The following is a 57,671-nucleotide window of genomic DNA, read 5'->3' on the forward strand; positions in this document are numbered from 1 at the left end:
TGCCGCTCCTACGGATTCCACACACCAGAAGCCGCCCTCGCCCTGATCATGCTCGCCTGCGGCCCAGTGGACATCAAACTCCCATACCAGAAATAACAGCACCCACACTTACGTCAGGAGAGCCCATTTTTGTGCCAGGGACAGGCGGGTACGCAAAGGGGCCCCGAAACTTCGGGGCCCCGCAATGCTGCACCGGCAGGAGCCGGTATGGATGCTAGTCGACGGGGACTGGCGCCTTTTCGCTGAGGCGGGCCGTCTCATCGTGCCACTTTGACGACAGCGGCTTCAAGGTGGCTTCGACCGAACGGGCATGGTGGCCGCAGAAGAGCAGCTCGCCGCCGGAGGACTCCAGAACTACCCGCACATACGCTTGGGCGCCGCAGCGGTCGCAGCGGTCAAGGGTTGTCAGCTCCGGGCTGGTGATCGTCGTGGTGGTCATGATGGCCTCCTTCATAAGTTCCTGTACTTTATACAACCATCCTTTGATGCCTTTCCATCCATCCTAAGGGTGTGCTTTCGCTAACCGCGTAGTGCCGGCGGTGAGCCGGGCGGCACTCCTGGCGGTTCAGTGTCGGCGAACGCGTTAACCTTGAGTAGGTGCATTTGTGCGCCCAGTTCAAAGTTTTCCCGCAGTCCTTGAAGGAGCATGCCAACCGTGGCACGACAGAATTCCGATTACAGCGCCCGTCACCTGTCAGTGCTGGAGGGGCTGGAGGCTGTTCGGAAACGGCCCGGCATGTACATCGGCTCCACGGACTCCCGCGGGCTCATGCACTGTTTGTGGGAAATCATCGACAACTCAGTTGACGAGGCCCTGGCCGGGTATGGGCAAAACATCTCCGTGATCTTGCACAAGGACAACTCCGTCGAGGTGCACGATGACGGCCGTGGCATCCCCGTGGACGTGGAACCCAAGACCGGGCTCACAGGTGTGGAAGTGGTCCTGACCAAGCTCCATGCCGGCGGCAAGTTCGGCGGCGGCTCCTACGCCGCCTCCGGTGGCCTGCACGGCGTGGGCGCCAGCGTTGTCAACGCCCTGTCGGCCCGCATGGACGCCCAGGTTGACCGCGGCGGCAAGACCTACCAGATGAGCTTTCGCCGCGGCGAGCCGGGTCACTTCAAGGATGTGGGCAGGACCCTCAGCCCCGACGTTCACTTCGAGCCGTTCACCGAGAAGTCAACCCTCGACGTCGTCGGCACCACCAAGCGCGGCGTCACGGGAACGCGCATAAGGTACTGGGCCGACCGCCAGATCTTCACGCCCGACGCCAAATTCTCCTACGACGAACTCGTGGGCCGCGCCCGCCAGACGTCCTTCCTGGTGCCCGGACTGAAAATCAGGGTCGTCGACGAGCGGCGCCTGGCCGGCACGCCAGGGGAGTTCGCCACCCATGAGGAGATCTTCCACCACGACGGCGGCCTGTCCGAATTTGTCGACTTCCTCTCGGTCGGTGGACCCGTGACTGACATCTGGCGCCTCCAGGGGCATGGCACCTTCACCGAAACTGTGCCCGTCCTTAACAGCGAGGGTCATCTGGAGAGCACGGCCGTCGCGCGCGACTGCGAGGTCGACATCGCCCTGCGCTGGGGGATCGGCTACGACACCACCATGCGAAGCTTCGTGAACATCATCGCCACACCCAAGGGCGGACGTCACCAGGAGGGCTTCGAACAGGCCCTGCTCAAGACGTTCCGCAAGGTCATCGAGACCAATGCCCGCAAGCTCAAGGCCGGCAATGACAAGATTGAAAAGGATGACGTCATGGCCGGCCTGACGGCCGTCCTGACCGTGCGCCTGGCCGAGCCGCAGTTTGAGGGCCAGACAAAGGAAATCCTGGGCACGCCTGCCGTGAAGAACATCGTGGCCAGGGTCGTGGAGAAGGAACTCAAGGCCAAGCTTGAATCCTCGGCCCGCGGGGACAAGATCCAGGCGGCCACGCTGCTTGAAAAAGTTGTTTCTGAGATGAAGTCACGCATCTCCGCCCGTGTGCACAAGGAAACCCAGCGCCGCAAGAACGCCCTGGAAACCTCCTCACTGCCCACCAAGCTTGCCGACTGCCGCAGCACCGACCTGGCGAAGTCCGAGCTGTTCATCGTCGAGGGCGACAGTGCACTTGGCACGGCAAAACTGGCCCGCTCCTCGGACTTCCAGGCGTTGTTGCCCATCCGCGGCAAGATCCTGAACGTCCAAAAGGCCTCGGTCGGGGACATGCTGGCCAACGCCGAATGTGCCGCACTGATCCAGGTGGTTGGCGCCGGTTCGGGGCGCAGCTTTGACATTGAATCCGCCCGCTACGGCAAGGTCATCCTGATGACGGACGCCGACGTTGACGGCGCCCACATCCGCACCCTGCTGCTCACGCTGTTCTTCCGCTACATGCGCCCCATGATCGACGCCGGGCGCGTCTACGCCGCCGTTCCGCCCCTGCACCGCGTGGAGGTCATCAACGCCGGTGTGAAGGCCAACGAGATGCACTACACGTATTCCGAGAAGGAACTTCACACGCTGCAGGCGAAGCTGGACAAGGCCGGGCGCAAGTACAAGGTCCCGATCCAGCGCTACAAGGGCCTCGGTGAGATGGACGCTGACCAGCTGGCCGAGACCACCATGGACCCGCGCCACAGGATGCTGCGCCGCGTGACCAGTGAGGACGCCGACCGTGCCGAGCACACCTTCGAGCTGCTCATGGGCTCGGATGTGGCCCCGCGCAAGGAATTCATCGTCGCCGGCAGCGAGTACCTGGACCAGGGCCGCATCGACGCCTAAAAGGCTGTAGCAAATAACAGCGGGAGGCCACCTTTTCAGCAAAGGTGGCCTCCCGCCGTCGTACTTTTGGGGCGGCTAAGCCAGGATGCCTGGAACCAGCAGAAGTGCCGTGGGAATGGCCAGGAGCAGCAGCGCCCCCATGATGACAAGGGCCTGCAGCCGGGCCGGCAACGGGGGAGCGGGAGTCAGCAGCCTGCCCAGGCGGGCCGACGTCGTCCCCGGGGTGTCGATCTTCTGGGCATTGCCGGCCACGAGGGAATCGGCAGGCAGCTGGTCCGAACCGCTGGCCACCAGCGCGATCGCCGTAATCAGGGTTGGCTTGTCAACGGAGCGGAGGGCGACGTCGTCGGCCAATATTTCAATCAGGGATGAGACGGCCTGCTGGGCCAGCTTCGAGGTGGGCAGCCAGGGCAGGGCCGAGCGCCAGGCGGCAAAGGCCCACAGCAGCAGGTCGTGGCGCTGGGTCAGGTGTGTTTGTTCATGCAGCAACACTGCGCGGAGTTCCTCGGGGGAGAGGAGCTCAAGCAGGCCGTCCGACAGCACTGTGACCGAGCGTGCGCCGCCGGGCAGGCAGTACGCCACCGGGGCCGGGTGGTTCAGGACCAGGGTGTCCGGGCGGTCGTCCGAGGGGGAGCTGAGCAGGTTCAGCAGGTCCCTGTGGCGGCGGCGCTGGCGCGCAATCCTGTAGTACGTGAGCCATAGCGTGAAGACCAAATGCGCGGACAACAGTGCCGCCGCGCTCAGGGCGAAGGCGTGGATCAAACCGAGGGTGTCCAGGGAATCCCCGCCGAAGACGATGCCGGCCAGGCCGTGCAGGCCCTGGACGAGGTTGTCGCCCAGGGGCACCAGGCCGTAACAGAGCATTGCCCCGATCATGGACAGCCCACCGGCAAGTGCTATCGACTGCCACAGCACCATGGCAGCAAAAGGTGCCCGGGCAGGCCATGCTGCACGGGCCAGAACGACGGGGACCGGCCAAGCCAGCACAACGGCCAGGGCAGCTAGGAGCCAGGAAGTCCAAAACATGTACTACAACTTACCGTGCCGGGGCGTCTGCACGTGCAGCGGTGGATGCCGCTGCACGTGCTACTAACGGCCCAGCAGCTTGCGGAGGGTTTCCGCTTCGCCGGCGCTGACGGTTCCAATGAACCTTGCCAAAACCGCCTCGCGGTCGGGAGCCGAGCCAAGCACTTCAAGCATGAGTTCGGCAGTGTGGTCTTCCCTGCTTGTCACTGCACGGTAGCGGTGGGGCCGTGAAGCGCGTTCGCGCTCGACAAGCCCCTTCTTTTCCAGGCGTGAGAGCACGGTAAGAACCGTTGTGACGGCCAGCGGACGTGATTCTTCCGCGCCGTCCCCACTTGAGGGGCGCTGTGAGAGCAGGTCGCGCAGGATATTTGCCGTAATGGCTTCCTGATGTTCCCACAGCAGGTCCATGACCGCTCTCTCGAGTTCTCCAAGCGTTGCCATTTACATCCTTAATTTCACTGCCGAGCATGTGCACGTGTGGTCCATGGAACAACTCCACACTTCAAATGTACAGGTTTTGACAGCAATGTTCTACACAGGGTAGAACTTAGATTTCTACGTAAAGTAGAAAAGTGTGGATCACGTGCATTTTTCGACAATGAGGGGAATTTTGTGGACGCTCTGGAGATTGCCAGGTGGCAGTTCGGAATAGTGACGGTGTACCACTTCCTGATGGTTCCCTTGACTATTGGCCTTGGCACGCTGGTGGCGATTTTGCAGACCTGTTGGCTGCGCACGGGCAAAGAAGAATACCTGCGGATGACGAAGTTCTGGGGCAAGTTGTTCCTGATCAACTTCATCATGGGCGTGGCGACAGGGATCGTGCAGGAGTTCCAGTTCGGCATGGCCTGGAGCGAATACAGCCGCTTCGTGGGCGACGTCTTTGGTGCCCCGCTGGCCATGGAAGCGCTCCTTGCGTTTTTCGTTGAGTCGACGTTCCTTGGCCTGTGGATCTTCGGCTGGAAGAAGCTGCCCGCCAAGGTCCACCTGGCCTGCCTGTGGATCGCCGTGTGCGGTTCCATTGTCTCCGCCTACTTCATCCTCGTCGCCAACTCCTGGATGCAGCACCCCGTTGGCGTTCAGATGATCAACGGACGCCCCCAGATGGTGGACGCGTGGGCCGTCTTTACGAACAACACTGCACTTGTTGCCTTCTTCCACACCATCACCGGCGCCCTGGCCGTGGCCGGCGGATTCCTGCTCGGCATCTCCTGGTACCACCTGTGGCGCCGCCGCAAGGATGGCATCGACACCGTGGATGCCAACGGTCGTGTGATCGTGGGCGAATCCGCCACCATCCCGGGCCGGGACAAGAAGGACCACGCCGTCTGGATCAAGTCGCTGCGCATCGGGGCAGTGGTTGCCATGATCGCCTTTGCCGGCTCCGCCGTGTCGGGTGACTTGTCGGGCAAGCTGATGTTCGAACAGCAGCCCATGAAGATGGCGGCCGCCGAGGCCGCCTGCCACGACGGCACCGGCTTTTCGGTGCTTTCCCTGGGCGACGTTGGCAGCCGGGACTGCTCCGAGGTCGTCGCTGTCATGGAAATTCCCGGACTGCTCTCCTTCCTGGCCCACAACGACTTCACCACAGAGATCAAGGGCGTGAACACCCTGGTGCCTGAATATCAGGCCAAGTATGGCACCCGCCTGCCAGATGACCCCATGTACGGTTCCCGGGCGGGCCAGGAAATCAACTACGTGCCCATCATGGCCGTCACCTACTGGGGCTTTCGCATGATGATCGGTTTCGGCGGGCTCGCCGCCATGGCGGCCGGTGTGGCACTGTTCCTGACGCGCAAGGGCACCGTACCGCGGTCCAAGGGCATGATGCGCCTGGCGCTGATCGGCATCCTCGCACCGTTTGGTGCCAACGCTGCCGGCTGGATTTTCACCGAAATGGGCCGCCAGCCGTTCGTCGTGGCGCCCAACCCGTCCATGAGCGGGATCGACCAGGTCTTCATGTTCACGGCGGCGGCCGTCTCCCCGGGTGTGTCCGCCGGCGAGGTGATCTTCTCCCTCGTGGCACTGACCACCGTCTACGCCGTCCTGCTGGTGGTCGAGGTGGTGCTGCTGACCAAGTACATCCGCGGTGGCGTGGTCTCGGCCATGCCCGAGCTGGACCAGAGCAAGCACACAGGTCCCGACGGGAAGAACGACGGCGGCACCGGCCCGGGCGGGGACGATGTCCTTGCGTTTGCCTATTGACGCCCTCCGCACGACCGCCCCTGACGAGCTGCTGGAACTGAAGGACTGACGATGGATTTTCTGCCTACTTTATGGTTCATACTGATTGCCGTGCTGTGGATCGGCTACCTCTTCCTCGAGGGATTCGACCTGGGCGTCGGCATGCTCATGAAGACCTTCGCCCGCGACGAGAAGGAACGCCGTCTGCTGCTGAACACCGTGGGACCTGTGTGGGACGGCAACGAGGTCTGGCTGCTCACGGCCGGCGGTGCCACCTTCGCGGCCTTCCCGTTCTGGTACGCGTCGCTGTTTTCGGCCCTGTACATCCCGCTCGTGTTTGTGCTGCTGGCGCTGATCTTCCGTGCCGTTGCCTTTGAATACAGGGGCAAGGTCCATTCCGACACCTGGCGCAAGGTCTGGGACTGGGCCATCGCGCTTGGCTCCTTCGTTGCTGCCTTCGGCATCGGCGCCCTGCTTGCGCTGACCACCACCGGCCTGCCACTGAACGCCAACGGGGACCGCGTGGGCGGACCCTTCGCCTGGTTCACCTGGTACGCCGTCCTCGGCGGACTTGCCGTGGTGGGCTTTGCCCTCATCCATGCAGCTGCCTTCCTTGCCCTGAAGACCGACGGCGACGTCCGCCACCGCGCGCGCCGCCTGGTGGGCCGCTGGATGCCCCTGGGGCTTGCCCCGTTGGCCATCTGGGTCATCGTGGTGGCACTGCAGAACGGCAAGTGGTTCAGCTGGCTGCTCATTGCCGTTGCCGTGGCCGCCGCCGTGGCTGCCTGGATTGCCAACAGGGCGGACCGCGAAGGCCAAAGCTTTATTGCCATGGGCGTGTTCCTGCTGGTCGGCAGTGCCGCGATCTTCAGCGCCGTCTACCCGGTGGTACTGCCCTCAACGCTGGAGCCCCTGTGGAACCTGACGGTGGAGAACGCCTCCTCCTCCAGCTACACGCTGCGCCTGATGTCGGTCGTTGCAGCCGTGGGCGTTCCACTGGTCCTTGCCTACCAGGGATGGACGTACTGGATCTTCCGCAAGCGCATCTCCGTTGCCAACCTGCCCGAACCGCACGTCTTTGAACCCGCAGTCGGAGACGAATCAACCGCCGCGACGACGGTCGGGCGCGCCTGAGATGAGCAGCCGCCCCACCATCCCCGAAGGCAAATCGACCCGGACTGCCCTGGCGGGCCTTGCCGGACTTGCCGCAGTCAAGGCCGTCGCATTGGTCCTGCTCTTGGGTGCATTGGCGCACGCCCTGAGCCAATGGGCCGCCGGTGCTGCGCCCGACCCCGTGAAATTGCTTGTCCAGGGAACGGTCGGGGCGGCGCTCCTCGGCGCCGCGGTGTGGGGCCAGTCGATCCTGGCCCGACGTGCGGCACTGGGAACCAAGGAGGAGCTGAGGGCCAAGCTCGTAGCCCACAGGCTCAACCGCCGTGCCGGCAGTGTTTCGGGCCGTTCCGGCGGGGTGGGGGCCGAATCGATGCTTGCCAGCCGCGGCCTCGACGGGCTCGATAACTACTTCACCGCTTACCTTCCGGCCCTGGTGAGCTGCGCGGTGACACCGCTCATGGTCGGCGTGCAGATCCTCATCTCCGACTGGGTCAGCGCCTTGATCGTTGTCCTGACGGTGCCACTGGTTCCCGTCTTCATGATTTTGATCGGCTTGCACACGCAGGAACGCGTCGAACTTGCGGCACGCGGGTTGGACAGGCTCTCAAATCACCTGCTTGAACTCGCCCGAGGACTTCCGGTCCTGGTGGGCCTGCGCCGGGCCGCAGCCCAGCGCAAGGCCCTGGCCGATGTGTGCGAGGCCTACCGCAGGTCCACCATGGCCACGCTGCGCACGGCCTTCCTGTCCTCCATGGCACTTGAACTCATCAGCACCATCTCCGTGGCCGTGGTGGCCGTGTTCATCGGCGTCCGCCTGGTCTACGGCGGCATGCCCCTGGAGGCAGGCCTGCTGGCACTGATGCTCGCCCCCGAATGCTTCCGCCCCCTGCGCGAGGTCGGTGCCGCCCACCACGGCAGCGAGGACGGTGTGGAGGCACTGCGCCGCGTCAAGCAAATTCTTCACGCACAAGCTCCGGATGCCCCAGACACTGCCACGGCCGATGCCGCATTGGGCAACGCCGTGCTCATCGCCCACGGGCTGGGCGTTTCCTACCAGGGCCGCGGCGAAGCAGCCGTTGACGGTTTCAACGCCACCCTCGCCCCTGGCGGGGCCCTCGTGCTCTCAACGCCCAGCGGCACGGGAAAGTCCACCATCCTCGCCGCCATTGCAGGGACCCTGCCCACGGGCGGCGACGGCGCCGCAACAGTGGAGGGGACCTTGCGCCTGCGCGCCCCCGAAGCACTCGTCTTCGTCTCCCAGCACCCGGCGTTCACCGAGGACACCGTGCTTGATGAGCTCGCGTTGTACGCTGGCGGCCCCGAGGGCCTGGAGGTTGACGCTGATTCGCTGCGGTCCGCCCTGGGCAGGGTCAACGCGCCGCACCTGGCCAACCGCACCGTGGTCGACTGCAGCCCCGGCGAACTGCGCCGCGTTGCCGTCGCCCGCGCCTTGGCCCGCATCGCCGTTGATCCGTCGGTTGAGCTGGCGCTCTTCGATGAACCAACGGCCCACCTTGATCCCGTTTCCGCCCAGGCCGTGCGCCTGGAACTGGCCAGGCTGCGGGGGAGCGTGGCAGTGATCGTCGCAACCCACGACCCCCTCCTCGCCAACATGCTGGGATCAGCAACGGCAGCCCCGACTGCAGTGCTGCCGGCAGCCGTTAAAGTTCCTGAGCAGGCCAGCCAGAAACGCGGCGAGTCGGCGCCACAAGACACGCCCGCACCCACATTCTCCTGGCGCCACCTTCGCCAGCTGCCACTGCGGTCCCCCCGCTTTGCCGCGGGCGTCCTTGTCTCAGCACTGGCGACGCTCAGCGCGGCTGCACTGAGCGGCATCTCAGGATGGCTCATCGTCTGGGCCGCCGACCAGCCGCCCATGCTCTACCTGATGACCCTGATCGTGGGTGTGCGCACCTTCGGCATCGCCCGCTCGGTGCTGCGCTATTGTGAGCGGCTCCTCACCCACGACGCCGTCTTCCGCTGGGCTGCCCAGCTGCGCCTGAAACTGTGGGACTCGCTGGGCTCCTCGGTCCTGCACTGGGGCAAGCTGACCCGCTCGGGCGGTGCGCTGGGCACACTCGTTGCAGATGTTGACGAGCTGCGCGACGCAGTCCCCCGCGCCGTCGTTCCCATCCCCGCAGCCCTGCTGTCCTTTGGTGCCGTCCTGGTGACAATGTTCATGCTTGTTCCCGAGGTGGCAGGCATCGTCATCGTCCTGGGTGTGCTTGGCTTCCTAGTGCTGCCCGTCATCGTGCTTGCCGCGCAGCGCCGCGCATCCGCTGCGGCCGTCGTGCACCGCGCCTGGCTTGCCGGCAGGGTGACAACGCTGTTCGCCGCAGCCGACCAGCTCGGCGCCAATGGCGTAGGGTCCGCCCAGGCTGCACGCTTTAGCGCCGAGGACGCGGCCGTGGCCAAACCGCTGCGCCGCCTCGCCTGGGCCGACGGTTTGGGCCAGGGTGCCGTCACGGTGCTGACAGCACTCGCTGCCATTGCCGTCACCGTCACGGCCATCGGTGCCGGGGTCGACCCGCGGGCTGCAGCTGTTGCTGCGCTGCTCATGCTTGCCCTGTCGGAACCGCTGGGACAGTACATCGAGGCAGTCTCGGCACTGCCGGCGCTGACGGCCATGATGAACAGGACGCTTCCGCTGCTTGACGCCCCTGCCACCGTGCTGGCTGCCAAGGACATGGACAACGGGGCAGAAGCCGGCACCATGCCCGTCTCGGAGATCGACGTCGAGGCCATCACCGTCAGGTACCCTACAGTCGAGAAGCCCGTTTTCGAGGATGTCAGCGGCGGCACGAAACGCGGGCGCTGGTGGATCGTCAGCGGGCCTTCGGGCACCGGAAAGTCAACGCTGCTGGCCGTCCTGCTCGGCTTCCTTGCCCCGGAGCGTGGCCGCTACCTTGTCAACGGCAAGCCCGCAACGCCCGCCTCGCTTAAGAGCATCGCCTGGTGCCCGCAAGATGCGCACTTGTTCAATTCAACGCTGCGGGCCAACCTTTCCATCGCCAGGCCTGCCGACCAGGCGCCCTCGGAAGCCGAACTGGACCACGCGCTGGCAACCGTGGGCCTGGGCCCGTGGCTTGAGGGGCTGCCGCTGGGCCTTGAGACCCGCGTGGGACCCGGCGGGCATCATCTCTCCGGCGGGCAGCGGACCCGCGTGTCGGTGGCGCGGACGCTCGTTGCAGGGGCCGACGTCGTACTTCTTGACGAGCCAACCGCGCACCTTGGCGGGGATGAGGCAGCCCACATGGTCAAGGATCTGCGCGTGGCCCTGGCGGATGCCGCGGTGGTCCTTGTGACGCACGACGGCGAACTTGCCAGGGCGGGCGACACCCGCCTTGAGTTGGGGGAGGCCGAGCCGCAAAAGGCAGGGCTGGAAGCTGCCGGTGCCGGCGCGGGCTGAGCCGTGACGGGGGCCTACATCCGAAGGAGTCATAGGACCTGGGGGTCCTCGGGCCTGGCACCGGAGGGCAGGCGGTTGGTCGGCCGTTTGGGCCGCATGGGCGGGGTGGCCAGCCTGCGCGGGCCGCTCCACAGCGCGGGCGGCGCATCGATGACATACGCCAGCCTGTAGGCCACGTCCTCATAGTTCAGCCGCCAGCCCCGGAAGTGTGGCCAGGCCTGTTCGGCCGTTTGCTCAACGGGGTAGCCAACCGCACGGAGCATGTCCACCGCTTCCTCGAATTCGGCAAACGTCAGGACAGTTTGCCCGTCGGGATCGACGTCATCCTCGACGGGGAGGGAAATGGCCCGGGCAATCTGCCTCAGGCAGGAGAACCCCATCCGCAGCATCAGGCGGGCCCGCAGGGTTGGTGCGGTTCTTGGGTTGAGTGAGAGCTGCAGGGCTGCACTGTCCATGACGCTCAGTAAGGCGATCAGCCAGCTGGATTCCGGCAGCGGGGACCGAAACCAGCACAGTGTCAGGTAGGTGCTGTGGGATTCGGCGACGTCGGCCGCCCACCGTTCCCACGAGCGATACAGGGTTTCCAATTCCGCGCGGCTATCCTTTCCCGACATCCCGAAACGGGTGCGGACAAGAAGCTCCGGACCCCATGCAGGTGAACCCGCCCGGGACAGGAGCAGGGTGACCTCGGATTCCCTGCGATTGACGGCCGCATACAAGATGGGCAGGTAGCCGATCTGCAGGGCGATCACCGCAAGGCCCGTAAAAGCGGACAGATAGACAAGGATCGTGCTGCCAACCCCGACAGGAGGGGCGTAGCCCAGGGTAAACAGTGACGAGCCCCCTACGCTCAGGGCCCGGCCAACGTCCCCGTGGACAAAGGGGAAAAGCATGAAGGAAAAGGCGAAGTAGAACAACAGCATCCACAGGCCGAGGCGGACGAACAGTGTCATGGGTGCCTGCCAGGCCAGCAGCCTGTCAAGGGACCGGTACGTCTTGACCGGCCGCCGGGCCAGCGCGAACAGGCCAGCTGCGAGATTGGTCGCCGCATCGGAAATGCGGTCATTGTGCTGGCGGGGAACAATCAGGGTGCCGATCAGGCTCTTCCACGTGAACACCACGGTGAGCATTCCAGCAAGGAAGCACAGCCACCAAAGAACCTCGATCACTGGATCCCTCACCGGCCTTCCACCTGGTTCGCCCCACCGCGTCATACCAAGGCGGTCATACCAAGACTAGGGGCGTGGGCCGGGCCGCACACCCCCTTGCAGTGAAACAGCAGTGATTTCGTTGCCGCGCAACAGGGGGGCCGCCGGAATTCCGGGCCCTGACGGGAGTCTCCGTGACGGTGGCACCAATCCGCTCGGACATGAACCCGTCGCCGGCAGCGGGCACTTTCCCGGCGACTGCATCGTGGAACTTGTCCCTGTCCATCAAGAGGTATCCAGGGACAGGGGGAGGCCTAGGCGTCCACGTCGTGGAGGTGGTGGACGAGGTCGTGCAGGAAGTAACCCGTCAGCGTCACCACTGTGAACTCCGAACCGTTGCTGCGCAGGCCGCGGCGCTGCCACTGGTTCTCGGGGACGGCGCCAAAAGCGTCGGCGGCGTCGAGCCCGTTATGCACCAGTTCCTTGGACACGTCCTCGGGATCCAAGGCGGAGTAGTCCCCGTCAAGGGCTGCCTGGTCCTGGTCCCAGTTGGCGAAGGTGGGGTTGTCCTCGTTGAGCATGAGGTCCAGGCGCGCGGCAAACACATCAAAGACGTCCCTGACGTGGGCGCCGTATTCCAACACCGACCATGTGCCGGGGTCCGGGCGCTCCTCCGCATTGGCCCGCCGCAGGGCCATCTGCCAGCGCGGCAGCAGAGCCGGAATCGTCGTTGCGGCTGTGGCCGGCGTTGCGGTTGCGGCACTGAAACCGCACTCGGGGCAGCTTCGCTCCAGCACCCATGTCCAGTCTTTGTCCTCGGGAATGATCGCCATGGGGCCAGTCTAAGCCGTGGGATGGGCACCCGCCCCTGGGCCCACAACCCTCGGGGAGGACGTGCGGATCATTCGAGGGGGAGTTCGAACGCTTCCTGGGTGGTGTCAGGGATCGGCGCCGGGGCGGCCGGTGCGCGCACCGGCTTCTCGGGAGCGCCGGCAGGGGCACCCGCCGGAGCGTCCGCGGAATCGTGGCCGCCCAGGCTTGGGCCCAGCAGGTCAATGCCTGCGCTGAGCGCCACGCCCGAGCCGTCGCGGTGCCCGTGCTCTAGGGGCAGTGCCCGTGCCACACCTGAGCTGGAGGATGCCTTGGCCGGGCCGTGGCCTGCCCACGCAACCATGAGCTTATCCTCCCCCTTGAGGAAGCGGTGTGCCCGCACCCCTCCTGTGGCACGGCCCTTGGCGGGGTACTCGGAGAATGCCGTGACCTTTGCCGAGCCCGACGGCGTCCCTGGCAGTGCGTCCTGCCCGCCGGCCACAGTCACCACGACGGCGTCGGCATCGGCGGGGGAGAGCACCCCAAAGGACAGCACCACGTCCCCTGCGCCGAGCTTAATGCCAGCCATGCCGCCCGCGGTGCGTCCCTGCGGACGGACCATGGCGGCACTGTACCGAAGCAATTGGGCGCCCTGCGTGATGAACACGAGGTCGTCGTCGTCCGTGGCAACGCCGGCACCCACCACATAATCCTTGGGCTTGAGCGCGATGTACTCCCAATCGTCCCGGTTCAATGGGTAGTCGGGGGTGACGCGCTTGACCACACCGGTGGCCGTGCCCACGGCGAAGACGCTGCCCAGCGGCACGAAGCCGACAAGGGATTCACCCTTCGTCAGCGTGATGAAGTCCTTGGCAGCCACTCCGCCGGCAAGGTTGGGCAGCGCCGCCGTCGGCGGCAGCACCGGCATGTCCACGACCTGCAGGCGCAGCATGCGGCCCAGCGAGGTCAGGGCGCCAATTTCAGCGCGAGCCGTTGTTTTAAGCACCGATGAGAAGACGTCGTGCTTGCTCCGCCCGCCGGATTCGACCAGCGGATCGGCCGTGCTGGTGCGCGCGATCTGCCCCGTGGCGCTGAGCAGCACCCAGCAGGGGTCATCGGCGATCTCAAGCGCCAGAGGGGCCCCCTTGCCGCCCGGACCTGCTGCAAGCGCCTTGGCCACCGACGGCGACATCGCCTCGGACTCAAGCAGCACCGTGCGGCGCGCGGTGGCATACTTCTCGGCCACAGCCCCGAGCTCATCGGAAACCAGCTGGTGGAGCAGTTCCCTGGAGGCGAGGATTGCCTCGAGCTCGGCAATGGCACGGCGCAGCTCGTCGCGTTCGGCCTCGAGCTTGACCATGGAGAAGCGGGTCAGCTGGCGCAGCTGCAGGTCAAGGATGTAGTTGGCCTGGATCTCGGAGAGGTCGTAGATGGCCATGAGCCGCTCGCGCGCCGCGGCTACCTCATCGGATGTCCTGATGATCTGGATGACCTCGTCGATGTCGACAATCGCAATCAGCAGGCCCTCCACCAGGTGCAGGCGGTCCTGCTTCTTGCCAAGCCTGAAGGCTGTGCGGCGGCGCACCACGTCGATCCTGTGGGTGACGAACACCTGCAGCAGGGGCAGAAGGCCAAGCGTTTGCGGCTGGCCCTCAACCAGGCAGACGTTGTTGATGCCGAACGACTCTTCCAGGGGCGTGTGCCTGTAGAGCTGTTCCATCACGGCGGCGGGGTTGAAGCCGTTCTTGATCTCGATGACAAGGCGCATGCCGTTCTTGCGGTCCGAGAGGTCAATGAAGTCGGCGATGCCCACAAGCTTTTTGTTGTTGACCGCGTCCTTGACCTTCTCCCTGACCTTTTCCGGGCCCACAAGGTACGGCAATTCGGTCACGACAAGGCCGACACGGCGCGGGGAAAGCTGTTCGACGGAGATCTTGGCCCGGGTCTTGAAGGAACCCCTGCCGTGGGCGTAGGCGTCGCGGATGCCCTGCAGGCCCACAATGCGCCCGCCCGAGGGAAGGTCGGGGCCGGGGACGTACGCCATGAGGTCCTCAAGCGTTGCCTCAGGGTTCTCGATCAGGTGCCTGGCCGCGGCGACAACCTCCCCCAGGTTGTGCGGGGCCATGTTGGTCGCCATGCCCACGGCAATGCCGCTTGCGCCGTTGACCAGAAGGTTCGGGTAGGCGGCGGGCAGCACCGAGGGCTGCATCATCTGGCCGTCGTAGTTCGGGATGAAGTCCACAACGTCTTCATCCAGGTTTCCCGTCAGCTCCAGCGAGGCGGCCGCCAGCCTGGCCTCCGTGTAACGCGGGGCGGCCGGGCCGTCGTCGAGCGAGCCGAAGTTGCCGTGGCCGTCAATGAGCGGCAGGCGCAGGGAGAAGTCCTGGGCCATGCGCACCATGGTGTCGTAAATGGCCGAGTCGCCGTGCGGGTGCAGTTTGCCCATCACCTCGCCCACAACACGGGCGCTCTTGACGTGGCTCTTTTCCGGGCGCAGGCCCATCTCGGTCATCATGTACAAAATGCGCCGCTGCACGGGCTTGAGCCCGTCGCGCGCGTCGGGCAGCGCGCGGGAGTAAATCACCGAGTAGGCGTACTCCAGGAAGGAGCCTTCCATCTCACTTGAAACATCAATGTCAACGATGTTCTCAACGAAGTCGTCGGCTGCGGGGGGTTGGCGCTTGGCCATGGTGGCGGTGGTTCCTTTTCTGCATGGGGGTGTTGCGGACTGACATGAACGCCAAAAAACGCATCGTGTCGGTACAGTGATTCTATGGCGAAGCCAGAGCCCGCGCCCGACTATCCGGCCCATTGGGAAGCCGATGTTGTCCTGCGCGACGGCGGGACGGGCCATTTGCGGCCCATGACCGCCGCGGATGCGGACGCCGTGCAGGCATTTCACATGGCACAATCGCAAAATTCCATCTATCTGCGTTTCTTTACGTACAAATCGAAGCTCACGGCGAAGGAATTGCGCCGCTTCACCGAACTCGACTACCGCGACCGTGTGGCGTTTGTCATAACGCGCGGCGGGGAGATCATCGGGATCGGCCGCTACGACAGGCTCGAGAACCCCGCCGAGGCCGAGGTTGCCTTCAACGTTTCGGACGCCCACCAGGGCCGAGGTCTCGGATCGATCCTCCTTGAGCACCTGGCCGCGGCCGCACGGGAAAACGGGATCGACAAGTTCTCGGCCGAGGTCCTGCCTGAAAACCGGAAGATGATCCAGGTCTTCTCGGAGGCGGGCTACGAGGTTCACAGGCACTTCGACGACGGCGTCATCTCCTTGTACTTTGATATTGACCCGACCGAAAAGTCCCGGGCCGTCATGGAATCGCGCGAACACCGCGCCGAGGCACGCAGCGTTGCGGGCCTTCTGGCCCCGTCATCGGTTGCTGTCATCGGTGCCAGCCGGGCCTGGGGGAGCATCGGCCAGCAGCTCCTTGAACACGTGGTGGAGGGCAAGTTCGCCGGCGCCATCCATGCCGTGAACCAGGAGGCCCTTGAGGTCTCGGGCATGATGCCGTACGCCAGCATTGCCCAGGTGCCGGGCCCTGTGGATTTGGCCGTCATTGCCGTGCCCTACGACCAGGTTCCCGGGGTGGTGGAGCAGTGCGGCAAGGCGGGGGTGAAGGGGGTTGTCATTGCCACGGCGGGCTTCGCGGACGACGGCGAACGCGGCCTGAGGCGCCAGCGCGCCCTGGTGCGCCAGGCCCGGGCCAACGGCATGCGGCTGGTCGGCCCGGCGTCGCTCGGGCTGGCCAACACAGATCCGGCCGTGTCGCTGAACGCCTCCATGGCGCCCGAACTCCCGCGCCGGGGCGGCCTGGGCATTTTCAGCCAGTCGGCAGCCCTCGGTGTTTCCCTGTTCGCCTCCATGTCCAGGCGTGAAGTGGGCATGTCAACGGTGCTCTCGGCAGGGAACCGAGCCGACGTGTCCGGCAACGACATGATGCAGTTTTGGGAGGATGACGCCAATACTCAAGCCTGTGGCCTCTATCTGGAGTCAATCGGCAACCCGCGCAAGTTTTCAAGGATTTCCCGGAGGCTCTCGCGCAGCAAGCCAGTCATCGTGGCGAAGTCCGACTCCATGGGTCTGCGCCTGCCGCCAGGCCACGCGGTGCGCACCACCCAGGCGCCCGCCGGTGCCCTTGACGCCATGCTGCGCCAGTCCGGCGTGGTGCGGGTCAAGACCATTGAAGAGCTCGCCGATGTTGCCCAAATCATGGTGGGCCAGCCGCTGCCCAAGGGGCCGGGACTGGCCATCATCGGCAATTCAGGGGCCATGGGCACCGTGGTGGCCGACGTGGCCGAACAACTCGGCCTGCGCGTGGTTGCGGTCACGTCCGGACTCGTCCTTGACACCGGGCAGTCCAGGGCGCTGCCGCTGCTCAAGCGCACGGTGCTTGCCGCCCTGGCGCAGGACGGCGTGGACTCGGCCATCGTGACCTTGATGCCCGTGGTGGGGCTGACGGTGGAAAAAATCGCATCCACACTGCAGGAATGTTCGGCAGAAACCGGCAAGCCGGTCATCGCCTCGTTTACCGGGATTGTGGATCCGCGCATCCACGTCAACCGGCAGATGGCCGACAGCCTGCCGGCTTTTTCAAGTCCGGGGTCGGCCATTGCGGCGTTGGCCGCGGTTGTCCGCTACGCCCAATGGCTGACACTTGATGCGCCCGTCTTCGACCCGCCTGAAGGCGTGAACCCGCAGGCGGCACAACTGCTGCTGGATGCGTGGCTGGAGGGTGTTTCGGGGGACGGGCTGGTGAACCTCAGCCCCGCGCAGTCCCGGGAGCTGCTGGGGCACTACGGCATTGAGGTGCTCGAATCCGAGCCCTTTGGCAGCGAGGACCAAGCCGTGGCCGCCGCCGAACGGCTGGGCTGGCCCGTGGCCATCAAGACGATCGACCCGAGCCTGCGGCACCGCCTTGACCTCGGCGGGGTGCGCATCAACATTGAAAATGCCGACTCGCTGCGGCGCAACGTCGTCCAGATGCGAAAATTCCTTCAACCCTACGGGGCCAAGGAACTGGAGGTGCAATCCATGGCCGAGGTGGGCCAGTCCTGCACACTGCGCGCCATTGAGGACCCGCTGCTGGGTCCTGTGGTGTCCTTCGGGCTCTCGGGCGACGCCGTGAACCTGCTTGACGACTGGGCGCACAGGGTCCCGCCGCTGTCAGTGGCCGACACCGCCGAGCTTGTCCGCTCGCCGCGGGCCGCCGTGAAACTTTTTGGCTACGAGGGCCTGCCGGCCGGAAATGTGAAGGCCCTTGAAGACCTGGTGGCCCGTATTGCCATGCTCAAGGACGAGCATCCCGAGGTGGCACTTGTTGAGTTCAAGCCGATCCTCGTCGGACCGAACACCGTGACGGTGCTGGCGGCGGAGGTGCACATTGGCAATGCTGCCCAGCGCACGGACAGTGCGCGGCGGGCCATGATGTCCTAAAAGTTGCCGCGTGCCGGCGGCTGGTTCGCAACGCCGCCGGCAAAATGCGAAAATGGGGGACATGAACAGCTTTGGAGCCGGTGCCCCGGCCAGTACCAAGGGCAGGGATTTGGACGCAGCCCTCCAGCGCTCGGGATTTTATCCCCGGCTCGTTGCGGACGTTGTCAATGACGCCCTCGACGGCCAAGAGAGCCTGTCCCACCTGGTCCACCTGGAAACCCACTTTGACCGCGCCGAGGTCCACCGCCACATCACAGTGCTCGTGCTGACAGCGCAACTGCTTGTCATCACGCACGTCGATGACCACCAGTTGGACGAATCGGGCCAGCAGATGGTGGCCCAGGTGTCCACCGAATCCGTTCCCGTGAGCCAGATCAAGTCAGTGGTGCTCAGCTACATTTACGCGCAGCCCCAGGACTACAAGCCGTCGGACCCCGCCCGTGAACTGACGCTGTCCATTGCCTGGTCCGGTGGACAGCGGGTGGAGATGGGTCCGGCGTCGTGCGGGGATCCCGAGTGCGACGCCGACCACGGCTATAGCGGCACGATCGCCCAGGAGGACATCGCCCTGCGCATCAGCGCCGAGGCCGAGGGCCTGCAGGCCGTGGCCGACGCCAAGGCCTTCGCCCGGGCCCTGCGAGCCATCAACACCGGGGCGCTCAATGCCGGGCACCCCGACGCATCGGGCCACAGCAGGACGGGCAGCAGCAAGTTACCGGTCTTTGGTGGACGATTGGGCCGTTCCCATCACCGCCGATAACGCCGTGGACAGCCCGGCCACGACCCCGTCAGGCCCCGAGGCGTTTCTGGCTTTGCAGCCCGCCCTGCCGGCAGCCCCCGCCTATGGCAGGGCCAGCATCGGCGACGTCCTTGGCAGCGCGGCAGCGGCCCTTGGCGTGGCTGGCTTCGCGAATGCCCTGAGGCTGCCCGCAGCCCCGCGGATCTGTGTGGTGCTAGTTGACGGGCTGGGCAAGGCGCTGCTCAAGCAGCGCGCCTCCCACGCACCTTTCCTGCGCGGCGTCATGGCCGATGACTGCGCCGGCGAGCACCCGCGCACGCTCCAGGCGGCATTCCCCAGCACCACGGCGACGTCCCTGACGGCGCTGGGCACCGGCGTCGTGCCAGGACAGCACGGCATGGTCGGCTACGACGTCCTTGACCCGCGCCAGGACAAGGTGGTGAACCTGCTGGGCAATTGGGACGGCGGCGTCGACCCCCTCGTATGGCAGCCGTTCCCCACTATTTTTGAACAACTGGCCCAGGTCGTGGCGTCAACAACTGTGAGCCTGCCGCGGTTCGCTGACTCTGCCATGACCCGTGCGGCCCTGCGTGGCAGCACGTTCCGCGGGGCGACATCGATGCATGCCCGTGTGGAGGAGGCCGCCGCGGCCCTGGCTGGAACGCCCAAGGCGCTCGTGTACCTGTACTGGAGCGAACTGGACAAGGCAGGCCACGCCCATGGTGCGGATTCCCCCGAGTGGGAGCGCCAGCTGGAGGAGCTCGACGCCGGCATGAAGCGTCTTGCCGCCACGGCACCTGCCAACACGCTAATCCTGCTCACCGCCGACCACGGCATGGTGGATGTGCCGCGCGCGGCCCGCATCGACTACTCGGTGTTCCCCGAGCTGGTTGCCGGCGTCAGGCACACCGCAGGTGAGCCGCGCATGGTCCACCTGTACCTGGAACCCGAGGCCATGGAGGAAGGCCGCAACCACCTCATGGCTGCCTGGCTTGAACGCTTCGGCAAGCAGGCCTGGGTCATTACCCGCGACCAGGCCATCGATGCCGGATACTTCGGCGAGGTCAGCGACACCGTCAGGGCGCGGATCGGTGACGTCCTGGTCCTTGCCCGCGAGACCATCGCCTTCTATGACCTGCGCCGTGTGCGCCCACAGGCCATGGACGTGGTGGGCCAGCACGGATCCATCACCAAGGCAGAGCGTGAGGTTCCGCTGCTGCGGATCCCCGTCACCGCGAAGAAAGCCAAAGGCAAGCGGCGGTAATCCCCACGCCCTCCCACTGCTCGCAGGCTCACAGCGGGGCCCTCGGGCGCGTGGGCCCAACGCACTCCCACTGCTCGCAGGCTCACAGCGGGGCCCTCGGGCGCGTGGGCCCAACGCACTCCCACTGCTCGCAGGCTCACAGCGGGGCCCTCGGGCGCGTGGGCCCAACGACGGAGCGGGCGTTGGCCCGCTCCGTGTTAGTCGCCCTTGGTGCCGAAGACTATTTCATCCCAGCTGGGAACGCTTGAACGCTTGGGCTTTCCGGCAGCCTTGCGTTCCAGGCGTGCGGCCACTTCGCTGTCGCTGGGGCCATCGCCGGCAGCACCGTGATCCTCTGCCGTGAGGTCCGAGAGGTGGCTGGAAGCCACCTCAATGACAGGCTCCGCAAACGTGTGTGTGGGGCGCAGCGGCGAGCCGGGCTCGCCTGAAAGCACGATTTCCCGCGTTTCGGTGCTGACCTCGGCAACGCTGTCGAGACTGCCAAGGTGGTTTTTGTCGTCGGCAAGGCCAGGGGCAAGCTGCAGGAACGGGATGGCACGGACAGTGTCCCTTGCCGCCGTTTGCTCGTCCACTGCCGGCTCAGGGGTGCCGTACAGCGCCTCGTCTCGGGGGTGGGCGCCCGGAACGTGGGTGCCGAGCATGGCGGCAAGTTCGTCGTCGCCGTCTTCGTCCAGGCCAAGGCGCATGCCGCGCCTGGAGCGCAGCATGTCAAGGAGCCCGCCCTGGCCCGCAGGTTCCTCCTCGGGAGCCACATCGGCCTCAACAGCCCCGTCGAGGCCTGCCTCGGGTGAGTCGGCATCAACATCAAAGGGCTTGTCAATGACGGCGCTGAGATGGCGCTCGGCCAGAGGGCTGTCCAACGGATCAAGTTCGCTAAGCTGTTGTGCCCAACGGTTTGCGTTGTGCAGGGCCTTGCGGCCCGAATGGAAGCGCCACAGGGCCGGGGCCGGTTCGCCGATGCTGCTGGCGGCCCATTCGGTCCCGGGGTCAAAGTCTGCGCTGACGGTCCATGCGCCGGCGTGGTCGCGCCAGGCGTCCCATCGAAGTGTCTTGGCGTTGATACCAAAGGCGCCCAGCCTGTGCCTGACCATGTCCTCGAGCGTCGCCGGGCTTTCCCCGAAGGCTGACTTGTAACCGTCGTTGTGCGCCGAGGGGGCGGCCACCTCAACCTTGCGGGCCTGCGAGGCGATGTAGTCGCGCTCGGCCAGCACGGGGCCTTCGTAACGGCGGACCTGGTCCAGGGAAAGCCCCGACTGCTCGGAGACGTCGGCGGCACTTGCACCGGCACGGATCAGTGCCTGAATTTCCCGGGGGCTCATCCGGGTTCCCGGTGCCTGGGGCACGCGGGAGCTGCGGTGGGTGGATTTGCCCACGGCTGTGCGCAACGCTTCATCCAAGGGGAGAAGGTAGATATCCCCATCGGGGCCACTCAAAAGCAGGTGCCTGCCATCATCGTGGACACCCACCAGGCGCAGATCAGCCATGCCGTCCTCCCAAAAGTCTATTGATTACTTCGAAACTGTGCCACCGATATGGTGGATTTCCTACTACCCGCCCAGGCGTGGCGCGAGATGGCATGCAAAATGCGGCGTTCGCCACACATCGCACCCCCTGCGGGCCGCAGTCTTAAGCCTGCTGCGAACTACGGCATCGGTTGCCGCCGGCAGCATGTTTTCCATTTTAGGGTGTTGGCAGTGTTTACTGTCTGGCACACGGCAGCAATTTTAAGGAACTTAAGAATGACAACCAGCTACCACCGGCCGCGCACGGCCCAACAACAGGCTGGCGCCGCCCCTGCAACAAACCCGCACGCGGCACGGTCCAACGCCCTGATCGACCTTGGCGAGTCGGAGCTGGCGGACGAGTACGAGCTTCCCGGGGCGGAACTGCCGCCGGATGAACTGGCCATGGAGATCCTGGCCGAGCAGGCCGATGAATTTACCTGCAGTTCCTGCTTCCTGGTCCGCCACCGTTCGCAGCTGGCCCGCGAATCAAACGGCCACAAGTACTGCAGGGACTGCGAGGGCTAGTTGGCCGGGTCCGTCCCGGGCCGCGTTGCCCCGCCGAGAGCGGCGGCCAGATGCTCGGGGTGGCGTGAGGACGTGAGCCAGTAGGGGGTGCGGTCATCCGGGTCCGTGATTTCGATCCTGACCACGGGCTTCACCCAGCCGCGGATGCACAGGTAGGCCAGGCCGTTGAGCTTGATGCCGCGCTGCTCGGTTGCCTCTTCGCCGTAGTAGATGCTGACGTCGCCAACGTACTGGCGTTCAATCTGGGCCCGGCCAACCCGCAGCGTGTCGGCCGTCACCGCAATGGTGGGCGTCGAGGCAATCAGCAGGGCGGCCTGGATCAGCAGCATCACGAAGAACGCCACATAGCCCGCCGTGGGGCTGATGGGAATGAAGATCAGGATTGCTGCGGCCGACAGGCCAACCACAATCACCCAGCCCCAGAAATTGGGCCACAGTTTCTCGGTGTAGCTGGCCGTTGACGGGGACGTGGCGCTTTGGGGTGTTTGTGAGGACATGGGACAAGCTTTTCATCTTTCCGCCGGTAATACACCTTGGGCCGGGATCAGCCCGCGCAGACAGGGCCCAGCCGTTCGCGATAGAGTGTTCTGTTGTGACCCAACAGACTTTTGACGAAACCCCCGGTTCCGACGGATTGCGCCCCACGCTGCGCGTGCAGCTGCGCATGCTCGACGACGGAATCGAACCCCCCAGCTACGCGCACCCCGGCGACGCCGGCGCCGACCTGCGCACCCGCATTGACGTTGTCCTGGCCCCCGGGGAGCGTGCGCTCGTGCCGACGGGCGTCAGCATCGCCCTGCCCTTTGGTTTTGCGGCCCTGATCCATCCGCGTTCGGGCCTGGCCACCAAGGCCGGCCTGACCATCGTGAACAGCCCCGGCACCGTTGATGCGGGCTACCGCGGGGAAATTTCCGTCACACTGCTGAACACCGATTCACGGCATACCATCTCCTTGTCACGGGGCGATAGAATTGCCCAAATGGTGATCCAGCGCGTGGAAACGGCTGCGTTCATCGCGGTGGAGGAACTGCCGGACTCGGTGCGGGGCACCGGCGGCTTTGGATCCACCGGCGGATTTACCCCTTCGGCCAACGGCAACGCCGCCCCGGGGTCCAACAACGGCTGAGCGGCGCCCGCCAACAACCGTTTCATCATCTACAAGGAGTCTTAAATCCCATGGCTTTTGGGTTCGGTAGGAAAAACAAAAACAGCGTGGACGAGCCCGAGGGTCTCGAGCCTGCAGCAGTAGACGTTGACGAGGACGGCAAGGTGATCGCGGGCCCGGACATGCTGGACCTGCCGCCCAACCCGGCCGACACCGTCTACGAGCGCGAACTCCATGGTCCCTTGGACTCATCCGAGGTGGAAGGCACCGACGGCTACGTCGACCTTGGCGCGCTGCTGATCACCCCGCGCGAAGGCCTCTCGCTGCGCCTTGAAGTTGAGGAAAGCACCGCACGGGTCATTGCTGTGACACTTGACCTGAACGGCTCAAGCCTGCAGTTGCAGGCCTTTGCCGCATCGCGCTCCGAAAAGCTGTGGCGGGACATCCGCGAACAGATCGGCCTGTCTGTCGGCTCGCAGGGCGGGGAAATTGAAATCCTCGACGGCACCTTCGGCAAGGAAGTCCTCGCCAAGGTTCCCGCGCTGAGCTCCGACGGCAGCAAGGGCTTCCGCGTTGCCCGCTTCATCGGCATTGACGGCCCCCGCTGGTTCCTGCGGGGCGTGCTGGGCGGCAATGCAGCTGTGGACAGCGAAGCGGCCCAGGAGCTTGAGGACCTGTTCCGCGGCGTCGTCGTGGTGCGCGGCGAGACACCCCTGCCCCCGCGCGACCTGCTGCTGCTGCGCCTGCCCAAGGACGCCGTCGCCGGCCCCCAGGGGGACCTGGCAGCCGACCACGCAAGCCCGGCCCAAGGTGGCGAGCCCTTCCGCCGTGGACCCGAAATCACGGCGATCGGCTGACCTTGTTCCCCATGCAACAAGGCGACTGGCCTGAGGCAGTCGCCGTTAGCGAGTTGCCCGTGCGCGGCCGGGCCGTGTGCGCGGGTGTCATCGATGCCGTCACGATCCGGCCGGAGTCGGTGGCACCTGCCTACACGGCGATTCTCACCGACAGGGAAACCAGCCGTGCCGCCGGCGGCGGCGGAAACGACCGCCTTCGGCTCGTCTGGATCGGTCGACGGCGGGTCCCCGGCATCGTGGCCGGCACGCGTTTGCGTGTCGAAGGGATGGTATCCCTCCGCGACGGCCTGCCCACCATGTTCAACCCCCGATACGAGATCATTGGAACACAGGAGAGCTAGTTGAGCCAGCAGGGTCCCGAAGAGAACATCCCGGCGGAAAAGCCTGCCGGCAGCCTGGCGGAAATCGCCCAGGAGATGGCCGCCAGGAACCCGCTGGTCCGCAAGGAAAACGGCCACATTGACCTGCTGGCTGCCGCCGGGGGAGTCAGGGGCATCGCCGAAAGCGTCCTGCCCGGCCTGGTGTTCCTCGTCGCCTTCACCATCACCCGGGACCTCACAACGGCACTTGTCGGCTCGGTCGCGATGGCGGCCGTGTTCCTCGTCGCCCGCCTTGTCCAGCGCACACCCCTGACGCAGGCGCTGGCCGGGATTGCCGGCGTCGCACTTTCGGCGTTTTTGGCCATGAAAACGGGCAGGGCCGAGGATTACTACACCGTGGGTTTCTACACCAACGCCGCCTACATTGTGGCGATGGTGGTTTCCATTGCCGTGCGCTGGCCCATTTTGGGACTGCTGTTCGGCTATGCCCGCAATGAAGGCGTGCGCTGGCGCGGACAGCCCGAACGGCTCCGCGCATACCGTGTCGCGACCTGGATCCTTGTCGGCGTCATGGCTGCCAGGCTTGCCGTCCAGCTGCCGCTGTACTTTGCGGGGCAGGTTGACGCGCTCGGTGCCATGCGCCTGATCATGGGCGTGCCCCTGTATGCCTGTGGCCTGTGGATCGCCTGGCTCGTCAGCCGCCCGGTCAAGGACGTGGCAGCCGACGAGGGCTGACCCTGTGCGGGCCAGCTCTTTAAGGCTGGGATCCTGAGAGAAGCGTCCGGAGGTCGTTTTCCGCGGCGATCGTGGTGATAAAGAACAGTTCGTCGCCTGCCTCGATGACGTCGTCCCCGCTGGGGGTGATGGGTGCTTCGTCGCGCAGGATGGCAACGAGCGTCGAATCGTGCGGCCAGTCGATGACGCCAACTGTCAGTCCAATGACGTGCGACTCAGGGGGCACCGTGAACTCGACGAGCGAGGCAACCCCGGTTTGCAGTGTCAGCAGGCGCACGAGGTCGCCAATTTCCACTGCCTCCTCCACCAGGGCCGTCATGAGCCGCGGGGTGTTGACGGCAACGTCCACACCCCAGGAGTCGTCAAACATCCAGTCGTTCTTCGGGTTGTTGACGCGGCCAACGGTGCGGCCAACACCAAACTCCGACTTGGCGAGCAGCGAAACGACAAGGTTGACCTTGTCGTCGCCTGTGGCCGAAACCACCACGTCCGCCTCGTGCAGCTTTGCCTCGCGAAGGGTGCTGATTTCGCAGGCGTCGCCCACCAGCCAGCGGGCCCCGCGCAACCCGCTTTTGCCGATCACCTCGGGTTTGGGGTCGATCAGGAGCACTTCATGGCCATTGGACAACAGTTCCTTGGCAATGGAACAGCCGACGCTTCCCGCACCGACAATGACAACGAGCATGTTAGAACTCCTTCACGGGGGGCGCGGAAAGTATGTGTGCGACGTCGGCCGACTGTGCGCCGAGGATCATGGCGTGCACAGTGTCGCCCTGCTGGTAGCTGGTGTCGGACCCGGGCAGCATGCCCTCGCCAAACCGTGTCAGATAGGCCACCCGGACCCGGGCGGCAGCCTCGATGTCAAGGATGTGGTGGCCGATCCAGTCCGGATGCAGCGAGAGTTCAGTCAGGATCAGCCGCCCCGACGGCTCGCGAAAATCACCCTTGATGGCTGTTTCCGGCAGGATCCGGCGCAGCACCTGGTCGGCGCTCCACCGAACGGCGGCCACCGTGGGGATGCCCAGGCGCTGGTAGATTTCGGCCCTGCCGGGATCATAGATCCGGGCGACAACGTGCTCCACGTGGAACGTCTCGCGGGCGACGCGGGTGGCCAGGATGTTTGAGTTGTCACCGCTTGAGACGGCGGCAAAGGCATAGGCGTGCTCAATGTCTGCCTGCTTCAGCGTGTCCTGGTCAAAGCCGACCCCCGTGATCTTGCGCCCGCCGAATCCTGTGCGCAGGCGTCTGAACGAGCGTTCGTCCTGGTCGATGATGGCCACGCTGTGGCCGGAGTCCTCCAGTGTGTGGGCCAGGGTCGCGCCAACGCGCCCGCAACCCATGATCACAAAATGTGCCACCGATGATGCTCCTTGTCCTGGTCAGCCCAGGGTAGTTCCGGCAGTACGACGGCGTCTGCCGGACTGCTGCTGTTGCCGCATGCCGGGCATGCTGTGCGGATCCAATTTCACGTTGCCGCTGCCCCTGCGGTCAAGTTGCGGCAGTTTCCAGTGTGACATGTGGGCACGGTGCGCGGACATTACGGCCCTCCGACGGAGCCGTGGCGCCCTTCTGGTGCTAGCGTTACCCGCGTGCTGAATTTTTTCAACGCGTTTAAGCGCGTTCTTGTGGGGCGTCCGTTCCGCAGCGACACACTGTCGCACACGCTGCTGCCCAAACGCATCGCCCTGCCGGTTTTCGCCTCCGATGCGCTGTCCTCGGTGGCTTACGCCCCCGACGAAATCCTGCTCACGCTGGCCCTGGCCGGTGTTGCGGCGGTGTCCCTTTCGCCCTGGGTCGGCCTTGCCGTCATGGTGGTGCTGTTGACGGTTGTTGCCTCCTACCGCCAGAACGTTCACGCCTACCCCTCAGGCGGCGGCGACTATGAGATCGCCACCGTCAACCTCGGCAAGGGCACCGGGCTCACCGTTGCCTCGGCCCTCATGGTCGACTACGTCCTGACAGTTGCCGTGTCCATGTCATCGGCGGCGAACTACCTTGCCACGGCGATCCCCGGCTGGCACGGCACCCAGGCGGCGGTCGCCGTCGTCGGTGTCATCCTTCTTGCCCTGGTGAACCTGCGCGGCATCAGGGAGGCCGGGTCGGTATTTGCCGTCCCCACCTACATCTTCATGTTCTGCATCTTCGCCATGACGGGCGCCGGGCTGTTCCAGGCCGCCACGGGCAGCCTGGGCCGTGCGCCGTCGGCCGACTTCGTCATTGTTCCGCAGGCAGCCTTCAACCAGGGCCTTGTGGGCCTCGCCGGCGCTTTCCTGCTCCTGCGGGCGTTCTCATCCGGTGCCGCGGCCCTGACCGGTGTTGAGGCCATCAGCAACGGCGTGCCGAACTTCCGCAAGCCAAAGAGCAAGAACGCCGCGACAACGCTGCTTTTACTTGGCGCCATCGCGGCGGCCATGATGGCGAGCATCCTGTTCCTCGCCAACGCCACGGGCGTGCACATAGTTGCCGATCCGCACACCGAATTCCTCGTCGACGGTGTGGCCCCGCCCGTCGATTACGTGCAGAACCCCTCCATCAGCCAGATTGCGGCCACGATCTTCGGCGCAGGGTCCATCCCGTTCTTCATCATCGTGGCAGCCACCGGCACCATTCTTGTCTTCGCCTCCAACACCGCCTTCAACGGCTTCCCGGTGCTGGCCTCGATCCTCGCCAAGGACGGCTACCTGCCCCGCCAGCTGCGCACCCGCGGCGACAGGCTTGCCTTCAGCAACGGGGTGATCCTGCTGGCGGTCGGTGCCCTTGTGCTCATCGTCGCGTTCAACGCCGACGTCACCCGGCTCATCCAGCTTTACATCGTTGGCGTCTTCATATCCTTCACTGCAAGCCAGCTGGGCATGGTGCGGCACTGGACCCGCGAGCTGCTCACCGTCAAGGACAGGGCCGTGCGGTTCAGGATGAAGCGCTCACGGGTCATCAACACCATCGGCTTCTGCATGACCCTCACCGTGCTGTTGATCGTCCTCGTCACCAAGTTTGAGCAGGGCGCCTGGATTGCGCTGCTCGCCATGGCCGTCCTCTTTGTCATCATGTGGAGCATCCGTGCGCACTACGACAACGTGGCCAAGGAGCTTGAGGTTGACTCGGACTTCGCCATCCGGGCCCTGCCTGCCCGCATCCACGCGGTGATCTTGGTCTCCCACGTGCGCAAGCCCGTCCTGCGCGCCGTCGCCTTCGCCCGTGCATCGAGGCCCTCAACACTGGAGGCAATCACCGTTGACCTGGACCCGGCTGAGACCGAACAAACCATTGCGGATTGGGACAGGCTGGGCATCCCGGTACCGTTGACAGTGTTGGCGAGTCCCTATCGGGAAACGCTGACGCCGCTGATCAGCCACATCAAGGACATGCGCAAGGACACCCCTCGCGACTTGATCGTGGTGTACATCCCGGAATACGTGGTGGGCAAATGGTGGGAGCAGCTGGTGCACAACCAGACGGCCCTGCGCATTAAGACGCGGTTGCACTTTGAACCCGGAGTTGTGGTTGCCAGCGTGCCCTGGCAGCTGAAATCATCCACCGACGCCAAGAAATATCAGGAATAGAGCCACATGAGCGAGTCAACCACCCTACCCCGCCTCACCGTTACCGTTGGACCGGTGGCCCACGGCGGCCATTGCGTTGCCCGCCACGAGGGCCGGGTCATCTTTGTCCGCCATGCTATTCCCGGTGAAACCGTGGAGATTGCCCTGACCGAGCACGAGGACGACGCCAAGTTCTGGCGCGCCGACGTCACCCGCGTCGTGGAAGCGTCCGCCGAACGCGTGGCACACTTCTGGCCAGAGGCCGACGCGCTGCGGGCAGCCTCCCGCAACGGAGTTCCTGTGGGCGGGGCCGAATTCGGCCACGTATCCCGCAAGGGCCAGCTCGAGCTGAAGACCGCCGTCGTGCGTGAACAGCTCGAACGCCTCGGCGGTCTCTCATCCGAGGCAGTCGAGGCGCTGTTCGGCGCCGGCGTCGAGGACGTTGACACCAAGGGCACCGCCGAGCAGCAGGGCGGACTTGGCTGGCGCACCCGCGTCGGCTTCGCCGTCACGCCGTCGGGGAAGTTGGGCATGCACCCCCACCGCTCACACGCCATCGTTCCCATCCAGGACATGCCCCTGGCCATGCCCGCTGTGAACGAGCTGCGCCTCTGGGAGGTCGACTTCACGGGCATCGAGCGCATTGAAGTTGCCGCCCCCGCCAACGGCTCGGGCGTGCTGGTGCTGCTTGCACCCGATGCAACCCAGAGCGAAAAGGCCGCCGGTGCCGCCGTCAAGCGTGTTGCCCGGTCCCTGGCAGCCCTTGAAACCCCGCCGTCGGTGGCCCGCTGGAACCCCGAAAACAGTGCCATTGAAGTTCTCAACGGCCGCGGCTGGGTCAAGGAAACCACAGACGACCACGAATTCAGGGTCACGGGCGACGGCTTCTGGCAGATCCACCGCAATGCCCCCAAGGTCCTCACGGATGCGGCCCTGGGCCTGTTGCTGCAGGGCGGCTACCTGAACGACGGCGCCGACGTCGCCGACCTCTACGCCGGTGCGGGCCTGTTCACCGCACCCCTTGCCGACGCCGTTGGACCCGACGGCAGCGTCCTGTCCGTTGAGGGTTCGGCCGGAACCAGCCGTGATGCGCGCAAGAACCTGCACGCAAGCGCGCAGGTTGAAATTGCCCAGGGCCGCGTGGAGAAAATCCTTGGCACGGCATCCCGCGCATCACAAACCGCAGCCGGACAGCGCCGTCGCTTCGACGCCGTCGTGCTTGACCCGCCGCGTGCAGGTGCCGGCAAGGCCGTTGTGCGTGCGCTGGTGGCAACATCACCGTCGGCCATTGCCTACGTATCCTGCGATCCTGCGGCGTTTGCGCGGGACGTGAAGTACTTTGCCAACGCCGGCTGGACGGTTCAAACGCTGCGCGCCTTCGACCTGTACCCGCACACGCACCACGTTGAAACCGTGGCGCTGCTCGTGCCGGCCGCGAAGGCATCCGCCACGGACTAGGAACACAGTTTCGGACGAGGAACGCACGTGAAGCAGACGGCACCACAGGCGCGGCCGCCCCGGCGCGATATGACGCACAGCAAGCCCAAGGGCACGATCCTGGCCGAGCGGCGCGATGAACACCGCCGCGCAGCCATGGAGCATGCCCGGGGCACGCTTGCGCCCGTGGATGTCGTCGCGCTTTCACGTGTGGGATTGACCGCCGCGCAGGTCCACGAGCGCAGGGTGGCCGAGCTGACTAATGCCGTTGCCCACGAAAGCAGCCGCAGCATCTGGGCCATTGTGCGGGCCAACGTCTTCACATTGTTTAACACTGTGCTTGGCAGCTGCCTGGTGCTGGTGCTCCTCGTGGGGGATCCGCGCGACGCCTTGTTCGGCTTTATCGTGGTGGTGAACGCTGCCATCGGGGTGGTTCAGGAATACCGGGCCAAACGTACCCTTGACAAACTCGCGGTGCTGCATGCACCGCGAGCCAGGGTGCTCCGGGACGGGGCCGAACACGAGCTTGCGGTGGCCGACGTGGTCCAGGACGATGTGCTGCTGCTGCGCACGGGGGACCAGGTCCCGGCAGACGCGCTTGTTTTGGTGGGAGAGTCACTGGCGATTGACGAGTCGCTTCTGACGGGGGAGTCGGACCCTGTCGAGAAGGCGCCGGGGGACCTTGCCCTGTCAGGGTCAGCCGTCGTCGCCGGTTACGGCACCGCGCGCGTGCACAGGGTGGGTGCCGAATCGTACGCCTCGGCACTGACGGCCGAGGCCAGGCGGTTCTCGCTCGTGAACTCCGAGATCCGTAACTCGATCAACCGGATCATCCTGTACATCGCCTGGGCCCTGATCCCCATCATCGTCCTTGTCATCAACGGCCAGATGAGCGCCAACGGCGGATGGTCTGCCGCGCTGGCCTCGGGGCAGTGGCGGGTGGCCGTTGTCAGTGCCGTGGCCAGCATCGTCGCCATGATCCCCGAAGGCCTAGTGCTGCTGACAAGCATTTCCTTTGGCATGGCCGCCGTGACCCTGGCCAGGCGCCAGGTCCTTGTGCAGGAACTGCCCGCCGTTGAGGGCCTGGCCCGCGTCGACATGGTGTGCCTTGACAAGACCGGAACGCTCACAGAGGGCCGGATGGAACTCGCAGGCACCACCGTGTTCGCGGCGGTGCCCGGCTGGGAGGCGGTGCTGGCCTGGCAGGGTGCCCACCCCAACGCCAACCCGACGGCTGCCGCACTTGCCGCCGGCTACGGCGAAGCCCCGCAGGAGCAGCCCGTTGCCGAGGTCAACTTCAGTAGCGCGAACAAATTCAGCGCCGTCACCTTCGGTCCGGGCCCCATGGCCGGTGACTGGGTGCTGGGTGCCCCTGAGGTGCTCCTGCAGGGTGAAAGCCACCCCGAGCCGCTCACGGCGTCCTTTGACGCCGCAGGGCGCGGACTGCGGGCCGTGCTCCTCGCCCACCGGCCCGTGCCCGCCCCGGCCGACGCCGCCGATGATTTTTCGTTGACGGGCCTGTCCCCGGTTGCCCTGCTGGTGTTCCGGGAGAAGGTCAGATCCGACGCCGCCCAGACTCTGCAGTACTTCAGGGATCAGGGCGTGGCGCTGAAAATCATCTCCGGGGACAACCCCCGCACGGTTGCCGCCGTCGCCCGTGACGTTGGTTTTAACTTCTCCGGCGACGGATATGACGCCCGCGGGCTGCCTGAGGACGTCGGGTCGATGGCCGATGTGCTTGCGCGTGAAAGTGTCCTGGGGCGTGTGACGCCGGAGCAAAAGAAGGCAATTGTCCTGGCCCTGCAGAGCCGCGGCCACGTGGTGGCCATGACGGGCGACGGCGTCAACGACGCCCTTGCCCTCAAGCACGCAGACATCGGCATCGCCATGGGCAGCGGCGCGGCCGCCACGAAGGCAGTCTCACGGCTGGTGCTGCTCGACGGCCAGTTTTCCCACCTGCCCTCGGTCGTCGCAGAGGGGCGGCGGGTCATTGCCAACGTCGAACGCGTCGCGAACCTGTTCCTGACGAAAACGACGTACGCCATTATCATTTCCATCGCCATCGGCATCCTCATGTGGCGCTACCCGTTCCTGCCACGCCAGCTGTCAGTTGTGAGTTCCATGACAATCGGGATTCCGGCTTTCTTCCTTGCCCTGCTGCCCAATGCCAGGCGCTACCAGCCAGGATTCCTGCGGCGGACACTGATGTTCGCCATCCCCGCGGGGGCGATTGTGGCTGCCTGCGTCATGGCTGTGTACTCCCTGGCGAGGGCCTTCCCCGTCCCATCGATGGGGGAGGAGCACATGGTCCGCCAGGCGCAAACGGCTGTGACAGTGACGGTGCTTTTGGTGGGCTTGTGGGTGCTCGGCGCGCTGGCGCGGCCCTTCGACAAATGGCGCGCCCTGCTCGTTGCCGCCATGGTTGCGGGGCTTGCGCTCATCATGGCCGTGCCCTTCGCTCGAAATTTCTTTGCCCTCGACATCCCGGGCGGGCCGCTGTTAGCGGTTACGATGGCGGTAACTGCAGCAGGATGTTTAGCGATCGAGCTGCTCTACCGCTTCCTCAAGAGGCGCGGAGCGGTCTCCGAGCGCGAGTAAGGTGTGCCTAACTGGCACCCGGTCCATTGCGTGACAAAGATAAAAGTAGTGGCGAGAGGAGTCCATCGATGACTAATGTGGACAGTTTTGGTTCCAAAGGCGTACTTAATGTTGCCGGGACCGAATACGAGATTTTCCGACTGAACTCGGTTGAAGGCGCAAAGAGCCTTCCGTTCAGCCTCAAGGTATTGCTTGAGAACCTCCTGCGCACCGAGGATGGTGCGAATATTACTGCCGACCACGTGCGTGCGTTGGCGGGTTGGGATCCCAACGCGGAGCCCGACACCGAAATTCAGTTCACCCCGGCCCGCGTCATCATGCAGGACTTCACTGGAGTTCCCTGCATCGTCGACCTGGCCACCATGCGTGAAGCCGTCAAGGAACTCGGCGGGGATCCCAGCCGCGTCAACCCCTTGGCACCTGCCGAAATGGTCATTGACCACTCGGTCCAGATCGACGTCTTCGGCAACTCAGGCGCCGTCGAGCGCAACATGGATATTGAATATCAGCGCAACGGTGAGCGTTACCAGTTCCTGCGCTGGGGACAGACTGCCTTCGAAGACTTCAAGGTTGTCCCCCCGGGCATGGGCATCGTGCACCAGGTCAACATTGAGTACCTGGCCCGCACCGTCATGACCCGGGAGGTCGACGGCGTACTGCGCGCCTACCCTGACACCCTGGTTGGCACCGACTCACACACCACCATGGTCAACGGCCTGGGTGTCCTGGGTTGGGGCGTTGGCGGCATCGAAGCCGAGGCGGCCATGCTTGGCCAGCCCGTTTCCATGCTCATCCCGCGCGTCGTCGGCTTCAAGCTGACGGGTTCCATCCCGGCCGGCGCAACGGCAACCGACGTCGTCCTGACCATCACCGAGCAGCTTCGCAAGCACGGTGTTGTCGGCAAGTTCGTGGAATTCTACGGCGAAGGCGTTTCCGCCGTGCCGTTGGCCAACCGTGCAACCATCGGCAACATGAGCCCGGAATTCGGTTCCACGGCTGCCATGTTCCCGATCGACTCCGTCACCATCGACTACCTGCGCCTGACGGGCCGCAGCGAAGAGCAGCTTGCTCTCGTTGAGGCCTACGCCAAGGAGCAGGGCCTGTGGCACGACCCCTCGGTTGAAATCCAGTTCTCCGAGTACCTGGAACTGGACCTCTCAACCGTGGTTCCCTCCATCTCGGGCCCCAAGCGTCCCCAGGACCGCATCGAGCTGACCAACTCCAAGGCCCAGTTCCGTTCGGACCTGAACAACTATGTTGCCTCCGATGCCAACGCTGACGGCAACACGGTTGACGAGTCGCTGGAAGAGTCCTTCCCGGCTTCCGACGCACCGTCCTTCACGCATGCCGACAACCACACCCACGACACCGATCGCACAGTGGTTTCCGCTGCCGAGGGTGCCGACGGCCGCCAGTCAGCACCGATCCACGTGAAGAACGAGTCCGGCGTCGAGTTTGAACTCGATCACGGTGCCGTCACCATCGCATCGATCACCTCATGCACCAACACGTCAAACCCCTCGGTCATGCTTGCCGCAGCAGTTCTGGCACGCAACGCCGTCAATAAGGGCCTGCTGTCCAAGCCCTGGGTCAAGACCTCCGTTGCACCGGGCTCGAAGGTAGTCACCGACTACTACGAAAAGTCAGGCCTTGTTCCCTTCCTTGAGAAGCTCGGCTTCTACACGGTTGGTTACGGCTGCGCCACCTGCATCGGCAACTCCGGTCCCCTGGACACCGAAGTTTCATCGGCCATCGCCGAGAATGACCTGTCAGTGGCAGCCGTTCTCTCCGGTAACCGCAACTTCGAAGGCCGCATCAACCCGGACGTGAAGATGAACTACCTGGCCTCACCGCCGCTGGTCATCGCGTACGCCCTGGCCGGTTCCATGGACTTCGACTTCGAAAACGATGCCCTCGGCCAGGACGCCGACGGCAACGACGTCTTCCTCGCCGACATCTGGCCGAACCCTGTCGAGGTCCAGGAAGTCATGGACGCATCGATCGACCGCGAGATGTTCACGAACTCCTACGCCACCATTTTCGACGGCGATGACCGCTGGAAGTCCTTGGAAACCCCCGAAGGCAACGTCTTCGAATGGGATCCCAAGTCCACGTACGTTCGCAAGCCCCCGTACTTCGAAGGCATGAAGGCCGAAGCTGATCCGGTTGAGGATATTGCCGGTGCCCGTGTTCTGTTGAAGCTGGGCGATTCGGTCACCACCGACCACATCAGCCCGGCAGGTTCCTTCAAGTCCGAGACCCCGGCCGGCCAGTACCTGCTGGCCAACGGTGTTGAGCGCAAGGACTTCAACTCCTACGGTTCACGCCGTGGAAACCACGAGGTCATGATTCGTGGAACCTTCGCGAACATCCGCATCCGCAACCAGATCCTGGACAACGTCGAGGGTGGCTTCACCCGCGACTTCACCCAGGCCGGCGGCCCGCAGGCTTACGTCTACGATGCTTCCGTGAACTACCAGAGCGCCGGCATCCCGCTGGTCGTTTTGGCTGGCAAGGAATACGGCTCCGGCTCATCCCGTGACTGGGCTGCCAAGGGCACCGCGTTGTTGGGTGTCAAGGCAGTTGTCGCCGAGAGCTACGAGCGCATCCACCGCTCCAACCTGATCGGCATGGGCGTTTTGCCCCTGCAGTACCCGGCCGGTCAGAACGCTGCTTCGCTGGGCCTGAACGGCACGGAGACCTTCTCAGTTGAGGGCGTCACCGAGCTGAACAACGGCACCACGCCCAAAATCCTGAAGGTCACGGCAGTTGCAGAAGATGGCACCACCGTAAGCTTCGATGCCGTTCTGCGCATCGACACCCCCGGTGAAGCCGACTACTACCGCAACGGCGGCATCCTGCAGTACGTGCTGCGCCAGATCACGGCGTCGGCATAATCCGCACACCCTCCCGACGTCAAGGCGCTGGCGCGGTTTGACGTCGGGGCCCTCGAGCGTGTGGGCCCACCGGTTCCTGTAACCGCGGGCCAGCGGGATTGACCTGACGGGGCGGGCATCCGGGAAACCGGGTGCCCGCCCCGTCACTTTTAAAGTCAGTGAACCGCCTCACCTCCTTCACGACGTCGAAACGGTCATCCGCGCCTGATATATCGGGCGCGGATGACCGTTTCGACGTCGCTAGGCCCTTGAATCCACGGGGTCCGGCACACATTCATGCCGGGGACGCGATATTGTTAGACGTTGACCGTGCACCCAGGGAGGTACCAATGGGACTTTTAGAAACGATCAGGCATCCGCGTGACCTGAGCAAACTCAGCGACGGCCAAATGGAGACCCTGGCCCAAGAGATCCGCGACTTCCTGATTGCCAACGTTTCCCAGACAGGGGGCCATTTGGGCCCCAACCTTGGCGTTGTTGAACTGACACTGGCCATCCACCGGGTATTCGACTCGCCCAGGGACAGCATTGTCTTTGATACGGGGCACCAGTCCTATGTCCACAAACTCGTGACCGGGCGCCAGGACTTTTCCACGCTGCGCCAGCTGGGCGGCCTCTCCGGCTACCCAGACCGCGGCGAATCGGAGCACGACATTGTCGAAAGCTCCCACGCCTCCTCGTCGCTTTCCTGGGCTGACGGCATTGCCCGCGCCCACCAGCTCAAGGGCGAGGACGACCGCTACGTGGTGGCCGTCATTGGCGACGGTGCCCTGACGGGCGGCATGACCTGGGAAGCCATCAACAACATCGCGGCCGACAAGCACCGCAAGCTCGTGATCGTCGTCAACGACAACGGCCGCTCCTATGCCCCCACAGTCGGCGGCGTCGCCGACTACCTCGCCTCCCTGCGCCCGGCCCTGGACCAGGTGCGCACGCACAAACGCTATGAAGCATCCATGTCATGGGGCAAGAAGCGCCTTCAGGACGGCAATGTTGCCGGCCGGTTCGTCTACAAGAGCCTGCACGCGGCCAAAAAGGGCGTCAAGGACTGGTGGGCCCCCCAGGGATTGTTCGACGACCTGGGCATGAAGTACGTCGGGCCCATCGACGGGCACGACGAAAAAGCCATGGAAGCGGCCCTGACCGCGGCCAGGAACTTTGGCGGCCCCGTCATCGTCCACGCCTTCACCGAAAAGGGCCGCGGCTATGCGCCGGCCCGCGCCGACGTCGACGACCAATTCCATGCCGTCGGCGTCATCGACCCCGAAACCGGTGCCTCGGTGGGGGGGCCCGGCGGCAAGTCATGGACGGGGGTCTTCGGCGATGAAATTGCCAAGATCGCCGTGGAGCGCCCCGACATTGTTGGCATCACGGGGGCCATGCTGCTTCCTGTCGGCCTGGCAAAGTTCGCCGAAAAGTTCCCAGAACGCGTCATCGACGTCGGCATTGCCGAACAGCATGCCATGACCATGGCGGCCGGGATGGCCTTCGGCGGCATGCACCCCGTGGTGGCCATGTATGCAACCTTTCTCAACCGCGCGTTCGACCAGCTGCTCATGGACGTTGCCCTGCACAAGGCCGGCGTCACGATCGTCCTTGACCGCGCAGGCGTCACGGGCCCTGATGGCGCAAGCCACCACGGCATGTGGGATTTGTCGATGCTCCAAATTGTCCCCGGCATCCACCTGGCCGCCCCGCGCGACGCAGTGCGCCTGCGCGAGGAACTCCGCGAGGCCGTTGCCGTCTCCGACGCGCCAACCGTCGTGCGGTATTCCAAGGGAAACGTCGGTCCCGAGGTCGTGGCCCTTGAACGGCTGTACGACGGCGTGGACGTGTTGGCCCGCACGCACCACGACATGCCCGACACCCCCAAGGATCCGCAAACCGATGTGCTGATCGTCAGTGTGGGTGCCATGAGCGAGCTGTGCCTTGACGTCGCCGCGCGCATCAGCGACCAGGGCATCACCTCCACGGTGGTGGACCCCCGCTGGGTTTTGCCCGTGCCGCGCTCGATCGTGCAACTGGCGTCGGCGCACCGCATCGTCATCGTCGTCGAGGACGGCGTCCGTGCCGGAGGTGTTGGTTCGCGCATCCGCCAGGAGCTCCGTGCCGCGGGCATCGATACGGCCCTGAACGAGGTCGGGCTACCGGTTGAATTCCTTGACCACGGATCCCGTGCCCAGGTCCTCGAGCGCGTCGGCCTGACGGCCCAGCGCGTGGCGCAGGACGTCGTCGAACAGGTCCTGGGGACGAAGGTTCCCTTTGCCCGCCCGCTGCCTGGACACGCGGCTCCTCGCACGGGACAGCTGCCGATCCTGTGACGGTGGCCGAAGACGCCCCCGCCACGGACCGGCAGGAAGGTCCCGTTCCGGGGGACCTTGTCGTTGCCCGCAACCGGAAGTTCAACGGCTTGGCGCATTGGGTTGTGCCGGGCCGCCACCTTGGTTCGGACGAGCACGGGCACTGGGTTTTCCAAGGCTTGAACGAATTCATCTCCCGCCCGGGTGCCGCCCTGTACACAGCGTCCGACGCCGTCATGCTCATCCCGCACACTGGCGACTGGGTTGCCACCTTCTTCGACGACGCGCACCCGCACGGCGTCGAGTTGTACATCGACCTGGCCATCGACCTGCAGTGGCGCCGCATTGGCCACGGTCTCATCGAGTTCCATCTGATTGACATGGACCTTGATGTCGTCCGCACCGTTTCCCGCGGCCTGTTCGTTGACGATGAAGACGAATTCGCCCAGCACAGCATTGAGATGGCCTACCCGGAGGCGTTGCGCGAACGCATCCAGGCCGCCTGCACAGCGCTTTACGCGGCCGTTGCCGCCGCAAGCGCCCCATTCGACGGCCGCGATGCGGCCTGGTTCACCCTAGGAAGGACAGTGCGATGAGCGCAACTGAACAGAGCAACATCGAAGACGTCAGCACGGAGCCGATCAACCAGACAATCCTGGCCGGGCTCGACCCGAACATTGTGCGCCTGTACAAGAAGAACGACGACGGCACCATGGTTTTCCGTGAAGCGTGGGTTGACGCCGGGGGAGCTGGGGAGACGGAGCAATCCGAAACTCCCGAGATCTTCTTCGTTATCAACCACGGCACCGTGGGGCACATCAGCACGTCCAAGGATGCCCAGGTGGAAACCCTTGAGGAGGCCGAAGGCATGCTGGCGGCCTTCGCCGAGCAGGGCCTCGCCGACGGCTTTGCCGAGCTGGCACGGGAGGAGCAGACCCTTGTTGTCGCCCAGTTCGCGTTGAAGAGCGACCGCGTCAGCGACAGGGACAAGCACCTCGCGCAGCGGGCGAAGGACGCCCTGACCCCGCACCTGGCATGGCGTGGCAGCGGTGTGTTGGAGAAGCTGGAATTCACTTCCGCGGGCCATGGCCTGGGCAAGTTGAATGTTTACATCGTGGCACCCGACGCCGCCCGCGCAGTGGCGAACATCAAGGTCTGCATCCGCGAGGAGAAGCTTGACTTCACGAAGCTGACTGTCGCGGTCGGACCCATCGGGGACCCCAGCGCACTGCGTGCCAAGCACAGCCCCACAGGGAGCACAGCCTTCACCCTATAGCCACTTCCCCCGGGGTATTTTGCTCAGCTGCCTGGCGTGGGCCGCCAGCCTCTGTCCCAGATCGCGTTGCGGATCTTCCCGACGGCTTCCCTGGCATCATCAGCCATGTGCCGTTTCATGATGCGCACCTCGGTCCACCCGGCCCCGGTGTAGTCCTCGTTCCTGCGCACATCGCGTTCCACCTGGTCGGGGTCATTGTGTGTGCCGCCATCATATTCGGATGCGACCTTGTAGTCCGGATACGACTGGTCAGGTGAGCGCACGACGCCATCGGACAGCAAAGTTGGATGGTTGAGCAGCGGTTCCGGCAGGCCTGCACGGGCCTTGACGATTCCCGGCGTCCCACTGTGCCGGAACAGCACTGCATGAAGTTCTTCCAGGCTCGCATACGGTTCGGTGCGGCCTTCAAATGCTTCCCGGGGCATGCGGATCAGGTGGTCGGCAACCACCACCAGCTCCTCGTCCCGGAGCATTGTCCGGTGGCCTTGCACACCGCTCCTGCGGGGCGAGGCATGCGGATATTGCCGTGCAATGTGAATGGTGTCGGTATCGGCACCGGGAAGGTGGCCGGGCAGCTCCCAGATGGCAAAGGCCGTTGCGTGTGATGCCGCCGAGTAACCGGTGACCACGGTGAAAGGGCGGGTCAGCAGCGCAACGGGGATGTCGTCGTCGTGCGCCAACGTCCTGATACCCCTGCTGATCCGCAAAACCTCGCGATGGCGCAGCCTGCCGTAGCTGATCCCCTCGGCTTGCGCCTGCTTGACGGTGAAGGGGGAATCGAGAAATTCCGGATGCATTTCTTCAAAAGGTGGCTTGTTTCAATGGTGGCAACTTTTGGGAATTCCCGCAGAAGTTATCCACAGCCCCGCCCCTTCCCGTCTATGACGCAGTAAGTGCAGTGGAAAGCGCTTCCTTTTCCCAACTCCATGCACTAACTGCGGCATAGATGAGGGGGCGGGTTCGATAGGGTGGAAGCATGACGCAGAACCACATTGAATACCGCCAAGTAGGACGCTCCGGACTGACGGTTTCCACCGTTGGACTGGGGTGCAACAACCTGGGCCGCGAAGGCACGGTGACCCAGACGCAGGAGGGCAGTGACGCCGTGGTGCATGCTGCCCTGGATGCGGGCATCACCCACTTCGACGTGGCCGATGTCTACGGCATGACCGGCGGGCTCAGCGAAACCATGCTGGGCAAGGCTCTCGGGACGCACAGGGACGAGGTGGTCGTGGCCACGAAGTTCGGCATGGACACCCAGGGCGCCAACGGTGCGGACAGGGGAGCGCGCGGCTCACGGAGATACATCATGCAGGCCGTGGAGGCGTCGCTGCGGCGCCTGGGCACCGACTACATCGACTTGTTTTATTACCACACCCCCGACGGGCGCACCCCGATGTCCGAAACCCTTTCCGCGCTGGATGACCTCATCCACGCCGGCAAGGTCCGCTACATCGGCCACTCAAACTTGGCAGGGTGGCAGATCGCCGACGCCGAATTCACCGCACGCGCCACCGGCACCGAACGCTTCGTGGCCAGCCAAAACCACTACAACCTGCTCGACCGGCGAGCAGAGCTCGAGGTGACCCCGGCCGCCGAGGCCTACGGGCTGGGTGTCATGCCGTACTTCCCGCTCGCGAACGGGTTGCTGACGGGCAAGTACAAGGGCGGCACGGTGCCCGAGGGCAGCAGGCTTTCGCACACGCGCCAGCACATGGTGGGCGACGCCGACCACAACCAGTTCCAGGCCTTCAGTAACTTTGCGGCCGCCCGGGACCTGACGGAAGTGCAGGTCGCCTTCTCCTGGCTGGCGGCCCAGCCGTCGGTTGCCAGCGTGATTGCCGGCGCCACGAAGCCGGAGCAGGTGCGCCAAAATGCGCAGGCCGCTTCATGGAAGCCGACGGCGGAAGACCTCGCCGAGCTTGATGTGATCTTCCCCGGGACGCCGAAGGTCGCACTCTTCTAAGCTGGTTGTTCCCTCGCGACGCCGTTGGGAGACCACAGAACGCCACCCAACCTTCACCGTCACAGCACTAGATCGAGACGGTGATCCATTCGCCGTCGATGGCTGCGGCAAAACGGGGCAGTGCGGCCTTGGCCGGGCCCGCCACCACAGTCCCGTCGCTGCCCTTGAACACGCTACCGTGGCAGGGGCACTTGAAGTCGGTACCGTCGGGTGCCACCTTGCAGCCTGCGTGCGTGCAGATGTCGCTGTAGGCCAGGACGGTGGTTTCATTGGGGCGGAAGAGCAAGACGTCGGTGCCGTCGGCCGTGGCCCCTGCCGAACCGCCCACGGGAATCTCGGACAGCTTGCCCACCTGGTGCGGTGTGCCGCCGGTAGGTATGGCGTCGGGGGTCTTGCCCTTGCTGGGGACTGCGGCCCCTGCCGCGGCGCACCCCGCAAGCGCCAGTGCGCAGGCAGCGCCGGTGGCTGCCGTGGTGGCTCGGAGGGCGGTGCGGCGGGTTAATTTTGGCTCAACGGTCATGGCCCCATTCTTTCAGTAGCGGCCGGTGGAAAGCGAAACGGGTCATCCGGCCCGGCGTCGTCCTGGTCGGTGAAGGGCTAGGCGGCCGGGTGGAAAAGCCTGCCGTTGACTCGCACGGACGCCCCCACGCGGTCAAGGTACGGCGTGATGCCACCCAGATGCATGGGCCAGCCCGCGCCGAGGATCATGCACAAATCGATGTCCTGGGCTCCGGCAACGACACCCTCATCGAGCATCAGGGCGATCTCCTGGGCCAGTGCGTCCTGCACCGTGAGCAACAGTTCTTCGCCGGTGACTGGCGTATCCCCAAACGAAAGCAGCGCCAGGGTGTCGGCGGGGATGGCGCGGGAACCATCGGGTGCACTCTCCCACAGGGCCTTCACTCCGGCGTCGATCAGCGCCTGCTGGTTGGCCGAGACGTGGAAGCGGTCGCCAAACGCCGCATGCAGAGACTCGGTGACATGCTGGGCCACGGGAATGCCGACCATGGCCAGCAGCGTGAACGGGGTCATGGGCAGGCCCATGGGGCGCAGCGCGGTATCGGCGGTGTGCGCGTCGGTGCCCTCGTCGAAGGCCTTGGAGACCTCGGCCATGAGCCGCAGCAGCACCCGGTTCACCACGAATGCGGCGGCATCCTTGACGAGCACCGCGGTCTTGCGCAGCTCTTTGGCGGTAGCAAAGGCCGTGGCGAGCACGACGTCGTCGGTCTTGGGCGCGCGCACAATCTCAAGCAGCGGCATGAGCGCCACGGGGTTGAAGAAGTGGAAGCCCACCAGACGCTCGGGGTGCTTCAAGTCCGCAGCCATCGCCGTCACGGAAAGCGAGGACGTGTTGGTGGCCAGGATGCACTCGGGCGAGACGATTGCCTCCACCTCGGCGAACACCTGCTTCTTCACGTTCAGCTCTTCGAACACGGCCTCGATCACGAAGTCGGCGTCGGCAAAGACCTCCTTGGACACCGATCCCGTCACGAGTGCCTTGGTGCGGTTCGCGGCATCCTGACTGATCCGGCCCTTGGCGAGGAGCTTGTCCACCTCGCTGTGCACGTAGGCAACGCCCTTGTCCACGCGGGCCCCATCAATGTCGGTCATGACAACGGGCACCTTGAGCTGGCGGGCGAACAGCAGCGCGAACTGGCCCGCCATGAGGCCCGCGCCCACCACGCCCACCTTGGTGACGGGGCGTGCGAGCTTGGGGTCGGGGGCACCGGCCGGCCGCTTGGCGCGCTTTTGCACCAGGTCCAGGAAGGCGTAGACGGTGTCGCGGAACTGGGGGGTCTGCATGAGGTCGGCCAGCGCCGCATCCTCGGCGGCAAAGGACTGCGCCCTGGTGAAGTGCTTTCCCTTTTCGAGGAGCTCGATCACCTTCGCCGGCGCAGGCGCGGCGTTTGAGGTCTTCGCCTCCACAAATGCCTTGGCACGCACGACGGCGGCATCCCAGGCCGCGCTGTTTTCCTCGCTCAGCGGTTCGGTCACCGCGTTGGGGCGGCTTGGGCTTTCGGCGCCTGCTAGCACCCGGGCCGCCCAATTCAGCGACTGCTCAACGAAGTCGGCGGGTTCGAACAGGGCGTCGGCAATGCCAAGCTTGTAGGCTGCTGCGCCGCTGAGGGTGCGGTTGTTGCTGAGCGCGTTCTCAATCATGACCGTCACGGCGTTGGCCGGGCCGATCAGGCGGGGGAGCAGGTACACACCTCCCCACCCGGGAACCAGGCCAAGGAACGCCTCGGGCAGGGCCAGTGCGCCTGCTCCGGTGGAGACCGTCCGGTAGTTGGCGTTGAGGGCGAGCTCAAGCCCGCCGCCCAGCGCCAAACCGTTGATGAAAACAAAGCTTGGCACGCCCAGGTCGTTCAGGGTCGAGTAGACGTCGTGGCCCAGCTGGGCCATCCAGAGCCCGGCCTGGAAGTCCTTGAGGCCCTTGACGGCCGACAGGTCCGCCCCGGCAGCCAGGAAGAACGGCTTGCCAGTCACCCCGACGCCCACGATCTCGCCCCGGGCCGCCCGCTCCCGCTGGGCTTCAAGGAGCGTTCCCAGCCCCACGAGCGTGTTCGGGCCAAGGGTGCTGGGGCGGCGGTGGTCAAGGCCGTTGTCCAAGGTGATGAGGGCGAAGGTGCCCTTGCTCGGGGCACCGTCAACGCCGGGCAGCGCGATGTCCTGCACGTAGGAGTGCGTCACGACCTCGTCGGGAAACAGTTCGGCAAGCTTGGAAAAGTCCTGGGCGCTCATGCTGCGCTCCCTTCGGTGGTTGAGGCGGCGGTGGTTGAGGCGGCGGCTTCGGTGCGGGCGAAGTGCGGGTTTTCCCAGATGACGGTTCCACCCATGCCGAGCCCGACGCACATCGTGGTGATGCCATACTGCACCGAAGGGTCCTCCTGGAACTGCCTGGCCAGCTGGTTCATGAGCCTGACACCGGATGAGGCCAGGGGGTGGCCGACGGCGATCGCGCCACCGAAGCGGTTGACCCGGGCGTCGTCGTCGGAGATGCCAAAGTGGTCAAGGAAGCTGAGCACCTGAACGGCGAAGGCCTCGTTGATCTCAAAGAGGCCGATGTCCTCGATGGACAACCCTGCCAGCCTGAGCGCCTTTTCGGTGGCAGGGACGGGGCCGATGCCCATGACCTCCGGTGCCACGCCGGCGAAGGCGTAGCTGACGAGGCGCATCTTCACGGGCAGGCCGAGTTCCGCGGCGGCTTCGGCGGAGGCGAGGATGGCGGCCGTTGCGCCGTCGTTGAGGCCGGCCGCATTGCCGGCTGTGACCCGGCCGTGGGCGCGGAAGGGCGTGCGCAGCGCGCCAAGATCCTCGAGCGTGGTGCCGGGGCGCGGCGGCTCATCCATGGTGTTCACCGTCCAGCCGGCCCCGGGCTTGAGCGTTGCCACGGGGACAAGGTCCAATTGGATCTCGCCCTGCGCGAGGGCTGCGGCAAACTTGGCCTGGCTGGCCGCGGCGTAGGCGTCCGTGCGTTCCTTCGTGATGGCGGGGAAGCGGTCGTGCAGGTTTTCGGCCGTGTTGCCCATGTTCAGTGCGGCGGGGTCAACGATCCGTTCCGACATGAAGCGCGGGTTCGGATCCGCACCCGACCCCATGGGGTGGTGGCCCATGTGCTCCACGCCACCGGCAATGACGAGGTCGTAGGCGCCAATGCCGATGCCCGAGGCTGTGGTGGTTATGGCCGTCATGGCGCCAGCGCACATCCTGTCGATGGCGAAGCCCGGCACGGACTGGGGGAGGCCCGCCAGCAGGGCCGCCGTGCGGCCGATCGTCAGGCCCTGATCCCCTGACTGGGTCGTTGCCGCGATGGCAACCTCGTCAATGCGTTCGGCGGGTAGCTGCGGGTTGCGCCGCATCAGTTCACGGATGCACTTGACCACCAGGTCATCGGCGCGGGTGTTGGCATAAATGCCCTTTTCCCCGGCCCGGCCAAAGGGTGTGCGGACGCCGTCCACAAAGACCACATCTCTAATCTGCCGATTCTGGCTCACGTCTAGCTCCTCGAGTGCGTACAACGGGTGCCGTCCTGCCCGCAAGGCGGGCGACGACTGTGGTGCACATCATGTTACCCGTGAGTAACTTAGCGGCCAAATCGTCCCCGAGCCGCTTTTGGCGCGCCAACAAAAAAATGAAGTGCGGTGGAGCGGCTAGGCGTCCCTTGTTTCCTTGGGCGGGAGAGGGTCTGGGTGCACCAGGGCCTCGGTCAGCATGGAGGCGATCATATTCACCTGCCAGGGGCGGGCGCCAAGTTCGGCCAGCCGCTCCGACACCGAATCAACAGTGATGTCCGACGGCGGCCGCCAGCACAGCCGGCGCAGGAAGTCCGGGGTCAGGATGTTCTCAGCCGGTATGTTGACGGCATCGGCCAGATCCGACAGGCGGGTGCGCGCCGTTGCATAGCGGGCGGCTGCTTCGGGGTCGCGTTCGGCCCAGATGCGCGGCGGCGGTGGGGCGTTGTTTGAAACCTGCAGCGGTGGGATGTCCGCGCTGTTCTTCGCGCTCTGGATCGCGTGCAGCCACTTGGGTGCGTCGCGCTTTGCGGCGCGACCGTGGAATCCGGAGATGGCCAGCAGGGCGGGAACGGTCGCGGGCATGCCCTTGGCGGCAGCCACAATCGCCGAATCAGGGATCAGGCGTGAGGGGGCGATGTCCCTGGACTCGGCGAGCTTCTCGCGGGTGGTCCACAGCTCACGCACGGCGGCCAGCTGGGTGCGGTTGCGGATGGTGTGGGATCCGGAGGTCCGGCGCCAGGGGTCGACCCGGGGTGGCGGCACTCCGGCGTCAATCAGGTGCTGGAATTCCTGGGCGGCGTAATCAAGCTTGCCGTCCTTCTCGAGCAGGGCGAGAAGTTCCTCCTCCAGATCGACAAGGACCTCAACGTCGAGGGCGGCGTAGCGCAGCCATGGCTCGGGCAGGGGGCGCGTGGACCAGTCCGCTGCCGAGTGCTCCTTGGCGAGGTGGAAGCCAAGCAGGGATTCCACGACGGCGCCCAGGCCCACGCGGGGCAGGCCGGCAAGGCGCGCGGCAAGTTCGGTGTCAAAGAGCCTGTCGGGCCACAGGCCGACGCCAGCGAGGCAGGGCAGGTCTTGGCTTGCCGCATGCAGGATCCACTCGACCCCGCGCAATGCCTCGTCGATGATCTTCAGGTCGGGGAACGCTTCGGGGTCGATGAGCCAGGTGCCGGCACCTTCGCGGCGGATCTGCACCAGCATGGCACGCTGCCCGTAGCGGAAGCCGGATGCGCGCTCGGTGTCAACGGCGGCAGGGCCGCTGCCTGCCGCGAGTGCTGCCGCACACCGTTTCAGTGCCGGATCCGTGTCGACGACGGCGGGGACGCCGTCGCGGGGCATGTCCAGTTCCACCAGCTCTGGCAGGTCGCCGAGTTCAACCCGAACGCCGTCAATGACAACGCTTGTCAGCGGGGCCTGCGCCAGGTCTGTGTCGATTCCGCTGCCGTCGTGGGTGCCTGGAGCGCTCTGGCCGGTGTTCGGCGGGGAGCTGCGGACGTGCTGTGTGGTGGACATTTTTGCCCTGGCGCGGCTGTGGGCGCTTGATTCTGGGTTGGTCATGATGCCCTTAGTCTACCGAATGGCCGACTGGTCAGCGCGGCTGGCGGGGGCGCTGCAGCAGCGTCACGCCGTCGGGGACGGGCGGCAGGCCCGCGAAGGTTGCCATCATGTTGGTCCAGGCCTCAAGGTGCGGGCTGATCAAGGTCCCGGAGGGGGTCCAGGACGCCCGCAGTTCAATGTCAATGGCATCAGGGCGCGCGGCAAGCGTGCCGTAGCTCTCGGAGAGGATGCGTGTGGCGGTTCCGCCGGCGCTGGTGTAGCGGGCGTCCCGTTCCTCAAGTGCCTCTATGAGCCAGGCCCAGGCGACATTGCCCAGGAGGGAGTCGTTGCCCATGTCGGCTTCCAGCTGGGCCCTGACGTAGGTGACGATGCGAAAGGTACCGTCCCACAGTGAGGAGCCCTGCGGGTCGTGGAGTACGATGAACCGCCCTGTGGCCAGTTCTTCACCGTCGAGGATGATTTCGGCGCCCATGGCAACGCCAAACGGCGCAAGCCGTGCGGGGGCCGGAACTTCGGCCAGGGCAAGTTCAGGACGGCACCGTGCAGCACGCATCGAGGCGAGGGCAAGCTGAAAGTCAGCGGGAAGCTGCGGAAGTGGGCTCACCTTGGCAGATTATGACGGCGCCGGGCCAAACCGCCGCAGGCGCGCCGACGTGCCGGTCCCGAGCGCCCCGCAGTGCAGGATGCCCGGGACTTGCAGGGTTACCCCAGTTCGGCGCGAAGGGCCGCAATGAAGGCGTCGACGTCGGCCTCGGTGGTGTCGAAGGAGCACATCCACCGCACCTCGCGCGCGGCCTCGTTCCAGTCGTAGAACCTGAACTTCTCGCGCAGGCGCCCGGCCACGCCGTCGGGCAGGATGGCAAACACGCCGTTGGATTCGGTCGGTTGGGTGCACTGCACACCGGGAATGGTCTCCACGCCCGCACGCAGCCGCGCAGCCATGGCGTTGGCATGCCCGGCCGATTTCAGCCATAGGCCGTCCTCGAGCAATGCGAGCAGCTGGGCTGAAATGAAGCGCATCTTGGAGGAGAGCTGCATGTTCATCTTGCGCAGGTAGATCAGGCCGTCGGCCGCCTGCGGGTTCAGGGCCACCACTGCCTCCCCGAACATGATGCCGTTCTTGGTTCCGCCGAACGAGAGGATGTCCACCCCGGCATCGGAGGTGAAGTCACGCACCTGCACGCCAAGGGACGCTGCGGCGTTGGCCAGCCGGGCGCCGTCCATGTGCACCTTCATGCCCAGGGAGTGGGCGTGCTCGCAGATGGCGCGCACCTCCGCCGGGGTGTAGCAGGTGCCCAGTTCGGTTGTCTGGGTGATGGACACGGCCAGCGGCTGGGCGCGGTGTTCGTCGCCAAAGCCCCAGGCCTCCTTATCGATCAGCTCGGGCGTCAGCTTGCCGTTGGTGGTGGGCACCGCCAGCAGCTTCATGCCGCCAACGCGCTCGGGGGCGCCGTTTTCATCGCAGTTGATGTGGGCGGTTGATGCACAGATAACAGCACCCCACCGCGGCAGGAGCGACTGCAGCGACAGCACGTTCGCGCCCGTGCCGTTGAACACGGGGAACACCTCGAGGTCGCGGCCAAAGAGCAGGCCCATTTCCTCTTGCAGCCGGGCTGTGTAGGCGTCCTCGCCGTAGGCCACCTGGTGTCCGCCGTTGGCAGCGGCCAGGGCGGCCAGGACTTCGGGGTGGATGCCGGAGTAATTATCCGACGCGAAGCCCTTCACACTCGGGTCGTGCAGGCGGGTGGATTCGGTGCCAGTGCTCACTATGTACCTTCGGTTGTTGATGCGTCGATCTGGGGCAAAGTCTGGATTAAAAGTCAGTCAAGAATAACGCGGGTGCCGTTGATCGCGTGTGCATCGGCCGAAAACAGCCCCACCACGGCCTCCGCCAACACGCCCACATCGGTGAAGCCGGGGAACGTGCGTTCGGGGGAGCGCTGCCGCATGCCATCGTCGAGAAGTGCCTTCACCACCAGCACGACGGCGGCGCTTGAGTCAGCCGGCGCCGCCGCGCCCGTTTTGAAGCCGTGCGCCACGGAGCGCACCCATGTTTCGGCTGCTGCCTTCACCGTGGCGTAGTTGGCATTGCCTGCCGTGGGTGCTGTCACGGAGGTGGAGGAAACAATGGCCAACCGCCCCACGGGGGAGTCGGCAAGGTCGTCATAGAATGCCCTGCTTGTGTTGCGCAGGGTGGTCAGGACCGATGTGTTCAGGAAGTCCCAGTCGGCATCGCCCTGGTCGGTCAGGGTGGCGCCCCCGCGCCAGCCGCCCACCAGGTGGATGAGCCCGTCAACGGCGCCAAAGTCCGCATGGATGCGTGCCGCGAGTGCGGCAACGCTGCCCGGATCGGACAGGTCGCACACAAGGGGGACGGCACCTCCGGCGGCCTGGGCCGCCGCACCGATGCGGCCGGCGTCGGACCCTACGGTGAGGACGCGCATGCCGGCGCCAAGCAGGGCGCGGGCCACGGCAATGCCGGCGGCGCTGCTGCCGCCGGCCACAAGTACAAGGGGTTTGCTCATGCCTTCCAGACTACCCACTTATGCCTCGCTGGTGCCCGTGATGCCGGCCGTGGACTCGATGACGGCGCGCATCTTCTTCTCGAGGGCCTCGTAGAACATCGACAGCGGGAATTCGTCGTCCATGACCTGGTCGGTCATCTCGCGCAGCGGTGCCGTCAGCGGCAGGGCGTCGGGCCCCTTCGCCCAGGTGGAGGCTGGGTTGGGCGTCAGCGTTCCGGCGACGAGCTCGTAGGCAGCGAGCCAGTGTGCCAGCTTGGGCCTGTCGATGGAGCGCCAGTACAGCTCCTCAATCTCGTGGCCCAGCGCCATGACGACATTGGGCACCTCGGCCCAGTCGATCGTAAGCTGCGTGTCGGTCCAATGCAGCACGCGGTGCTGGTGGAGCCAGGCAAAGAGCAGTTGCCCGCCCAGGCCGTCGTAGTTGCGCACGCGCGAGCCCGTGATGGCGAAACGGAAAATCCTGTCGAAAATGACCGCGTACTGCACGAGTTTCGCGTGCCTGCGGGCTTCGGGGGAGGCATGTTCGTCATGCTCCACTGCCACCGATTCACGGTAGGCCGTCAGGTCGCAGCGCAGTTCCTCCAGAGAATACAGGAAGTACGGCATGCGCTGCTTGATCATGAACGGGTCAAAGGGCAGGTCCCCGCGCATGTGGGTCCTGTCGTGGATGAGGTCCCACATGACGAAGGTTTCCTCCGTGAGGGCCTGGTTTTCCAGAAGTTCGACGGCGTCGGCCGGCAGATCAAGGCGTGTCACCTGTGCAGCCTCCCGGACCACGCGGCGGAAACGGGCGGCCTCGCGGTCCTGGAAGATGGCGCCCCACGTGAAGGTGGGCGTCTCGCGCACGGCGACGCTTTCGGGGAACAGCACGGCGGAGTTTGTGTCGTAGCCGGCCGTGAAGTCGATGAAGCGCAGCGGCACGAACAGCTTGTTTGAGTAGCTGCCGGCTTCCAGTTCGCCGATGAACTCCGGCCAGATGACCTCAACGAGGACGGCCTCAACGTGGCGGTTGGTGGATCCGTTTTGCGTGTACATGGGGAAGACCACCAGGTGGCCCAGGCCGTTGATTCGGTGTTCCTGCGGGGTGAAGGCCATGAGTGAGTCCAGGAAGTCCGGCACGCCAAGGCCTGCCCCGACCCAGCGTGTGAAGTCGTCGACGAGCAGCTGAAGGTAGCGGGCGTCGTGCGGAAAATGCCCCGCCAGCGAGCCGATCGAACCCGTGATGGTATCAACCAGCCCGGCCGCCGTGCCGTGGTCCGCCGGTTCCGGCACTGACCCGTCCTTGGCCTGGAGTGCTGCCAGGTCGGTGGCGGCCTGTTTCAGGGAGAGCCATGCCGGATCGTTGGCCAGTGTGCCGTAGTCGAAGGCTGCGGCATGGCCTGTGGCTAGAAGTGTCATGTTCATGGTTTTTCATCCTCGCTGTCCTTGCCGCGCCGTACATCGGGGGGCTTTTTTAGAGCGTAGCAAAGAGACAGGAGAACTAATCTGAAATAACATCGAGCATAAGAAACTCTCATGCTCAGGGCTTTTTTGGTGCCTCGGGCGACAGTGTCACCGGTCCCTCCCGCAGGGTCAGGCTGATGGAGTTGATGCAGAAGCGTTCATCCGTCGGCGTGTCATAGCCTTCGCCCTCAAACAGGTGGCCCAGATGTGAATCGCAGGAGGCGCAGCGCACTTCCACCCGCTTCATGCCCAGCGTGTTGTCGTGCAGGTACCGCACGGATCCTTCGGCCAGCGGGGCAAAGAACGACGGCCAGCCGCAATGCGAGGAGAACTTTTCCCGCGATGTGAACAGCTCGGCGCCACAGGCACGGCACTCGTACACGCCCTCCTGGGTGGAATCCCAGTATTCGCCCGTGAAGGGACGCTCGGTGCCTGCCTTGCGCAGCACCTGGTATTCGGCGGGGCTCAGTTCGTCGCGCCACTGCGCATCACTTTTGACGACGGCGGTGTGGCTTTCATGAGTAGTCATACTTTTCTCAACGCTCAGGAGTCGCCAATAAATCCCGAATCCGAATACAAATGCAGGACGGGCAGTCCCAGCTTGCGTTGTGCCTGGTGCGCCCAGTCCTGGCGGAACGTGTCGGCAACGGCATGGGGGCGGGTGATAACTACAGCCTGCCGGGCGCCTGCCTCGGTGACCCTCGCTACGAGGGAGGCAACGGCGTCGCCCTCGGCAACGGTGCCCGTGGCCTTCACCCCGCCGGCCTCAAGTGCGGCAAGGGAGATGGCAAGGATGTCCCCGGCCTCCTTCGCAACCGTCTCGGCGTCCGGTTTTTCACGGAATTCACGCAGGGCCCCGGGCAGGTCGAGCATTGTCAGCTGGTCGATGACGTCAACGAAAAGATTGCGCCTGGTATCAGCCGGGACCAATAGTTCCAGCGCAACGTCGTCTTCGGGGTCATAGAGTTCGGTGATGTTGACGACGTCGAGGGCTGTCAACGGTTCTTCGGTCAGGATGATGATCGTGTCGCTCATGGCACCAGCATAGGCTTCGGCGTCCGATAAGCAACTGCACCCGGCGCCGTGGTGCGAAGAAAGTTGCGCTTGGGCCCGGTGTGCCGCTCGACGCGCAGGAAACGCGTGGGCAGAATAGAGGCATGGCAACCTCGGATCAGCAGTCAAGTTCATGGCTCAAGTGGGGTGCCCTGGGCGCCGCGGCAGTGGGAGCCGGAGCGTTCGTCGTGGTCACTGCCACATCGGGACTGGCTGCCTATTTTGCACGCAAGGTGGTGACGCCCGAGAAGCACCGCGTTGACGACCTCGCCATCCTTGCCGTCATCGCCGACGGACCCCGGCTTCAAGTGGTGCTCGAGGCCACTCCCGACACCATCATCGATGGCACCTATGGGCTGTTTTTCAACGGCAGCAGCGCCCACGCCGTCGTCGGCCCCATCATTTCCTATGTGCCCCGCGAGGGCAGCGTCACACGCGCTGTCCTCTCAGTCCACGGCGGTGACCTGCGCACTGCAACCTCCGGCTGGTGGTCCGGCAACTTGTACTCGCACCCTGAGCAGATGGGCCTCGACAGCGAGGATGTCACCCTGGCCCTGCCCGGCGGCCCCGGCCCCGCGTGGCTCGTACCGGCGCCAAACCCCGGACCCACCTGGGCCATCATGGTGCACGGCCGCGGCGCCACCCGCAACGAAGGCCTCCGCGCCGTCCCCACGGCCCACAGGCTCGGCATGAATGCCCTCCTGATCTCCTACAGGAACGACGGCGATGCCCCCAACGCGCCCGACGGCAGGTATGGGCTTGGCGTCACCGAATGGGCCGACGTCGAGGTCGCCATCGACTTCGCGATCTCCCGCGGCGCCAAGGACGTGGTGTTGTTTGGCTACTCCATGGGCGGGGCGATCAGCCTGCAGACGGCCGATCAGGCCCGCAACCGCAAGTACGTCCTGGCCATGGTCCTTGACGCGCCAGTCATCAGCTGGGTCAACGTGCTGGCGCACCAGGCCCAACTCAACCGCATCCCCGACTTCATTGGCAGCTACGCCGAACTCATGCTGACCCACCCGCTGGGCCGGCGCATCACGGGCCTGGCCGCGCCGGTGAATTTCAAGGGCATGGACTGGGTGGGCCGGGCCATCGAGCTGCGGACGCCGTCGCTGATCCTGCACAGCATCGACGACGACTTCGTGCCCTATGAACCCACGGCCGAACTCGCCAAGCGGAACCCCGAAATGGTCACCTTTGAACCATTCAGCAAGGCCCGCCACACCAAGGAATGGAATGTGGACTCCGCGCGCTGGGAAAGCGTCGTGGAGGAGTGGCTGCGGCCCCGGCTCGGCAAGTACGGCCTCCCGCGGGCCTAGGCTCGGGCCGGGTTGCCGATTTTCGCCGTCGTGCCATGAGTCAGCGCCAGCAGGTCGGCCGGGGAAAGCTCCACGTCGAAGCCGCGGCGTCCTCCCGAGACGTAGATCGTGTCGCTGAGCAGGGCCGATTCGTCCAACACAGTGGGGGACTGCTGGCGCTGCCCCAGGGGCGAGATGCCACCCAGGACGTAGCCTGTGCGGCGCTGGGCGGCGGCAGGGTCGGCCATGGCGGCCTTCTTGTGGCCCAGTGCCTGGGCCAGCGCCTTCAGGTCAAGGGTGCCGTTGACGGGCACGATGGCCACCGCGAGCGTTCCGCCCACATCGGCCATGAGCGTCTTGAATACCCGCTCGGGTGCGACGCCGAGAACCGTGGCCGCCTCGAGGCCGTAGTTCGTGTTGGCGGGGTCGTGCCGATAGCTGTGGGCGGTGAACTGAATGCCGGCGCCCGCCAGGGCGGCAGTTGCCGGGGTGCCTGCGCCGGCAGTGGAAGGTTTCTTGGCCATGCCCTCCATTATGGCAGTCAGGCGGGGCGCACACCGGCTGCGATCTTGTGCTTGACCCGTCCCAGCATGGCTGACATGCCACGCATGCGCAGGGGAGAGATGGCACGTGTCAGCCCCAGCTGCTCAGGCATGTCGTCGGGAACCGCGAGAATTTCCTCGGCAGTCAACCCGTCCAGGCCTTCAAACAGAACCGATGCGAACCCGCGAGTGGTGGGAGCCTCGGGCGGGGCCTGAAAGAACAGCCGCATGACGTCGCCGCCGTCGGTCTTTTCGGCCTCAACCGTTAGAAACAGGGGCGACTGGCATTCCACCACCTGTTCCAGGAGCTCGGGGTGGTTCCTCAGCCGCTCCGGCAGGGGTGGCAGCGAGCGGGAGAACTCCAGCAGCAGCGTCAAGCGGTCGCGTTCCTCCAGTTCCTGGAAGTCATTGACAATTTCGGCCAGGGCCGGGGGAAGTGCTTGTGAAGTAGTCATCGACTAAAGCGTACGTTTCTTTCTGATCGATTGGGAAGCGGTGGGACTAGTTGGCAGAGGGCAGTTCGCCGCGCTCGGCTCCAATGGCGATGGGAACGCGAACGGCGTTGCCCCACTCGGTCCATGAGCCGTCGTAGTTGCGCACGGTCTCGAAGCCGAGCAGGTACTTCAGCGCAAACCAGGTGTGGCTGGAACGCTCGCCGATGCGGCAGTAAGCCACGACGTCGTCCCCGGGCACCAGGCCTGCCTCGTCGAGGTACAGGGCTTCGAGTTCCTCCCGTGAGCGGTAGGTGCCGTCCTCGGATGCCGCACGGGCCCACGGGATGGAGGCGGCGGTGGGAATGTGGCCGCCACGGAGCGTTCCTTCCTGGGGATAGGCGGGCATGTGGGTGCGCTCGCCCGTGTATTCCTCGGTGGAACGGACGTCGATCAGCGGCTTGCCCAGGTGGGCCAGGACGTCTTCCTTGTAGGCGCGGATCGGGGCGTCGTTGCGCTCAACGACGGGGTAACCGGCCGACGGTGTGGCGTCGGTGGGGTCAGTGGTTAGTTCGCGGCCTTCGGCAATCCACTTGTCGCGGCCGCCGTCGAGCAGGCGAACATCCTCATGACCGAACAGGGTGAAGACCCACAGGGCGTAGGCGGCCCACCAGTTGGACTTGTCGCCGTAGACCACAACAGTGGTGTCGCGGGAGATGCCCTTCGCCGTGGCGAGCAGGGCAAAAGCCGCGCCGTCGATGTAGTCGCGGGTGACGCCGTCGTTCAGGTCGGTGTGCCAGTCAATCTTGACGGAGCCGGGGATGTGGCCTGTTTCGTACAGCAGCACGTCCTCGTCGGATTCGACCACGACAAGATTGCCGTTGTTGCCGGCACCGTTGGCCAGTGCGTCGGCGAGCCACTGCGTTGACACCAGCCGCTCCGGGTGGGCGTAGGCGGCGAACTTTTCGTTTGTTTCCACTGCAACAGGCATGATGCCCCTTCTTGTAAACTGCGTCAGCTGGTGCCGCCCCCCGAAAATTCCGGGGTGGGCCCGCCGTGATTCCTCTTCATTAGCGTAACGAGTTGGGACACGCTTTACTTCCCGGCCGTTAACGAATCGCAATATCTGGTGGGTATTCTTGTAGCCACGGGCTGTGCCATGCGCGCCGCAAGCCCTTCTGAAAATTCTTCACGATCGGAAACATCCTTGGTACACGTTGAACAACTTTCCACCCGCCGCCCGGCAGTTTCGGTGGAGGAACTGTTGAAGGGGTTTGTCCCGTCCCCGCGTTTTGGTGAGGTTTCCTTTGCCACCTACCGCCCCGATCCGGCCCAGCCCTCCCAGGCCCAGGCCGTGACGATGCTGGCGGAGTTCGGCAGCGCAACAGCGGCGAAGCCAGGTGGGGGATTCCGGAAGTTCTTCGGCGGAAAGTCCAAGGCTGCCGCCAAGGGCGCCGGGAAGCCGGCAGGCATTTACCTCGACGGCGGCTTTGGCGTGGGAAAGACGCACCTGCTGTCCTCCCTGTGGCACCAGGCGGAGGGCCCCAAGGCCATTGGCACGTTTGTTGAGTACACGAACCTCGTCGGTGCGCTGTCCTTCCGCAAGACAGTCGAGGCCCTGAGCACCTACAAGCTGGTGTGCATCGACGAATTTGAGCTCGACGATCCGGGCGACACCGTGTTGATGTCGCGCCTGATGCGTGAATTGGCCGACGCCGGCGTGAAGTTGGCGGCGACCTCCAACACCCTGCCCGGTGCCCTGGGCGACGGGCGTTTTGCCGCCGTTGACTTCCAACGCGAGATCCAGGTCCTTGCCGACCAGTTCGAGATCCTGCACATCGACGGGGAGGACTTCCGCCACCGCGGCCTGCCGACCCCGCCCGAGCCACTGCTTAACAGCGACCTTGATGCGCGCATGCGCCGGGACTTTGACGGGAAGACCGTGGCAGTTGACGACTTCGCCACCCTCGTGGACCACCTCGCAGGTGTGCACCCGTCCCGTTACCGGCAGATGCTTGAGGGGATCGACGCTGTCGTCTGGCGCAATGTCCACACCATCACCGAGCAGTCGGTGGCACTGCGCTTTGTGGTGCTGGCCGACCGCCTATACGACAAGGATGTGCCAATCCTGGCCAGTGGCGCACCCCTGGACCAGTTGTTCACACCGGAAATGATGACCGGCGGATACCAGAAGAAGTATTTCCGTGCCGTGTCCCGCCTGACCGCGCTTGCCCGTGAAGCGCAGGAGGCAAGCGTTCCACAGCCGGTTGGCTGATTGAGGCTCGCCGGGCTTAAAAGGCAAGAGGCGTCGATACCGTCTCCCGACGGGACCGACGCCTCTTATGACGCCGTGATTAAGGGCGAAGGGCTTGGGTTACTTGGCTGCGCCATCCACAAAGCCGCTGGCGGCCTTCTGCACGGAATCAACCTGATCCTTGAACTTCTCACCTGTCCTGCTGTCGACCAGGTCGCCAGCCTTCTCGATGCCGTCGTTGATGGCCGCTTCGTGACCACCGATCAGTCCCTCGGCCTTGCCCCTAATATCGTCAAAAATAGACAATAGGCACCTCCCTTCGCTCCTGGGGTCCTTGACGCCCCAACTTCCTAAATAATAGTGTCTGACCTCACAGTGTCAACCCTCACAGTGTCAACCCTCACAGTGTCAACCATGGGTGCGGTTTGATCAGGCTGGTTTTTCCTTCTTTACTCCAGGCCCCTCATGCGGTTGTTGCGCGCGTTGTGTTCGAGTTCGGCAAGCCCCAGCACTTCAAGCAGGGGAGGCAGGTACATGCCGACCCGGCCGCGGTACCCCTTCTTGAGTCCATACCATCCGCCGGCCGGATTGTTCTCGGCCCGTCCCCAGGCTTCCACGGTTCCGTCCTTGGCGGCCTTCTGCTCGTCGGCGCTGCCCAGTTCCATCCAGTTTCCATGTGCGAGTAACATTTCGTGGAGGTACGGCACAATGTCCAGGCGATACTTCAGCACTGTCTTGCCGACGGTGCAGACGAGTTCGGCAGGGTCCGCGTCCATGTCCCTGTACATGGTGTATTCGGAGGTTCCAGGGGGAGTCTTCAGGACCCAGGGGTTCTCCTTGGTGCCGTCGGATGGCCATTCAAAGGTGCTCACAGTGCCTGCCTAATCGAGGGTTGAATACTTCAGGGTGCGGGCTACATGCCTAGAATGGCTAGGGCCTCGTAGACCTGGATGGAGGCGCGGGCATCATCAGGTGCGGGTGGCCCGTTCCGCCCATTCCATCCAGGCCTTCATGCCTTCGGCGGCTGCGGCAGGGTCATTGTCTTCCACGACCTGCTCTGCTGTGTTGGGGGCGGTGTAAATGACGACAAACTTTGACAAGTTTCCTCCTCGGTGGGTGGCCGCGTTTGCGGACCCAAGCGCCTCATATCCGCATCATATCGCTGCCGTTGACACAGGGATAGGGTCCGGATCGGCCTCCCGCGCTGGCTTCCTGGCTGCATGGTGTGTATGAAAGACTATTTGGGCCACAAGGCACCCGGACGAGGCACGCCGTACCCGGCCAGCGACAAGACGGCGTCGAGGAGTTGTTTTGTGATGGCATGGGTAATTTTGCTTGTCTCGGGAATGTTGGAGGCCGTTTGGGCCACAGCACTGGGAAAAAGTGAGGGCTTGTCCAAAGGGGGCCCCACGATTGTCTTTGGAATATCCATAGCTGCCAGCATGGCGGGCCTGGCCTGGGCCATGCGAACCCTGCCCGTGGGCACCTCGTACGCCGTATGGGTTGGCATCGGCGCTACCCTCACGGTGGCCTACGCGATGTTCTCGGGTGCCGAGTCGGTTTCCGTAGTGAAAGTGCTG

50 protein-coding genes and 1 riboswitch (1 of these 51 running past the window's edge) are annotated in these 57,671 nt (G+C 65.0%); of the genes, 23 read left to right on the top strand and 27 right to left on the bottom strand.

Annotation, left to right across the window (positions count from 1 at the left end):
- Positions 1–214 precede the first annotated feature (214 nt).
- Entirely contained in the window at positions 215–439 is a 225-nt protein-coding gene (locus AAGW05_RS11545) for a hypothetical protein (RefSeq protein WP_411804678.1), read from the bottom strand.
- A gap of 207 nt (positions 440–646) precedes the next feature.
- Here AAGW05_RS11545 and AAGW05_RS11550 point away from each other — a divergent pair, with 207 nt between their 5' ends.
- Complete coding sequence (locus AAGW05_RS11550; RefSeq protein ID WP_411804679.1) at positions 647–2,767, top strand: type IIA DNA topoisomerase subunit B; 2,121 nt, start codon at positions 647–649, stop codon at positions 2,765–2,767.
- A 75-nt stretch (positions 2,768–2,842) separates the two neighbouring features.
- On the opposite strand, the gene AAGW05_RS11555 is transcribed toward AAGW05_RS11550, so the two are convergent.
- A complete protein-coding gene (locus AAGW05_RS11555; RefSeq protein WP_411804680.1) occupies positions 2,843–3,793 on the bottom strand; it encodes a M56 family metallopeptidase in 951 nt (316 codons plus the stop codon).
- Between the two features lie 63 nt (positions 3,794–3,856).
- Entirely contained in the window at positions 3,857–4,234 is a 378-nt protein-coding gene (locus tag AAGW05_RS11560; protein WP_411804681.1) for a BlaI/MecI/CopY family transcriptional regulator, read from the bottom strand.
- Between the two features lie 171 nt (positions 4,235–4,405).
- Here AAGW05_RS11560 and AAGW05_RS11565 point away from each other — a divergent pair, with 171 nt between their 5' ends.
- Genes AAGW05_RS11565 through cydC form a run of 3 tightly spaced genes read left to right on the top strand, consistent with a single transcriptional unit; the run spans position 4,406 to position 10,499 of the window.
- The gene (locus AAGW05_RS11565) at positions 4,406–5,998 is read left to right on the top strand and encodes a cytochrome ubiquinol oxidase subunit I (protein WP_411804682.1); all 1,593 of its coding nucleotides are present in this window, start codon (positions 4,406–4,408) and stop codon (positions 5,996–5,998) included.
- Between the two features lie 51 nt (positions 5,999–6,049).
- A complete protein-coding gene (cydB, locus tag AAGW05_RS11570) occupies positions 6,050–7,111 on the top strand; it encodes a cytochrome d ubiquinol oxidase subunit II (RefSeq protein ID WP_411804683.1) in 1,062 nt (353 codons plus the stop codon).
- A gap of 1 nt (position 7,112) precedes the next feature.
- Positions 7,113–10,499, top strand: a complete 3,387-nt coding sequence (cydC, locus tag AAGW05_RS11575; protein WP_411804684.1) for a thiol reductant ABC exporter subunit CydC — start codon at positions 7,113–7,115, stop codon at positions 10,497–10,499.
- Positions 10,500–10,528: 29 nt separating this feature from the next.
- On the opposite strand, the gene AAGW05_RS11580 is transcribed toward cydC, so the two are convergent.
- The 3 genes from AAGW05_RS11580 to AAGW05_RS11590 form a co-directional block, all read right to left on the bottom strand.
- Positions 10,529–11,680, bottom strand: coding sequence for a hypothetical protein (locus AAGW05_RS11580; RefSeq protein ID WP_411804685.1), 1,152 nt, complete (start codon positions 11,678–11,680; stop codon positions 10,529–10,531).
- A 281-nt stretch (positions 11,681–11,961) separates the two neighbouring features.
- On the bottom strand, positions 11,962–12,480 hold the full coding sequence (locus AAGW05_RS11585) for a DinB family protein (RefSeq protein ID WP_411804686.1): 519 nt from the start codon (positions 12,478–12,480) through the stop codon (positions 11,962–11,964).
- 68 nt (positions 12,481–12,548) lie between these two features.
- Positions 12,549–15,146 (bottom strand): DNA topoisomerase (ATP-hydrolyzing) subunit A, encoded by a 2,598-nt coding sequence (locus AAGW05_RS11590; protein ID WP_411804687.1) that lies wholly within the window; start codon positions 15,144–15,146, stop codon positions 12,549–12,551.
- An 84-nt stretch (positions 15,147–15,230) separates the two neighbouring features.
- On the opposite strand from AAGW05_RS11590, the gene AAGW05_RS11595 reads away from it, so the two are divergent.
- The 3 genes from AAGW05_RS11595 to AAGW05_RS11605 are packed head-to-tail and all read left to right on the top strand — an operon-like array spanning position 15,231 to position 19,909.
- Entirely contained in the window at positions 15,231–17,906 is a 2,676-nt protein-coding gene (locus tag AAGW05_RS11595; protein WP_411804688.1) for a GNAT family N-acetyltransferase, read from the top strand.
- A gap of 52 nt (positions 17,907–17,958) precedes the next feature.
- Positions 17,959–18,666: a DUF5998 family protein gene (locus AAGW05_RS11600; RefSeq protein ID WP_411804689.1), complete on the top strand. Its 708-nt coding sequence runs from the start codon at positions 17,959–17,961 to the stop codon at positions 18,664–18,666.
- A complete protein-coding gene (locus AAGW05_RS11605; protein WP_411804690.1) occupies positions 18,632–19,909 on the top strand; it encodes an alkaline phosphatase family protein in 1,278 nt (425 codons plus the stop codon). Before AAGW05_RS11600 ends, AAGW05_RS11605 begins: the two co-directional genes overlap by 35 nt.
- 197 nt (positions 19,910–20,106) lie before the next feature.
- Here AAGW05_RS11605 and sepH read toward each other — a convergent pair whose 3' ends face one another.
- The gene (gene sepH, locus AAGW05_RS11610) at positions 20,107–21,393 is read right to left on the bottom strand and encodes a septation protein SepH (RefSeq protein ID WP_411804691.1); all 1,287 of its coding nucleotides are present in this window, start codon (positions 21,391–21,393) and stop codon (positions 20,107–20,109) included.
- 255 nt (positions 21,394–21,648) lie between these two features.
- Here sepH and AAGW05_RS11615 point away from each other — a divergent pair, with 255 nt between their 5' ends.
- Complete coding sequence (locus AAGW05_RS11615) at positions 21,649–21,939, top strand: DUF4193 family protein (protein WP_411804692.1); 291 nt, start codon at positions 21,649–21,651, stop codon at positions 21,937–21,939.
- Here AAGW05_RS11615 and AAGW05_RS11620 read toward each other — a convergent pair.
- Entirely contained in the window at positions 21,936–22,436 is a 501-nt protein-coding gene (locus AAGW05_RS11620) for a DUF3093 domain-containing protein (protein ID WP_411804693.1), read from the bottom strand. The genes AAGW05_RS11615 and AAGW05_RS11620 overlap by 4 nt on opposite strands.
- Positions 22,437–22,531: 95 nt before the next feature.
- Between AAGW05_RS11620 and dut the strand changes: the two genes are divergently transcribed.
- From dut to AAGW05_RS11640, 4 genes are read left to right on the top strand one after another with little or no spacing between them, the layout of a single operon-like run.
- Positions 22,532–23,065, top strand: a complete 534-nt coding sequence (gene dut / locus AAGW05_RS11625; RefSeq protein WP_411804694.1) for a dUTP diphosphatase — start codon at positions 22,532–22,534, stop codon at positions 23,063–23,065.
- 50 nt (positions 23,066–23,115) lie between these two features.
- Positions 23,116–23,901, top strand: a complete 786-nt coding sequence (locus AAGW05_RS11630; RefSeq protein WP_411804695.1) for a DUF3710 domain-containing protein — start codon at positions 23,116–23,118, stop codon at positions 23,899–23,901.
- Positions 23,902–23,912: 11 nt separating this feature from the next.
- Entirely contained in the window at positions 23,913–24,242 is a 330-nt protein-coding gene (locus AAGW05_RS11635; protein WP_411804696.1) for a hypothetical protein, read from the top strand.
- Positions 24,243–24,956 (top strand): DUF3159 domain-containing protein, encoded by a 714-nt coding sequence (locus AAGW05_RS11640; RefSeq protein ID WP_411804697.1) that lies wholly within the window; start codon positions 24,243–24,245, stop codon positions 24,954–24,956.
- A 19-nt stretch (positions 24,957–24,975) separates the two neighbouring features.
- Here AAGW05_RS11640 and AAGW05_RS11645 read toward each other — a convergent pair whose 3' ends face one another.
- Both AAGW05_RS11645 and AAGW05_RS11650 read right to left on the bottom strand, forming a co-directional pair.
- Positions 24,976–25,641 (bottom strand): potassium channel family protein, encoded by a 666-nt coding sequence (locus AAGW05_RS11645; RefSeq protein ID WP_411804698.1) that lies wholly within the window; start codon positions 25,639–25,641, stop codon positions 24,976–24,978.
- Position 25,642: 1 nt separating this feature from the next.
- On the bottom strand, positions 25,643–26,314 hold the full coding sequence (locus AAGW05_RS11650) for a potassium channel family protein (RefSeq protein WP_411804699.1): 672 nt from the start codon (positions 26,312–26,314) through the stop codon (positions 25,643–25,645).
- A 231-nt stretch (positions 26,315–26,545) separates the two neighbouring features.
- Here AAGW05_RS11650 and AAGW05_RS11655 point away from each other — a divergent pair, with 231 nt between their 5' ends.
- The 7 genes from AAGW05_RS11655 (at position 26,546) to AAGW05_RS11685 (ending at position 39,003) form a co-directional block, all read left to right on the top strand.
- Positions 26,546–28,516, top strand: a complete 1,971-nt coding sequence (locus tag AAGW05_RS11655) for an APC family permease (RefSeq protein ID WP_411804700.1) — start codon at positions 26,546–26,548, stop codon at positions 28,514–28,516.
- Positions 28,517–28,522: 6 nt separating this feature from the next.
- A complete protein-coding gene (locus AAGW05_RS11660; protein ID WP_411804701.1) occupies positions 28,523–29,953 on the top strand; it encodes a class I SAM-dependent RNA methyltransferase in 1,431 nt (476 codons plus the stop codon).
- 27 nt (positions 29,954–29,980) lie between these two features.
- Entirely contained in the window at positions 29,981–32,530 is a 2,550-nt protein-coding gene (locus AAGW05_RS11665) for an HAD-IC family P-type ATPase (protein WP_411804702.1), read from the top strand.
- A gap of 68 nt (positions 32,531–32,598) precedes the next feature.
- On the top strand, positions 32,599–35,427 hold the full coding sequence (locus tag AAGW05_RS11670) for an aconitate hydratase (RefSeq protein ID WP_411804703.1): 2,829 nt from the start codon (positions 32,599–32,601) through the stop codon (positions 35,425–35,427).
- Positions 35,428–35,756: 329 nt separating this feature from the next.
- A complete protein-coding gene (dxs, locus tag AAGW05_RS11675) occupies positions 35,757–37,748 on the top strand; it encodes a 1-deoxy-D-xylulose-5-phosphate synthase (protein ID WP_411804704.1) in 1,992 nt (663 codons plus the stop codon).
- Positions 37,749–37,750: 2 nt separating this feature from the next.
- Positions 37,751–38,323 carry a DUF402 domain-containing protein gene (locus AAGW05_RS11680; RefSeq protein WP_411804705.1) on the top strand — a complete coding sequence of 191 codons (573 nt, stop codon included), beginning with the start codon at positions 37,751–37,753 and terminating at the stop codon, positions 38,321–38,323.
- On the top strand, positions 38,320–39,003 hold the full coding sequence (locus AAGW05_RS11685; RefSeq protein WP_411804706.1) for a hypothetical protein: 684 nt from the start codon (positions 38,320–38,322) through the stop codon (positions 39,001–39,003). The genes AAGW05_RS11680 and AAGW05_RS11685 overlap by 4 nt, the downstream gene beginning before the upstream one ends.
- Before the next feature lie 23 nt (positions 39,004–39,026).
- Here the strand turns inward: AAGW05_RS11685 and AAGW05_RS11690 are convergent, their stop codons facing one another.
- On the bottom strand, positions 39,027–39,800 hold the full coding sequence (locus AAGW05_RS11690; protein WP_411804707.1) for a hypothetical protein: 774 nt from the start codon (positions 39,798–39,800) through the stop codon (positions 39,027–39,029).
- Between the two features lie 179 nt (positions 39,801–39,979).
- Between AAGW05_RS11690 and AAGW05_RS11695 the strand changes: the two genes are divergently transcribed.
- Complete coding sequence (locus AAGW05_RS11695; RefSeq protein ID WP_411804708.1) at positions 39,980–40,969, top strand: aldo/keto reductase; 990 nt, start codon at positions 39,980–39,982, stop codon at positions 40,967–40,969.
- 67 nt (positions 40,970–41,036) lie between these two features.
- On the opposite strand, the gene AAGW05_RS11700 is transcribed toward AAGW05_RS11695, so the two are convergent.
- The 10 genes from AAGW05_RS11700 to AAGW05_RS11745 all read right to left on the bottom strand — a co-directional run bounded on the left by AAGW05_RS11700 (position 41,037) and on the right by AAGW05_RS11745 (position 51,545).
- A complete protein-coding gene (locus AAGW05_RS11700; RefSeq protein WP_411804709.1) occupies positions 41,037–41,489 on the bottom strand; it encodes a Rieske (2Fe-2S) protein in 453 nt (150 codons plus the stop codon).
- 77 nt (positions 41,490–41,566) lie between these two features.
- Positions 41,567–43,711: a 3-hydroxyacyl-CoA dehydrogenase NAD-binding domain-containing protein gene (locus AAGW05_RS11705; RefSeq protein WP_411804710.1), complete on the bottom strand. Its 2,145-nt coding sequence runs from the start codon at positions 43,709–43,711 to the stop codon at positions 41,567–41,569.
- Positions 43,708–44,964, bottom strand: a complete 1,257-nt coding sequence (locus AAGW05_RS11710) for a thiolase family protein (protein ID WP_411804711.1) — start codon at positions 44,962–44,964, stop codon at positions 43,708–43,710. The genes AAGW05_RS11705 and AAGW05_RS11710 overlap by 4 nt, the downstream gene beginning before the upstream one ends.
- Positions 44,965–45,120: 156 nt before the next feature.
- On the bottom strand, positions 45,121–46,542 hold the full coding sequence (locus tag AAGW05_RS11715) for an HRDC domain-containing protein (RefSeq protein WP_411804712.1): 1,422 nt from the start codon (positions 46,540–46,542) through the stop codon (positions 45,121–45,123).
- A 31-nt stretch (positions 46,543–46,573) separates the two neighbouring features.
- Positions 46,574–47,146: a DUF3000 domain-containing protein gene (locus tag AAGW05_RS11720; RefSeq protein ID WP_411804713.1), complete on the bottom strand. Its 573-nt coding sequence runs from the start codon at positions 47,144–47,146 to the stop codon at positions 46,574–46,576.
- 98 nt (positions 47,147–47,244) lie between these two features.
- Entirely contained in the window at positions 47,245–48,312 is a 1,068-nt protein-coding gene (locus tag AAGW05_RS11725) for a threonine aldolase family protein (RefSeq protein ID WP_411804804.1), read from the bottom strand.
- Positions 48,313–48,362: 50 nt separating this feature from the next.
- Positions 48,363–49,067, bottom strand: coding sequence for an SDR family oxidoreductase (locus AAGW05_RS11730; RefSeq protein ID WP_411804714.1), 705 nt, complete (start codon positions 49,065–49,067; stop codon positions 48,363–48,365).
- 18 nt (positions 49,068–49,085) lie between these two features.
- The gene (locus tag AAGW05_RS11735) at positions 49,086–50,465 is read right to left on the bottom strand and encodes a DUF6421 family protein (protein ID WP_411804805.1); all 1,380 of its coding nucleotides are present in this window, start codon (positions 50,463–50,465) and stop codon (positions 49,086–49,088) included.
- Between the two features lie 121 nt (positions 50,466–50,586).
- Complete coding sequence (gene msrB / locus AAGW05_RS11740) at positions 50,587–51,039, bottom strand: peptide-methionine (R)-S-oxide reductase MsrB (protein WP_411804715.1); 453 nt, start codon at positions 51,037–51,039, stop codon at positions 50,587–50,589.
- 14 nt (positions 51,040–51,053) lie between these two features.
- Positions 51,054–51,545 (bottom strand): hypothetical protein, encoded by a 492-nt coding sequence (locus AAGW05_RS11745; protein ID WP_411804716.1) that lies wholly within the window; start codon positions 51,543–51,545, stop codon positions 51,054–51,056.
- 122 nt (positions 51,546–51,667) lie between these two features.
- Here AAGW05_RS11745 and AAGW05_RS11750 point away from each other — a divergent pair, with 122 nt between their 5' ends.
- Positions 51,668–52,885 carry an alpha/beta fold hydrolase gene (locus AAGW05_RS11750; protein ID WP_411804717.1) on the top strand — a complete coding sequence of 406 codons (1,218 nt, stop codon included), beginning with the start codon at positions 51,668–51,670 and terminating at the stop codon, positions 52,883–52,885.
- On the opposite strand, the gene ybaK is transcribed toward AAGW05_RS11750, so the two are convergent.
- Genes ybaK through AAGW05_RS11765 form a run of 3 tightly spaced genes read right to left on the bottom strand, consistent with a single transcriptional unit; the run spans position 52,882 to position 54,828 of the window.
- Positions 52,882–53,388 (bottom strand): Cys-tRNA(Pro) deacylase, encoded by a 507-nt coding sequence (ybaK, locus tag AAGW05_RS11755; RefSeq protein ID WP_411804718.1) that lies wholly within the window; start codon positions 53,386–53,388, stop codon positions 52,882–52,884. The two genes, AAGW05_RS11750 and ybaK, sit on opposite strands and share 4 nt — an antisense overlap.
- Before the next feature lie 17 nt (positions 53,389–53,405).
- The gene (locus AAGW05_RS11760; RefSeq protein WP_411804719.1) at positions 53,406–53,861 is read right to left on the bottom strand and encodes a SufE family protein; all 456 of its coding nucleotides are present in this window, start codon (positions 53,859–53,861) and stop codon (positions 53,406–53,408) included.
- 46 nt (positions 53,862–53,907) lie between these two features.
- Positions 53,908–54,828: a sulfurtransferase gene (locus AAGW05_RS11765; RefSeq protein WP_411804720.1), complete on the bottom strand. Its 921-nt coding sequence runs from the start codon at positions 54,826–54,828 to the stop codon at positions 53,908–53,910.
- A gap of 216 nt (positions 54,829–55,044) precedes the next feature.
- Here AAGW05_RS11765 and zapE point away from each other — a divergent pair, with 216 nt between their 5' ends.
- Positions 55,045–56,112, top strand: a complete 1,068-nt coding sequence (gene zapE / locus AAGW05_RS11770) for a cell division protein ZapE (protein WP_411804721.1) — start codon at positions 55,045–55,047, stop codon at positions 56,110–56,112.
- Between the two features lie 99 nt (positions 56,113–56,211).
- Here the strand turns inward: zapE and AAGW05_RS11775 are convergent, their stop codons facing one another.
- The 3 genes from AAGW05_RS11775 to AAGW05_RS11785 all read right to left on the bottom strand — a co-directional run bounded on the left by AAGW05_RS11775 (position 56,212) and on the right by AAGW05_RS11785 (position 57,191).
- Positions 56,212–56,397 carry an antitoxin gene (locus AAGW05_RS11775; RefSeq protein ID WP_411804722.1) on the bottom strand — a complete coding sequence of 62 codons (186 nt, stop codon included), beginning with the start codon at positions 56,395–56,397 and terminating at the stop codon, positions 56,212–56,214.
- Between the two features lie 143 nt (positions 56,398–56,540).
- Positions 56,541–56,963: a DUF6855 family protein gene (locus tag AAGW05_RS11780; protein WP_411804723.1), complete on the bottom strand. Its 423-nt coding sequence runs from the start codon at positions 56,961–56,963 to the stop codon at positions 56,541–56,543.
- A gap of 96 nt (positions 56,964–57,059) precedes the next feature.
- Entirely contained in the window at positions 57,060–57,191 is a 132-nt protein-coding gene (locus tag AAGW05_RS11785) for a hypothetical protein (protein WP_411804724.1), read from the bottom strand.
- 140 nt (positions 57,192–57,331) lie between these two features.
- A riboswitch (guanidine-III (ykkC-III) riboswitch) is annotated at positions 57,332–57,393 on the top strand.
- A 14-nt stretch (positions 57,394–57,407) separates the two neighbouring features.
- On the opposite strand from AAGW05_RS11785, the gene AAGW05_RS11790 reads away from it, so the two are divergent.
- Positions 57,408–57,671: the 5' portion of a DMT family transporter gene (locus AAGW05_RS11790; protein ID WP_411804725.1), read on the top strand. It continues 51 nt past the right edge of the window; the window shows 264 of its 315 coding nt (coding positions 1–264); it begins with the start codon at positions 57,408–57,410; the stop codon falls past the right edge of the window.

Origin of the sequence: Arthrobacter sp. LAPM80 (assembly GCF_046736435.1) — a bacterium.
In the GTDB taxonomy this organism is placed as follows: Bacteria; Actinomycetota; Actinomycetes; order Actinomycetales; family Micrococcaceae; genus Specibacter.

Excerpts from the sequence above, each read along its gene's own strand:
- AAGW05_RS11545 (WP_411804678.1), bottom strand. The coding sequence starts at position 439 with ATGACCACCACGACGATCACCAGCCCGGAGCTGACAACCCTTGACCGC.
- AAGW05_RS11550 (WP_411804679.1), top strand. The coding sequence starts at position 647 with ATGCCAACCGTGGCACGACAGAATTCCGATTACAGCGCCCGTCACCTG.
- AAGW05_RS11555 (WP_411804680.1), bottom strand. The coding sequence starts at position 3,793 with ATGTTTTGGACTTCCTGGCTCCTAGCTGCCCTGGCCGTTGTGCTGGCT.
- AAGW05_RS11560 (WP_411804681.1), bottom strand. The coding sequence starts at position 4,234 with ATGGCAACGCTTGGAGAACTCGAGAGAGCGGTCATGGACCTGCTGTGG.
- cydB (WP_411804683.1), top strand. The coding sequence starts at position 6,050 with ATGGATTTTCTGCCTACTTTATGGTTCATACTGATTGCCGTGCTGTGG.
- cydC (WP_411804684.1), top strand. The coding sequence starts at position 7,113 with ATGAGCAGCCGCCCCACCATCCCCGAAGGCAAATCGACCCGGACTGCC.
- AAGW05_RS11585 (WP_411804686.1), bottom strand. The coding sequence starts at position 12,480 with ATGGCGATCATTCCCGAGGACAAAGACTGGACATGGGTGCTGGAGCGA.
- AAGW05_RS11590 (WP_411804687.1), bottom strand. The coding sequence starts at position 15,146 with ATGGCCAAGCGCCAACCCCCCGCAGCCGACGACTTCGTTGAGAACATC.
- AAGW05_RS11595 (WP_411804688.1), top strand. The coding sequence starts at position 15,231 with ATGGCGAAGCCAGAGCCCGCGCCCGACTATCCGGCCCATTGGGAAGCC.
- AAGW05_RS11600 (WP_411804689.1), top strand. The coding sequence starts at position 17,959 with ATGGGGGACATGAACAGCTTTGGAGCCGGTGCCCCGGCCAGTACCAAG.
- sepH (WP_411804691.1), bottom strand. The coding sequence starts at position 21,393 with ATGGCTGATCTGCGCCTGGTGGGTGTCCACGATGATGGCAGGCACCTG.
- AAGW05_RS11615 (WP_411804692.1), top strand. The coding sequence starts at position 21,649 with ATGACAACCAGCTACCACCGGCCGCGCACGGCCCAACAACAGGCTGGC.
- AAGW05_RS11620 (WP_411804693.1), bottom strand. The coding sequence starts at position 22,436 with ATGTCCTCACAAACACCCCAAAGCGCCACGTCCCCGTCAACGGCCAGC.
- AAGW05_RS11630 (WP_411804695.1), top strand. The coding sequence starts at position 23,116 with ATGGCTTTTGGGTTCGGTAGGAAAAACAAAAACAGCGTGGACGAGCCC.
- AAGW05_RS11635 (WP_411804696.1), top strand. The coding sequence starts at position 23,913 with ATGCAACAAGGCGACTGGCCTGAGGCAGTCGCCGTTAGCGAGTTGCCC.
- AAGW05_RS11645 (WP_411804698.1), bottom strand. The coding sequence starts at position 25,641 with ATGCTCGTTGTCATTGTCGGTGCGGGAAGCGTCGGCTGTTCCATTGCC.
- AAGW05_RS11660 (WP_411804701.1), top strand. The coding sequence starts at position 28,523 with ATGAGCGAGTCAACCACCCTACCCCGCCTCACCGTTACCGTTGGACCG.
- AAGW05_RS11670 (WP_411804703.1), top strand. The coding sequence starts at position 32,599 with ATGACTAATGTGGACAGTTTTGGTTCCAAAGGCGTACTTAATGTTGCC.
- dxs (WP_411804704.1), top strand. The coding sequence starts at position 35,757 with ATGGGACTTTTAGAAACGATCAGGCATCCGCGTGACCTGAGCAAACTC.
- AAGW05_RS11685 (WP_411804706.1), top strand. The coding sequence starts at position 38,320 with ATGAGCGCAACTGAACAGAGCAACATCGAAGACGTCAGCACGGAGCCG.
- AAGW05_RS11690 (WP_411804707.1), bottom strand. The coding sequence starts at position 39,800 with ATGCATCCGGAATTTCTCGATTCCCCCTTCACCGTCAAGCAGGCGCAA.
- AAGW05_RS11695 (WP_411804708.1), top strand. The coding sequence starts at position 39,980 with ATGACGCAGAACCACATTGAATACCGCCAAGTAGGACGCTCCGGACTG.
- AAGW05_RS11700 (WP_411804709.1), bottom strand. The coding sequence starts at position 41,489 with ATGACCGTTGAGCCAAAATTAACCCGCCGCACCGCCCTCCGAGCCACC.
- AAGW05_RS11705 (WP_411804710.1), bottom strand. The coding sequence starts at position 43,711 with ATGAGCGCCCAGGACTTTTCCAAGCTTGCCGAACTGTTTCCCGACGAG.
- AAGW05_RS11715 (WP_411804712.1), bottom strand. The coding sequence starts at position 46,542 with ATGACCAACCCAGAATCAAGCGCCCACAGCCGCGCCAGGGCAAAAATG.
- AAGW05_RS11730 (WP_411804714.1), bottom strand. The coding sequence starts at position 49,067 with ATGAGCAAACCCCTTGTACTTGTGGCCGGCGGCAGCAGCGCCGCCGGC.
- AAGW05_RS11735 (WP_411804805.1), bottom strand. The coding sequence starts at position 50,465 with ATGACACTTCTAGCCACAGGCCATGCCGCAGCCTTCGACTACGGCACA.
- msrB (WP_411804715.1), bottom strand. The coding sequence starts at position 51,039 with ATGACTACTCATGAAAGCCACACCGCCGTCGTCAAAAGTGATGCGCAG.
- AAGW05_RS11745 (WP_411804716.1), bottom strand. The coding sequence starts at position 51,545 with ATGAGCGACACGATCATCATCCTGACCGAAGAACCGTTGACAGCCCTC.
- AAGW05_RS11750 (WP_411804717.1), top strand. The coding sequence starts at position 51,668 with ATGGCAACCTCGGATCAGCAGTCAAGTTCATGGCTCAAGTGGGGTGCC.
- ybaK (WP_411804718.1), bottom strand. The coding sequence starts at position 53,388 with ATGGCCAAGAAACCTTCCACTGCCGGCGCAGGCACCCCGGCAACTGCC.
- AAGW05_RS11760 (WP_411804719.1), bottom strand. The coding sequence starts at position 53,861 with ATGACTACTTCACAAGCACTTCCCCCGGCCCTGGCCGAAATTGTCAAT.
- AAGW05_RS11765 (WP_411804720.1), bottom strand. The coding sequence starts at position 54,828 with ATGCCTGTTGCAGTGGAAACAAACGAAAAGTTCGCCGCCTACGCCCAC.